We start from the raw sequence: 53523 nt of genomic DNA, 5'->3' as shown, positions 1-53523 counted from the left end.
GGTCGGCGGCCTGGGCGGCGGCGACGGCGGCGAAGGCCGCAGCCGATCCGAGAAGGGAGCTCTTCAAGAGCTTCATCGATATCTCCAAAAGCTTCGAGATCCAGAAAATCGACAGCCGGCCGCTGGCTCGACACGCTGCTGTCTTTATCGATCTTCGATAGATCTTCCCGGCTCTACCAAAAATCGATAATCTTCCACGATGCACGTTGAAGTTTAAATGCCTTCGTGGTGATTTCAGGCTAGGCGATGATTCCTTGAAGCGACAGATGAAATCTGCGCCAAACGGGGCGTGCGCGACGATCGTTGCCAGATTGCAACACGCGGTGCTCAGAGGACCCGAAATAGTGCAGCTTCGGGCCTGATCGGCCGGGACATCGGCGCTGACGCGACGGTTTGTGACCCGCCGCGATCCGAACGTCGTCGGGGGCCGCCCTCTATTGCGGCAGGCAGGGCCTCGTTATTGAGCGCGCTCGCGCTTGGCGCGGGCGCGCGACCCGCAAGCATGCATCGCACACGGATTCGCGACCCGTCGCGCAGAGCAGCCAGCAGGCTGCCCGGCCCTCCCTGGGCCGAGCGGATCTTCAGCAGGGCTCATGGCTCCGCACCGGACTGCGACAGGCCGCACCGTCCCGGACCGATCGAAGGCCGTCGGCGAAGCCGCTGCGCGCATCACCGCGCTGGACTGCCGAACCGGCCTCACAACCGCAGGCTACAGGCACAGCTCGGCCGCTTCCGCGCACAGGCGGAGGCACGGATGGCGGTCCTCAGCGATATCGACGGCTTCTACAGCCCGCTGCGCCGCCGCTCGGCTACCGCTCGCCCGTCGGCTACGAGCAGGAGACCGGGTCGTACCCGATCCTGTCCGTGAGCCGCCTGATCCCTTCGGGATGGCGGATGTCGCCGTCGCTCGAGCGCCCCGTCGGCTTGCCGATCCGGTTTCCGCTTCGATCGAGCGGAGCCCGGATCAATCGAGCTTGGCGAGGGCCTGCGCGATATCGGCGATCAGGTCCTCGACAGTCTCCAGGCCGATCGAGAGACGCACCGTCTCGGGACCGACGCGGGCGGCGGCGCGCTCCTCGGGGCGGAGCTGACGGTGCGTGGTCGAGGCCGGGTGGATCGCCAGCGACTTGATCTCGCCGATATTCACGAGGTGCGAGATCAGATCCAGGCCCATGATGAACCGGATCGCGGCCGGCTCGCCGCCCTTCAACGCGAAGGTGAAGATCGAGCCGGGCCCCTGCGGCACGTAGCGGTCGGCGAGCGCCGCGCCCTCCTGGCCGGGCAGGCCCGGATAGCTGACCCAGGCGACCTGCGGATGGTCCTTCAGATAGGCCGCGACCGCCCGCGCATTGGCGCAGTGGCGGGCCATGCGCAGCGGCAGCGTCTCGATGCCGGTGAGCGTCAGGAAGGCGTTCATCGGCGAGAGGCCGGGGCCGAGATCGCGCAGGCCGAACAGGCGGCAGGCCACCGCGAAGGGCATGTCGGGGAAGCGCTCGCGCACCACCAGCCCCTCGTAGTCGGGCCAGGGCGCGTTGATCAGGTCGTAGCGGTCGTCGCGCTGCGCCCAGTCGAAACGGCCGGCATCGCAGATCACGCCGCCGATGGTCTGGCCGGAGCCCCCGAGGAACTTCGAGGTCGAGTGGAACACGATGTCGGCCCCGTGCTCGATCGGCCGGATCAGGGCCGGGGAGGCGAGGGTGTTGTCGACGACGAGGGGCAGGCCGTGGCGCCTGGCCACCGCGGCGATGCCCGCGAGGTCCATCACGGCGGCGCAAGGGTTGACGATCGACTCGCAGACGATCGCCCGGGTCTGCGGCGTGATCGCCGCCTCGAAATCCTCGGGCGTCAGGCCCGCGGCGAACTGGGGATGCAGGTCGTAGCGCCCGTCGAGGCGGCGCATCAGGCCGAGCGAGCCGCCGAACAGGCGCGGCGAGGCGACGTAGGCCTCGCCGGAGCGCAGCAGCGTCATCAGCACGAGGAGCAGTGCCGACTGGCCGGAGGAGACGGCGACCGCGGCCTTGGCGCCCTCGAGATCGGCGACCCGCCGTTCCAGGGCCGCGACCGTCGGGTTCGAGCCGCGCGAATAGGAGAAGCCGGTGCGCCGCATCGCGAAGATGTCGGCGGCCTGCTCCGTCGACTCGAAGACGAAGCCGTTCGTGAAATAGATCGGCTGCGCCCGGGCGCCGGTGGCGGGGTCGGGGCTCGCGCCCGCATGGATCGCCCGCGTGGCGAAGCGGAAGTTCCTACCGGAGTCTGCCTTGGCGTCCGTCATCAGATCTGCATTTCGGTTCGGGAGCGCGCGGACCGCGCCCGCCGCAGGATCGCGTCCGGGGGTCCCACTTTGCGCGGGCCCGCGCAAGGGGGCCGCGGCAAAGCCCGCTCCGCGCCGGGCTCGGGATCCTGGTCCGGGCGGCTGCCGAGGGGGTGCCGAGAGGGCTTCTCCGCGCTCAGGCGGCGCGGCGGGCGAAGGCGCGCAGGGTGCGCACCAGGGTGGTCGGCTCGTAGGGCTTCGGGATGAAGCGGGCACCGTCCGGCATGTCGTTCGGACCCGGCGTGCCCATGCCGGAGACGATGAGGACCGGGATCGCAGGCCAGCGATCGGCCACGAGGCGGGCGAGGGCGAAGCCGTCCATGGAGCCCTGGGGCATGTCGACGTCGGTCATCAGGATGCCGACATCGTCGCGGTTCTCCAGCACCTTCAAGGCCTTGTCCGCATGCGGCGCCTCCAGGACCGTGAAGCCCGCATCGGACAGGGTGTCGGAGGCCTCCATCAGCAGGAGACCGTCATCTTCCACGAGGAGAACGACGGGTTGCTCGGGAGGGGTTTCGGGCATCAGGATCCGCGGGCGTTCTCTCGAACCGGCGAGGGCGGGCCTATTCCCCGTGCCCGCCCCCGTCAAGGCGCGACGGCTACCGGGCCGCGGGGCGGTCCAAGTGGGCACCAAGGGCGCCGGGGCGGGCGCCAGGGAGCGGAGCCGCGCGCCCGCGGCCCCGGGCTCCCTCAGCCCGCCACGAGGCCGGCCAGCGGCGCCTCGAGGGTCAGGAGGACGCCGGTCGCGGGATAGGCGAGATGCGCCGAGCCGCCGACCCCGTAGGCGATGCTGCGCTGGATCAGCCGCGAGCCGAAGCCGGAGCGCGCGGGCGGCGACACCGGCGGGCCGCCGCTCTCCTCCCAGCGGAAGCGGAACAGGCGCGCCTCCTCCGGCCCAGCGACCTCCCAGGCGATCGCCACGCGGCCGGCGGGGGTCGAGAGGGCGCCGTACTTCGCCGCGTTGGTGCCGAGCTCGTGCAGCATCAGGGAGAGCGTCAGGCCGGGGCGGGCGGCGAGCGTCAGGTCGGGCCCGGACACCGTGAAGCGGCCGGACTCGCCGCCGCCGTGAAGCGCCACCGCCGTGCCGACGAGGTCGGCGAGCGCGACGCTCGACCAGGAGCCCTGCAGCAGCACCTCGTGGGCACGGGCCAGGGCGAAGAGCCGCGCGCCGAGCGCCTCGCCGGCGGCGGCGAGGGAATCGGCGTTGCGCAGGGTCTGCGCGCTGATCGCCTGGACCATGGCCAGGGTGTTCTTCACCCGGTGGGCGAGTTCCTGCATCAGCAGGGTCTGGCGGTCCTCGTTCTGCTTCAGCTCGGTGATGTCGCGGGACACGGCCAGGATCCGCTCGGGCCGCCCGTCGGCCCCGTCGATCGGCGTCACCGCGATGTCCCACCAGGTCCCGGCGCCGCCGCGCTCCAGCCGCGCCTGGAAGCGGCGCGGGCGCCCGGCCCGGGCGGCGTCGAGGGCCGCCTCCACCGCCGCCCGGCTCTCGGGCACCGACCAGAAGCCGGCCCAGGGCTGGCCGATCAGCGCGGCGTGGTTCGCCACCCCGAACATGGCGGGGCCGTTCGCGCTGACGGGGATCATGCGCCCGTCGAGGGCGAGCACCTTCACGCAATCGATGCTGGTCCAGAGGATGCGGCGGTTGAACTCCTCGCTGGCGCGCAGCTGAAGGTTCAGCTCCTCGGCATCGGCGAGACGGGCAGTCCGGTCGGCGAGATCGCTCCGGCGCTTCGCGTCGAGCGCCTCGGATTCGGCGCGGATCCGGTCCGTCTCGGCGCGGCTCGCATCGCGCTCGGAGGCCACGATCCGGCCGAGCCGCGCGTTGCGCAGGAGCTCGGCATCGGCCTGGCGGTGCGCCTGGATCAGCAGCGCCCGCAGATGCCGGTTCTCGGTCTCCAGCGAGGCGAGGCGCCGCGCGGCGCCGCTCTCATCGGCCGGAGGCCCCCCCTCAAGCGTGATCGTGTCCATCGCCGCCCCCGCGGCGCCGCTCATGGCCCGCAACCGTGCGGACGCATCGGCGCCCGACCCGACGAGCGCGCGAGGGCGGCGGCAGGGATTCCTGGCACGGGCGCAGCCCGGCGGCTTCAGCCACTTCTGATCATGCGCCCCGACCGCGGTCCCGCGATTCGTAGGGTACGCTCAAGCTAGCACGGCGCGCGGGCCGCACAAGCATCCTGCATCGGGCGTCACTGATTTCCCTGACACGGAAACCTTGACTGTCGCGTCGCCGCGGGGCGGTTCACTTGTTTCTTCCGAGAAGGACCAGCCAGCCGACGCCCAGGATGAAGACGATCAGCCCGATCGTCACGAAGACCGGCGTGCCGAGATCGATCAGGCGCGGGGCGAGCTGGGTCGCGAAGGCCGCGACGACGAGGGCGACCGCGACCCGCGCGGCGGCCCGCTCGATGCCGCGGGTGATCTTGTCGAGGCCCTTGATCTCGATCTCGACGGTGACCTTGCCCTGCTTGAGCCGCACCAGCATCAGGTGGATGAGGGTCGGCAGCTCCGAGGCCGCGCCGTAGAGGCCGACGCCGAGCGCCTCGGCTTTCGCCTTCAGTCCCGAGAGCGAGAACTGCGTCTGCATGCTCGCGCGCACGGTGGGGCCGGCGGCGGCGAACAGGTCGAAGTTCGGGTCGAGGTGGCGCATCACGCCGTCGGCGGTGACGAGGCCCTTGAACAGGATCGCGAGGTCGGTCGGCATCGCGAGGTCGTTCTCGCGGGCCATGGTCATGAAGTCGGTGAGCACCAGCCCGAGGTTCAGCGGGATCGAGGAATGGCTCTCGACGAAGGCCTGGGCGGACATCTGGAGCTTGGTCATGTCCGGGTTGCTCGCCCCGGTCCAGTCGAGGAGCACGGCCATCAGCCCGTCCGCGTCCTGCTTCAGCATGGCGCCGATCAGCACGAGGAGCTGGTTACGCCGCCGCCGCGAGAGACGCCCGATGATGCCGAAATCGATGAAGCCGATCCGGTTGCCCGGCAGCGCCAGCATGTTGCCGGGATGCGGATCGGCGTGGAACACGCCCTCGATGAGGGCCATCTGCAGGAAGGCGTCGGTGCCCTTCTGGGCGAGCAGCTTCTTGTCGACGCCGGCCTCGCGCAGGCGCGCCTCGTCGTTGGGCGGGATGCCTTCGATGAACTCCTGCACCAGCACCCGCTCGGAGCACCACTCCCAGTAGATCTTCGGGAAGACGATGTCGTCCCGGCCCTCGAAGATCTGGGCGAGCACCTCGCAGTTGCGCGCCTCGTTCAGGAGGTCGAGCTCGCCGTTCAGCCCTTCCGCGAGATGGCGCATCTGCTCGCGCGGCTGGTAGCGGGCCATGTCCGGCCACTCGGTCTCGACGATGCGGGCGCCGTGCGCCATCAGGCGCAGGTCCGCCTCGATGATCTTGCGCAGGTTGGGCCGCAGCACCTTGACGATGACCGCCTCGCCCGTGTGCAGCCGCGCCTTGTAGACCTGGGCGATCGAGGCGGAGGCGATCGGGTTGGTGTCGAACGCCGCGAAGACCTCGTGCGGGCTGGCGCCGAGATCCTCCTCGAGTTGCGGCCGGATGGTCTCCCAGGGCACGGGGGAGACCTGGCTGTGCAGCTTCTCCAGTTCCTCCGTCCAGGCCGGCGAGAGCAGGTCGGGACGGCTCGCCAGAACCTGGCCGAACTTGATGAAGGTCGGCCCCAGCGCCTCGATGGCCCGGCGCAGGCGCTCCGGCTCGGACAGGCGCGTCACGTCGACCCGGGGCTTCCGGCGCGGCAGCAGCGGCAAGTAGCGCAGGCCGAGCCGGTCCACGACCCGGTTGACGCCGAAGCCGATCAGGATCGTGGCGATCTCCGAGAGGCGCTGGCGGTCGCGGGCGGCAACGAAGGCGGTCTTCAGCATGAAACGGGGCGCTTCCGTCCGGACGAGGGGCCGCTGCCCGCACAGCACGAGCATCGGGACTTTTTTGAGGTCGGATCGACGCCGGGCAACGCCACATCCGCGCGAATCCGCAGGCGGGAGCCGGCCGGGCCCGGGCCGACCCGCCCCGTCCCGAAGCCGGGCCGCCCCCCGATTCGACGCGCGGAGCGTACGGGATGCGCCCTATCCCTCCAGTCCCGCCTTGCGTCGCACGGTCGAGCGGGCAGCGTCCACCGCCACGGCCGCCGCGGTCAGGGTCCGCAGCTCCGCCGGCCGCTCGATGGCCTCGCGGGCGATCTCCGCGGCGAGGCCGTCGATCTCGTCGGCGAGCGCCGCGAGGCGCCCCTGCCCGCCGCCCGCCCGGGCCGCGGCCTGGATCTCGACGAGCCGCTCGGTGGCGGTCTCGACCCGCTCGCGGCGGATCCGGAACACCCGCTGGCGCAGCCAGGCCAGCGCCGAGCCGATGCCGCCGCCGAGGAAGGCGAAGAGGTAGATCCAGGTCTCGTAGCGCTCGATGAAACCTTCCTGCTCGCGCTCGAAATAGTCCATCGCTCCGGGATGGATGGGAAAGCGCGCGGCGGTGGCCTCCACCGTGCTGTCGTAGGCGGGCGCCTGGATGTCGGCGGCCGCGGGCAGGGCGTCGGCCAGTGCGCCGCGCATCTCGAACAGGTTCTGCGTCACCTCCGCCGCCGTGCTGCGCGAGAGGTCGGCGCGGGCCATCAGCCGGTAGGCGGTGCCGACGGTCGCGACCTCCTCCTCCGGGATCCGGGGCCGCCCCCCGAACAGGCCTGCGGGCACGCTCTCCGCCTGCAGGCGCGGCATCCGCGCGATCAGGGCCGGACCGTCCGGCACCCCGAACAGGCGCACCTTCCCCTCGGGATCGGCCTGCCCGGTCAGACCGACGAGGCGGGCGGCGGCCGGCGTCGTCGGGGTGGTGAGCAGGATCACCGCCTCGATCCGCCGCGCCGCGAGCGCCGCCGTCAGTTCGGCCTCGGTCACGGGAGCCAGCGTCGCCGCATCCTCCGGGGCGTCCGCGCCCGGCGCGGCGGCGAGCCCGTAATGGGCGAGCACGGCCTCGATCAGGGCCCGGTCGGAGACGCGCTCGGCCAGCACCCCGATCCGGCGCCCGGCGAGGTCGGAGAGACCGGAGAGGCCGGCCGATTCGGGGGCCGCCACGAGGAGGACCTGCTCGCGCAGCACCGCGAGGGTCAGCCCCTTGTCGGGGGTGAGGATGTCCGGACGGACCACGGCGAGGTCGACCGTGCCCGCCTGCAGCGCCTCGGCGCTCTCGCGCACGCCGGGGAAGGGCCGGAGGTCGAGCCGGACCGAGCGGCGGCGCTCGGATAGCCGCGCCGCGATGGCGCGCAGCACCGCCGGCTCGGTGCCGCCGGCGGGCGCCACCGCGACGGTCAGCGTCGTCGCCCGCGACAGCCAGAGCACCGTCCCCGCCGCCGCCGCGAGCAGGATCGCCGCAGCGAGGAAGGCCCCCTCCCGCCGGAACCTGAGCCTTCGCATACCCCGCCTCCCTCCCGGCCACATGGGGAACGCGCGTGCGAACGGCCGCGCTGACACCCGCGCCGATCTATGGAGCGCCCGCGACAATGCGAGACTTTCCAGCGGCGCAGGGGTTATTTATCGTCTGTTCATCCTTCGTCCCGGCCGGTCGGCAGGGTCGTGCGAGCCCTGCCCTGGCCGCCGCGGCCGGCATGCCTGGGTCCCGCGCGGCGCGGGGCCGGGATCCTTGCGCGGGCCACGCCATGCGGTAGGTACGGCGCGCCCGCCAGGACGGTCGTGACCGTTTCGCGCGGGGTTGGCATTCAGATGACACCGGACCACGCCATGGCGAACTCCGCCCCCCTCGAGCGCGACGCGCGCCTCGCCATGACCGACCACAAGGTCGCGCCGGGCGAGATCGCGATCGGCGTCGTCATCGGGCGGGCGGCCGAGTATTTCGACTTCTTCGTGTACGGCATCGCCTCGGTGCTGGTGTTCCCGAAGGTGTTCTTCCCGTTCGCCGACCCGCTGAAGGCGACGCTCTATTCCTTCGTCGTGTTCTCCCTCGCCTTCATCGCCCGGCCGATCGGCTCGGTGATCTTCATGGCGGTCGACCGGCGCCACGGCCGCGGGGTCAAGCTGACCATCGCCTTGTTCCTGCTCGGCGGCTCGACCATGCTGATCAGCTTCCTGCCGGGCTACGACACGATCGGCGTCTCGGCGATCTGGCTGCTCGCGGCGCTACGGATCGGGCAGGGACTGGCGCTGGGCGGCGCCTGGGACGGGCTCGCCTCGCTGCTCGCCCTCAACGCGCCGGTGGAGCGGCGCGGCTGGTACGCGATGATGCCGCAGCTCGGCGCCCCCGTCGGCTTCATGCTGGCGAGCCTGCTCTTCGCCTTCTTCGTGATGAACCTCGACCACGCCGACTTCATCGACTGGGGCTGGCGCTACCCGTTCTTCTGCGCCTTCACCATCAACGTGGTGGCCCTGTTCGCCCGGCTCCGGCTCGTGGCCACCGACGAGTTCGAGAGCCTGATCGAGAAGGGGCGGCTCGAGCCGACGACCTTCTTCAGCCTGCTCAAGGCCCACGGCGACGACGTGATCGTCGGCGCGCTGGTGCCGCTGGCGAGCTTCGCCCTGTTCCACCTCGTCACGATCTTCCCGATCTCCTGGATCACCCTGTTCACGCAGCGCTCGGCGGGCGAGTTCCTGCTCGTGCAGTTCGGCGGCGCCATCCTGTTCGCGGGGGCGATCGTGTTCTCCGGGCTGATGGCCGATCAGATCGGGCGGCGCATGCACCTGCTCGTCTCGGCGGGCCTGATCGCGGCCTTCGCGGTGGCCAGCACCATCGCGCCCCTCGTCATCGAGGAGAACGTGATCGGCCAGACGGTCTACGTGCTGGCGGGCTTCTCGCTGCTCGGCCTCGCCTACGGCCAGTCCTCGGGCGCCATCTCGTCGCGGTTCGGGTCGCGCTACCGCTACACCGGCGCGGCGCTCACCTCGGATCTCGCCTGGCTGCTCGGCGCCGGCTTCGCGCCCCTCGTGGCGCTCGGCCTCTCGGCCAAGTTCGGGCTGGCCTGCGTCGGCCTCTACCTGCTGTCGGGCGCGGTCGCCACGATCCTGGCGCTCGCCCTCAACCGCTCCGAGATCCGGCAGATGTAGCCGGGCCTCGCCTGAACGACGCTCACGCGGCGCGGCTGCCGGCCGCGCCTTCCATATCGTCCCGCCGCACCGCGCGGCCGGGAGGGATCATCGGGGACTCGATGTCGATCGCCGCGGCTACATCCGCTCTCAGGGCGCGCGCGCAGCGCCTCGCCGCCCGCGCAGGCCTGCTCCGGGCCGCCCTCGTCCTGCCGCTCACCGGCCTGCTCGCCGGCTGCAACCTGGTAGTCATGAGCCCCTCCGGCGACGTGGCGATGCAGCAGCGCAACCTCGTGATCGCCTCCACGGGCCTGATGCTCCTGATCATCGTGCCGGTGATCATCCTGACGCTGATCTTCGCCTGGCACTACCGGTCGTCGAACAAGGCCGCGGTCTACGATCCCGACTGGCATCACTCGACCCAGCTCGAGGTGGTGATCTGGTCGGTTCCGCTGGTGATCATCATCGCGCTGGGCGCGCTGACCTGGATCAGCACGCACACCCTCGACCCCTACCGCCCGCTCTCGCGGATCGCGCCCGGCCAGCCGGTGTCGGCCGAGACCAAGCCGCTCGAGGTCCAGGCCGTAGCGCTCGACTGGAAGTGGCTGTTCTTCTATCCCGAATACGGGATCGCCACGGTGAACGAGCTCGCCGCCCCGGTCGACCGGCCGATCAACTTCAAGATCACCGCGTCCTCGGTGATGAACACCTTCTACGTCCCGGCACTCGCCGGCATGGTCTACGCGATGCCCGGCATGGAGATGAAGCTCCACGCGGTGATCAACAAGGCGGGCGTCTACGAGGGGCTGTCGGCGCAGTACAGCGGCAGCGGCTTCTCGCGCATGACGTTCAAGTTCCACGGCCTGGACCAGGGCGGCTTCGAGGCCTGGGTCGCCAAGGTGAAGGCCGAGGGCAAGGATCTCAGCCGCGAGGCCTATCTGGACCTGGAGAAGCCGAGCGAGCGCGAGCCCGTGCGCTACTACGCCTCCGCGGCGGACGGGCTCTTCAGCCGGATCGTCAACATGTGCGCCTTGCCCGGCAAGATGTGCATGAGCGAGATGATGAAGATCGACGCGGCCGGCGGCGCGGGCGTGCACAGCCACGAGAACCGCGAGCGCCTGCGCTACGACAACCGGCATATCCAGCAGGGCGACGAGGCCCCCGGCGCCACCACACCGGCCACGGGCCGGGCGCCGCGCTCCGAACCGCGGCCGGGCGACACGCCGCCGGCCTCCGGCCATGGCGGCCACGACCATCACGAGCAGTCCAAGCCGGGGCCCAACGACTCGCTGGCACCCGCGCAGCGCAGCAACAACTGAGGCCGGCGGTCAGCCGACGCATCGCCGGAGAGCCGATCCATGTTCTCGAACCTCGACTTCACGAATCTCGACCTGCAGAAACTCGTCTTCGGACGTCTCAGCCTGGCCGACATCCCCTACCATGAGCCGATCCTGCTCGTGACCTTCTCGGTCGTGGCGCTCGGCGGCCTCGTGGTGCTCGGGGCCATCACCTATTTCCGGTTCTGGGGCCCGCTCTGGCGGGACTGGATGACCTCCGTCGATCACAAGAAGATCGGCATCATGTACATCATCCTGGCGCTGGTGATGCTGCTCCGCGGCTTCGCCGACGCGATCATGATGATCACCCAGAAGGCGGTCGCCTTCGGGCCGAGCGAGGGCTACCTGCCGCCGCATCACTACGACCAGATCTTCACCGCCCACGGCGTGATCATGATCTTCTTCGTGGCGATGCCGTTCGTCACGGGGCTGATGAACTACGTCGTCCCGCTGCAGATCGGCGCCCGCGACGTCTCGTTTCCGTTCCTGAACAATTTCAGCTTCTGGATGACGGTGGCCGGCGCGGTCATCACCATGATCTCGCTGTTCGTGGGCGAGTTCTCGCGCGCCACCTGGCTCGGCTACCCGCCGCTCTCGGGCGCGGATATGAGCCCCGGCGTCGGGGTCGACTACTGGATCTGGGGCCTGCAGATCGCCGGCGTCGGCACCCTGCTCTCGGGCATCAACCTGGTCGCCACCATCGTGAAGATGCGCGCGCCCGGCATGACCATGATGAAGCTGCCAGTCTTCGTCTGGACCTCGCTCTGCACCAACGTGCTGATCGTCGCCGCCTTCCCGATCCTGACCGCCGTCCTCGTGCTGCTGTCGCTCGACCGCTACGTCGGCACGCACTTCTTCACGAACGACCTCGGCGGCAATCCGATGATGTACTTCAACCTCATCTGGATCTGGGGCCATCCGGAGGTCTACATCCTCATCCTGCCGGCCTTCGGGATCTTCTCCGAGGTGACCTCGACCTATTGCGGCAAGCGCCTGTTCGGCTACGCCTCGATGGTCTACGCCACCGTCGTCATCACGATCCTCTCCTATCTCGTCTGGCTGCACCACTTCTTCACGATGGGCTCGGGCGCCAACGTGAACTCGTTCTTCGGCATCACGACGATGATCATCTCGATCCCGACGGGTGCGAAGATCTTCAACTGGCTGTTCACCATGTATCGCGGCCGGATCCGCTTCGAGCTGCCCATGCTCTGGACGGTCGGCTTCATGGTGACCTTCGTCATCGGCGGCATGACCGGCGTGCTGCTCGCCGTCCCGCCGGCCGACTTCGTGCTGCACAACTCGCTCTTCCTGGTCGCGCACTTCCACAACGTGATCATCGGCGGCGTTCTGTTCGGCATGTTCGCCGGCGTGAACTACTGGTTCCCCAAGGCGTTCGGCTTCAAGCTCGACCCGTTCTGGGGCAAGATGAGCTTCTGGTGCTGGCTCGTCGGCTTCTACCTCGTCTTCATGCCGCTCTACGTGCTGGGGCTCATGGGCGTCACCCGCCGCACCCAGCACTTCGATGATCCCACCCTGCAGCCCTGGTTCATCGTCGCGGCCTGCGGCGCGGTGCTGATCCTGTGCGGAATCCTGTCTCTGCTCGTTCAGATCGTCGTCTCGATCCGCAACCGCGAGGCTCTGCGCGACACCACCGGCGACCCGTGGGGCGGCCGGACCCTCGAATGGTCCACCTCCTCCCCGCCGCCGGACTACAACTTCGCCTTCACGCCGGTCGTGCACGACCTCGACGCCTGGTACGACATGAAGAACCGCGGCTACGCCCGCCCGCTCGGCGGCTTCAAGCCGATCCACATGCCGAAGAACACCGGCACGGGTGTGATCCTCGGCGGGCTGAGCGTCGCCTTCGGCTTTGCCATGATCTGGTACATCTGGTGGCTGGCGGCGCTCTCCTTCGCGGCGATCTTCATCGTCTCGATCGTGCACACCTTCAACTACAACCGCGACTTCTACATCCCGGCCGACGCGGTCGTCCGGGCCGAGAACGAGCGCACCGCCGTGCTGGCGGGACGGGTCTGACCTCGATGATGCACACGGACACCGCGCCCCCCGGCACCGCGCCGGTCTTCCATCTGGAGGAGGAGCATCATCCGGAGACCAGCACCCTGCTCGGGTTCTGGATCTACCTGATGAGCGACTGCCTCATCTTCGCGGTCCTGTTCGCCACCTACGGCGTTCTCGGGCGCAACTATGCGGCCGGGCCGTCGCCGAAGGATCTGTTCGACCTGCCGCTCGTCGCGCTGAACACGGCGATGCTGCTGTTCTCGTCCATCACCTATGGCTTCGCCATGATCGCGATGGACAAGGGCCGGCAGGCGGCGACGCAGGCCTGGCTGGCGATCACCGGGCTCTTCGGCGCGGCCTTCCTCGGGATCGAGCTCTACGAGTTCAGCCATCTGATCCACGAGGGCGCCGGGCCGCAGCGCTCCGCCTTCCTGTCCTCGTTCTTCACGCTGGTCGGCACCCACGGTCTGCACGTCACCCTCGGCCTCGTCTGGCTGATGGTGCTGATGGTGCAGGTGGGCCAGCGCGGGCTGATCCCGGAGAACCAGCGCCGGCTGATGTGCCTGTCGATGTTCTGGCACTTCCTCGACGTGGTCTGGATCGGCGTCTTCACCTTCGTCTACCTGATGGGAGTCCTGCAATGAGCGCCGAGACGGCCCACCACGGCGACGGGCACGGACACCACGACGGCGCGAGCCACGGCTCGCTCGGCGGCTACGTCACCGGCTTCGTGCTCTCGGTGATCCTCACCGCGATCCCGTTCTGGCTGGTGATGGCGCGCCCGATCGAGAGCGCGCTCTGGACGGGCATCGTGATCATGGCCTTCGCGGCGGTGCAGATCGTGGTCCACATGATCTACTTCCTGCACATGAACACGAAGTCGGAGGGTGGCTGGACCATCCTGGCGCTGATCTTCACGGTGACCCTCGTGGTGATCACGCTGACCGGCTCGCTCTGGGTGATGCACCACCTGAACACCAACATGATGCCCATGTCGGCGCACGACATGCGCCACGCCCCCTGAGGCCCAGGCGTCCTCCCCCGTCGAGGGGGAGGACGAATTGCGGCAACAACCGGCGGATCCGGCCTGCGGGCCTACGCCGTCCGGCGCTCCCGCTCGGGGGGATGGGTTCCGCGGTCTCGCCGCGACCCTCGCCCCGTCTCCCAATCGATCCCGTCGCTCTCGCCCGGGGGAACCGGCCATGCTGACGGTCCTGCGATGACCCGGCGCAGCCGCATCCGGCTCCTCGTCATCGACGCGCTGGCGGTGCTCCTCGTCGCCGTGCTCCTCGGGCTCGGGACTTGGCAGGTCCATCGCCGGGCCTGGAAGCTCGACCTCATCGCCCGCGTCGAGGCCAATACCCATGGCGAGCCCGCCATGCCGCCCGGCCCCGATGCCTGGCCGGAGATCGGCGAGCGTGACGCCTACCGGCGCCTTGCGCTCACCGGGACCTATCTGGCCGGCCGCGACACCCTGGTCCAGGCCTTGACGGAGCGGGGCGGGGGCTTCTGGGTGCTGACCCCGCTGCGGACGCGCGCAGGGTTCACGGTCTTGGTCAATCGCGGCTTCGTGCCGGAGCGCCGGGTTCCGCCGCCCCCCGCAGGCGAGACCGCACTCACCGGCCTCCTGCGCCTGACGGAGCCGGGCGGGGGCTTCCTGCGCGCCAACGATGCGGCGGCGGACCGCTGGTACTCGCGCGACGTGGCGGCGATCGTGGAGGCGCGCGACCTCGCGGCCGAGCCCGGTGGCGTGGCGCCCTACTTCGTCGATGCCGCGCGCTCGGGAGACGACGCCCCCGTGAGCGGCCTGACGGTGATCCGCTTCCGCAACGACCACCTGACCTACGCGCTCACGTGGTACGCCCTCGCCCTGATGGTCGCGGGCGGCGCGCTCTACCTGACGATCGACACGTGGCGGCGGCGCGGATCCTGAGAGATCAGCGCCGGGTGTCGTCGATCTGGGCGAGGAGCAGGGCGCGCAGGCGCGCGCCGGGCTCGTCGCGGGCGCGACGGTCCGCGAGGATCGCGGCCCACAGGAGGGCGGCCTCGCTGCGGCCGCCAGAGTTGCGCGCCTCGGCGCGTGCCGGAGCGAAGGTCTCACGACGGTTCATGGCAATCCCTCCCGATTCGTCTCGGGTCGAGCCCGCTTCCGCGACGGGTTAGGCGTGTCGATTGCCACAGTCCAGCCCAAATCTGGGGCAGCACAGGACAAGCCGCGCGCTTCGTCAGGGCAACGCAATGAATGCCATCATGAATACAGGATCGGCGCCCTGCGCGGTGGGCGCCGAGGCCGGATCAGGCGGCGTCGCGCCTGCCGCCCGACCGCTCGGCCTGACCGCCGGGACGGCCGAGGCCGATCTCCTTGGCGAGCGCCGACCGCTGGGCCGCGTAGCCCGGGGCCACCATCGGGTAATCCGCCGGCAACCCGTAGCGCTGGCGATAGGCCTGCGGCGTCAGGCCGTGCTTGGTCAGGTGCCGCTTCAGGGTCTTGTAGGGCTTGCCGTCAATGAAGCTGACGATCCCCTCGTCGGAGATCGACTTGCGGATCTGTGCGGCGGTCGGCTTCTCCACCGCGATCTCGGGCTCGGACGCCTCGGAGCCGGCTCCGGCGAGCGCGGCGAGGGCGGCGTGGATCTTGGCGATCAGCGCCGGCAGCTCGGCGGCCGGCACCGGATTGTTCGATACGTAGGCCGCGACGATGTCACCCGCATACGCGATGATCTCGGGGTTCTGTCCCTGCGCTTCTTCTGCCATCTGTGATCCAGTTGGTTATCGGCGCCCCCGACATTGTCCTCCTTCGACGTCGATCAAGGGGGCAGCCCCAGAGTCGTGCGCAGACCTCTTCGTTCGGGAATGCAGGCCACTCCCTTGCCTTCGGGGCCGATCTCGGGTGCTTGCCGCGGCAACCGTTTCGGCGCAGCAGCGCATCGTGACGACTGAACTCCGGCGCGGCGATCCTGAAAACGACATGGATCAGTCCCGGCCCAGTCGGCTGCTATCCCCCGGAGACCAAGCGCTGCGCCGTCAGGCGCGCAGGCGGACCTGCATGCGGGGCAGGGGGGCCGGCCGGTCGAGCCCGTAGGTCTTGAGTGAGACCACGGTGACCGGCTCGTCGCGGCGGGCGATCACCACGCTGTTGTCGGGCACCGGCGTCCAGGTCGCGTGCTCCTTGTCGAGAGGCTCGGAGACGATGACCACGCCGGCCTCGCCCTCGCGGACATACATGCTGTTGGCATCGTCGTTGGCCGCGTAGCGGAAGGCGTAGAGGTCGCGCCCGTCCGCCAGCGCCGCGGTGAAGCGGAAGGGGTGGCCGCCGTCGTTGCCGCCGACGAGATCGGTGATCGTGGCGAGCACCTGCACGGTCGCGGCGACGGGGTCGCGCGGCTCGCCGGCCTCCCCCGCCGGCCCCATCAGACCGGCGCCGAGGATCGCCAGGAACAGCGCCTCGGAATCCGTGGTGCCGCCGCGGCTCGGATAGAGCTCATCCGGGATCAGGGCCTCGATCCGGCGGCGCAGCCGCGTCCAGTCGCCGACATAGCCGTTGTGCATGAACAGCCAGGGACCGCAGGTGAAGGGATGGCAGTTCGGCCGGGTGATCGGCGTGCCGGTCGCCGCCCGGACATGGCCGAAGAACAGGTGCGAGTGCAGGTGGCGGCACAGGTAGCGCAGGTTGTCGTCCGACCACGCCGGCTGGACCTCGCGGTAGCGGCCGGGCTCGGGATGCTCGCCGTACCAACCGAGGCCGAAGCCGTCGCCGTTGGTGGCGGCGGTGGATTCCAGCGCCTGGATGCTCTGCGAGACGAGCGAGTGGGCCGGCTCCGTGACGTAGCGCTCCAGCGGTATCGTGCGGCCCCGGTAGGCGATCCAGCGGCACATGAGGCTCTCCTCCCGTTGCTCTCGGAAACTCGCGCCGCCCCGCCAATCCCGGAGGATCGTGGAGATTCCGCGTCACCTTGAGCGGACCCTTGCTGCGGGGCGGTCGTCCGAGACCTCGTGTCGCGTCCGTGATCCAAGGATCACGGAAAAGGCTCTAGATCCCCTGCGCCTGCAGCCAGGCTTCCAGGAGGGCCACCTGCCAGAGCTTCGAATGTCCCTTGGGCGTCAGCGTCCCGTCGGGATCGGCGAGCAGGCGGTCGATATAGGGGCGGCTGAACAGGCCACGCTCCCGTGCCGCGGGGCTGTCGAGCACCCCGCGCACGAAATCCATGTAGGGCCCGCGGATGTGCTTCAAGGCCGGGACGGGAAAATAGCCCTTCGGCCGGTCGATCACCGCGGCGGGCAGGACGGCGCGGGCGGCCTCCTTGAGGATGAACTTGCCGCCGTCCTTGACCTTCAGCGCGGCGGGCACGCGGGCGGCAAGCTCCACCAGTTCGTGGTCGAGGAAGGGCACGCGCGCCTCGAGCCCGCAGGCCATGGTCATGTTGTCGACCCGCTTGACGGGGTCGTCCACCAGCATGACCTGCGTATCGAGCTGCAGCACCTGATCGACGGGGTCCTGCGCCGCGAGGCCGCCGAGGAAGGCCGCCACGAAGGCGCGGCTGTGATCCGGGCCGAGCCAGGCCGGGGCCAGGGTCTCGGACATCTCGGCATGGTCGCGGTCGAAATAGACCCGGGCGTAGTCCGCGACCGGGTCGGTCGACCCCACCATCTTGGGGTACCAGTGGTAGCCGCCGAAAATCTCGTCGGCGCCCTGGCCGCTCTGCACCACCTTCACATGCTTGGACACCTCCTGCGACAGGAGCAGGAAGGCGACCGCGTCGTGGCTCATCTGCGGCTCGGACATCGCCCGGATCGCGAGCGGCAACGCCTCGAGTGTGCGCGAGGCGTCGACCGCGATCTTGACGTGGTCGGTGCCGAAGGTCTCGGCGACGAGGTCGGAATACCGGAACTCGTCCCCCTCGACGCCGTTCACCGCGTCGAAGCCGACGGCGAAGGTCTTCAGACCGGTCTGGCCCTTGCGGGCGAGCAGCGCCACGAGGAGCGAGCTGTCGAGGCCGCCCGAGAGGAGAACACCGGTCGGCACGTCGGCGATCTGGCGCCGCTCGACCGCGAGCCCCAGCATGTCGAGCACGCGGGCGCGCCAATCGCCCTCGGTGAGGTTCGCGTCCTCCGCCCGCGGGCCGACCTCCAGGGTCCAGTAGGTCTGCTGCCGCCGCGTCCCGTCCGGCTCCACTGTGAGCAGGGTGGCGGGCGGCAGCTTCTTCACGCCCTTGAGGATGGTGTTCGGAGCGGGCACCACCGCGTGCAAGCTCATGTAGTTGTGCAGGCCCGCCGGATCGATCGCGGTGTCGACCCCGCCCGCAGCGAGCAGCGCCGGCAGCGAGGAGGCGAAGCGCAGGGCGCCCGCCGTCTCGGCGAGGTAGAGCGGCTTGATGCCGAGCCGGTCGCGCCCGAGCACGACGCGGCCGCTGTCACGCTCGTGGATCGCGAAGGCGAACATGCCGAGGAAGCGGTCGACGCAGGACGGCCCCCAGGCATGATAGGCCTTGAGGATGACCTCGGTGTCGCTGGTCGAGAAGAAGCGGTAGCCCTTGGCCGCAAGCTCCTCGCGTAGAGCGGGGTAGTTGTAGATGCAGCCGTTGAAGACGACCGCGAGGCCGAGCTCGGGATCGACCATCGGCTGCTGGCCGGCCTCCGAGAGATCGATGATCTTGAGCCGGCGGTGGCCGAAGGCGATGCGGCCCTGCTGATAGAGGCCGGAGGCGTCCGGCCCGCGGGGCGCGAGGCACCCCGTCATCGCGCGCACCGCGTCCGGATCGGCCGTCCCGTCGAACCTGATCTCTCCGGCAATTCCGCACATGGCAGCCGACCGCCTCTCCGCTCGCGACGAGCCCGAGCGGCAGAACTGGCGGCACGGCCCCGACGTTCCCAATGGCGCGGAGACAGCACCCGAGCCATGCTCCAGGCGCGCAGCTCAAGCTATGGCGCGGGCAAGACGGCGCCGGAGATGCCGGGAAGCGGGATCGGGACCGAGTCAGATCCGGGTGCCGTCGTCCTTCGGCGGCTTGCCGCAGCGGAAGCGCGCGACCCGCCAGCGGTCATGGCTGTTCTGCCACGCGGCCATCTGGGGCTGGGCCACGGTCATGCACTGCATCGGGGTCTGCACCTCTTCGTTGAAGTGGTGCACGCGCATGACGCAATGAGTTGGGTTGGCGACGAGGCAGGTGAGGAAGTAAAGCCCGTAGAGCATGCAGCATTCCCTGTCGTTCGGCGCGCGCTTCCTCCAGTCCGTGATTGATCTTGCCCCCGATCTGGCAAGGGCCGTGCCGGCTCAACGCCGCGGGCGCGGATCGCGTGCGGCCCGTGATCAAAATGTCGCAGGTTCGGTCCGCCGATCGGGGCCGTGCCCGGCGCCTCCACCGCAGCTGCGCGATTTCGCCAAAAAGCCGTGGTGTCGTCGCGGACGACCTCGATCACACCCGACCCGGATCCCGATGTCCCGCCCGACCGCCGCTCTGCTCCTCGCCGCCCTCGTCCTGCCGGCGCACGCCGCCGAGTCGATCACGGGGCATGCCACGGTGATCGACGGCGACACGATCGAGCTGACGGGCAAGCGGATCGATCTGCACGGCATCGACGCGCCGGAATCGGCACAGACCTGCGAGACGGCGCGCGGCACGAGCTATCGCTGCGGGCAGGCCGCGGCCACGGCCCTGCGCGGGCGCATCGGCACGGCCGACGTCACCTGCGAGCCCCGGGGCACCGATGCAAGGGGCCACGTCTCGGCGGTCTGCCGCGTCGGGGGCGAGGATCTCGCGGCCTGGATGGCCGCGCACGGCCACGCCCTGGCGAACCGCCACCAGAGCCAGGCCTACCTGCCGCAGGAGCGCCGGGCCTGGGCGACCCGGCGGGGCCTGTGGGCGGGCACCTTCGAGGAGCCTGCGGACTGGCGCCAGGCGCGCCACCGGGCCGAGGCCGCGGCGCAGGCCGCCGCGGATTGAGCGACGCTGCGGGGCGGGAATCGTATCAATCGGGGATGGCGTAGCCGATCGCGCTGCAGACCAGGGCGAGCGCCGTGACGCGCGCGGCGAGCCGGCTCGCGGGGCCGAAGGGCATGGGCCCGGCCTCCTCCGGGCCGGCATCGTGCTCGTAGCGGGCGAGCAGGGTCTCGAAGGTCGGAATCGCCCGGATCGCGAGGCGGAGCCAGAGCCCGAGCGCGGCGAGCCCGATGAGCAGGCCCCCATAGGTGAAACCGTCGTCCAGCACGGAACCCTCGTCCTGCCAGACCCCCTTGGCACAACCATAAGGCGCAGCATGCCGGCGCGGCAAGGCGGATCTCGCGCGGTCCGGCGCCCTCAGCCCTGCGGCAGGCCGACCAGCCAGTCGTGCAGGGACGCGGCCGCCGCCTCCCAGCGCGGCTCCAGCATGAGGGCGTGGGCGAGGCGCGGGACGATGACCGGCTGCACGCCGTAATAGGCGCCCGTGCGCCAGACCTCGTCGGCCGGGATGAACCGATCCGCGGCGCCGCCGAGGACGAAGCTGCGCGGGGCCTGCCAGGGCAGGGGCCCGCGCGGCGGCAGCCCCTGCAGCTCCGGCCCGATCAGGGGCGATTCCTCGCCGGCCCGCGCCATGAACCGACGGAAGACCGACTCCGGCACGTCCTGCGAGAACAGGCCCGCCCGCAGGATCGCGGGGTCGGCATGGCGTACCCCGTCCGTGCTCAGGGTGAGCACCTCGCGGAACAGGGCCGGGCTCGACAGGCTCATGCGCAGAGCCGACACGGCGAGGCCCCAGGGCGGGACCGCGGCGAGCAGCGCCATGGCGTGGGGCCGGGCGCCCAGGCGCACCCAGTCCTGGATGACGGCGCCGCCGAGGGAATGGCCGATCACCACCAGGGGGCCACCGACCCGGTCGGCCGCCGCGGCGAGATCCGCGACGTAGTCGGAGAGCCGCCAGGAGCGGATCCCCGCATGGCCGCCGCTGCCGCCATGCCCGCGCAGGCTGACCGCGTAGGCCTCGAACCCCGCCTCAGCGAAGTAGGGCAGAACGTGCTCGTCCCAGATCCAGGCGCCGGCCGCGATCCCGTGCACGAAGAGGAGCCGCGGGCCGCCGCGGGCCCTACGCGGGCGCCGGTCGATGATCTCCAGCCGGATGTCGTGCCCCGATGCGGCGGCCATGCCCCGATCCCGTCCCCGCCCCGTTTGCGAGCGCGCCTTCTACGCAGGAAGCCGGTCCGCGGGGAAGGACTTTCGGGACAGGCGCTCTCCGCGGCAGCCATCCTGTCTGCCGCGGCCTCCATCCGGAGAGGACCGATGACGCGCGAGGACCGCGCCGAGGCGCAGCTTGGCCTCAGGCGCGAGACGGGCTGGTTCTGGACGTTCATCCAGGTAGAGACCGGCGACGGCATCGGGTCGGCGATCGACGTCAGCATGACCATGGAGCGCGAGGCCAACAGCAAGGGCGACCGGGTGACGATGAACCTCTCGGGCAGGTTCCTGCCCGGCGACGAGGAAGGCGTGCCCGATCACGGCTCCAAGGAGCCGTCGGACCGCGTCACCCGCGCTTCCCTCCGCGCCGAACGGGGCGATCAGGACCGGCTCGGCAGCCCGATCCGTCCGCCCGCCGCGCCGAGCCCCGCCTTCGCGCCCGCCCGGTTGACCACGCCGAGGCGCAGCACCGCCTGTTCCAGATAGTCGATCGCGTCGAGGAGATGGGCCCGGGCCGCCTCCACCGCCGCGTCCTCCTCGGGCGGCGTCTCGGCGAGCTTGACCGCGGCGATCAGAACCCGGTCGCGCTCGTCCTCGATGCGGGGGTCGCGCTCCACCCGGCCGCGGATCTCGGCGTCGAAGGCCTCGACCACCGCGAAGGGCAGGGCGCCCCGCCCCGCCGGCCCGGCGAAGGCGGTCGCCCGGCGGCGCCCAGCCTCCGCCACGCGCGCCAGCACCTGCATCCCGCCATCCTCAGCGCCCATCCCCGCCCCCGCCGCCCCCCGCCGACGAGCCTGCCGACCGAACCGCCGGTGGGTGAAGGCTGGCGCCTGCATCCGCAAGATGCCACAGAGAGCCGGAGTTCCCGCAGGCAGGATCCGTCCCATCCCGTCCCTGACCCCACCGCGGCCGGCGCAACCGCGCACCGTCTCCTATCTCCTGCCGGCCGTGGTTCTGCTCGCCGGGCTCACCGCCAGCGTGGCGGTGTCCCTGCAGATCCGGCAGGTCAGCGGAGCCCGGGACCGCGACCGCTTCGAGCGCCTGGCCACGCAGCAGGCGGACCGCATCCGCGAGCGGCTCGACACCTATGTCGCGCTGCTGCGCGGCACGGCCGGGCTCTACGCCGCGAGCGAGACGGTGACGCGGGCGGATTTCTCCGCCTATGTCGCCCGCCTGCGCCTCACCGAGCTCTATCCGGGCACCCGCGGCATCGGCTTCGCGCAACCCTTCCGGCCGGAGGAGGGCCCGGCGCTGGTGGCCGCGATGCGGACGCAGGGCCTGCCCGAGTTCCGGCTGCGGCCGGACCCGCCGGGTCTCGAGCCCAGCGCCATCGTCGCCCTCGAACCCCTCGACCGCCGCAACAGCGCGGCGCTCGGCTTCGACATGCTCTCGGAGCCCGTCCGCCGCACCGCCATGGCGCGGGCGCGCGACACCGGCGAGGCGGCGCTCTCCGGCCGGGTCGAGCTGGTGCAGGAGATCGACCGGGACAAGCAGCCGGGCTTCCTCGTCTACCTGCCGGCCTATGCGGGCGGCGCCGTGCCGGAGACGGAGGCAGGCCGCCGGGCCGGCCTCATCGGCTGGACCTACAGCCCGTTCCGGGCCGGCGACTTCTTCCCCTACGTCTCGATCCCCGCCGCCGCGGGCAACGCGCCGGAGCTCGCCTTCCAGATCCACGACCAAGGTCAGGGCGGGCCGGAGCCGGCGGCGGACACCCTGCTCTACGCCTCTCCGGCCTGGCCGCGGGCGGCCGAGGCGGGCGGCCCGACGACGCGGCGCACCGTGCCCATCGCCGGACGGACCTGGACGCTCGCCGCGACGCCAACGGCCGCCTTCGCGCGCGACCCGTCGGGACAGGCCTGGCCCTGGATCCTCGGCCTCGGAGGCCTCGTGACCCTGGCGCTCAGTGGGGCGGCGCTGGCGCAGGGGCGCGCGCAGGCCCGCTCGGAGGCAGCGCGCCTCGACCTCGAGGAGGAGCGCAACCGGCTCGAACTCCTCAACCGGGCCGGGCCGGCCCTGGTGAGCGAGCACGATGTCGAGCGCCTCGTCCAGACGGTGATCGAGGCGGCGACGCGCCTCGTCGGGGGCGCTTACGGCGCCTTCTTCGAGCGTGTGCCGGCGGGCGCCGAGGGCAACGCCGAGGAGGTCTGGCGCCTGTTCAGCCTCACGGGAGGCCCGCGCGAGGCCTTCACCCGCTTCGGCCTGCCGCGGGCGACGAACCTGTTCAAGCCGACCTTCCTCGCCGAGGGCGTGGTCCGCTCCGACGACGTGGCGCAGGACGCCCGCTACGGCTCGCACGGGGGCATGCCCAGGGGCCATCTGCCGGTGCGCAGCTACCTCGCGGCGCCGGTGGTGTCGGGGTCGGGCGAGACTCTCGGCGCCCTGCTGTTCGGCCATCCAGAGCCCGCCCGCTTCGGGCCCCGCGAGGAGCGCCTGATCACGGGCTTCGCCGCCCAGGCTGCGGTCGCCCTCGACAATGCGCGCCTCCTCACCTCGGTCCTGCACGAGCGCCAGCGCTTCCAGGCCGCGGTCCAGGCGGTGCGCGGCATCATGTGGACCAACGACGCCACCGGCCGCATGGCCGGCGAGCAGCCCGGCTGGAGCGCGATCACCGGCCAGTCCCCCGCGGCGTATCAGGGCTTCGGCTGGGCCGACGCCGTGCACCCGGACGACCGGCAGGCGAGCATCGATGCCTGGAACGCGGCGGTGGCCGAGCGCAGGACCTTCGTCCACGAGCACCGGGTGCGCTCGAAGGACGGGGCGTGGCGCACCTACGCGATCCGCGCCGTGCCGGTCCTCGACGAGGCGGGCACCATCCGCGAATGGGTCGGCGTCCACACCGACATCACCGAGCAGCGGGAGGCGGAGGCCGAGCTGCGGGAATCCAACGAGGAGATCCAGCGCTACGCCTACATCGTCAGCCACGACCTGCGCGCCCCGCTCGTCAACGTGATGGGTTTCACGAGCGAGCTGGAGACGGTGCAGGCGGAGATCCGCGAGGCCCTCGCCGGCCATCCGAAGGCCGCCCGGATCGAGGGCGACGTCACCGAGGCGCTCGGCTTCATCCGCGCCGCCATCACCAAGATGGAGGCGCTGATCGCGGCGATCCTAAAGCTGTCGCGGGAAGGACGGCGCACCTTCCGGCCGGAACCGCTCGACATGGCCGCGCTGATGCGGGGCCTCGCCGACGCGCAGCGCCATCAGGCCGACGCGGCCGGCGCCCGCGTCGCGATCGCCGCCGACCTGCCCGACATCGTCGCCGACCGGCTCGCCGTGCAGCAGATCTTCGGCAACCTGATCGACAACGCGCTCAAGTATCTGGATCCGGCCCGCCCCGGCCGGATCACGGTGACGGGCGAGCCCGTCTCCGGGACCCGCATCCGCTACGCCGTCACGGATAACGGCCGCGGGATCGCCCCCCAGGACCATGCCCGCGTCTTCGAGCTGTTCCGCCGCGCCGGCGCCCAGGACCGGCCCGGGGACGGAATCGGCCTCGCCCACGTCAAGGCGCTGGTGCGCTCCCTCGGTGGGCGCATCACGGTCTCGTCGGAACTCGGGGCCGGCACCACCTTCAGCGTGACCCTGCCGCGTGACGCCGCCGGGGCCGCCCCGCCGCTCGCGGCCGAGTGAGGATAACGCCCATGCATCCCGTCTGCATCGTGATGATCGAGGACGACGAGGGCCATGCCCGCCTGATCGAGCGCAACATCCGCCGGGCCGGCGTCAACAACGACATCGTTCCCTTCCGGACGGGAACGGAAGCCCTGGCTTATCTGTTCGGGCCGGACGGGTCGGGGGAGGCGAGCGCGCGGCGCCATCTCCTGGTCCTGCTCGACCTCAATCTGCCGGACATGACCGGCATCGACATCCTGGAAAAGATCAAGGCCAACACGCACACCAAGCGCTCGCCGGTCGTGGTGCTCACCACCACGGACGACGCGCGCGAGATCCAGCGCTGCTACGATCTCGGCGCCAACGTCTACATCACGAAGCCCGTCAACTACGAGGGCTTCGCCAACGCCATCCGCCAGCTCGGCCTGTTCTTCTCGGTGATGCAGGTGCCGGAAAACCCATGAGCGCCGCCCGATGAGTTCCGACGCGCCGGCGCGGGGCCGCATCCTCTACATCGACGACGACCCGGGCCTCGCACGCCTCGTGCAGCGGGCGCTCTCCGCCCGCGGCTACGCAGTCGAGGCGGTGGCGAGCGGCGAGGCCGGCCTCGCACGGCTGGCGCAAGGCGGCATCGACGCCGTCGCCCTCGACCACCACATGCCCGGACGCACCGGGCTCGAGCTCCTGCCGGAGATCCGGGCCCTGCCCGACGCGCCCCCCGTCATCTACGTCACCGGCTCGGAGGACAGCCGCGTGGCGGTGGCCGCGCTCAAGGCGGGGGCGGTCGACTACGTCTGGAAGGACGTGCAGGGGCACTTCCGCGAGCTTCTCGGCGAGGCGGTCGACACGGCGTTGCGCCAGGAGGCGCTCCGCCGCGACAAGGAGCGGGCCGAGACGGAGGTCCGCGAGGCGCGCGACCGGGCCGAGCTCCTGCTGCGCGAGGTCAATCACCGCGTCGCGAACTCCCTGGCGCTCGTCGCCGCCCTGGCGCGCATGCAGACCAACGCGGTCTCCGACCCGGCCGCCAAGAGCGCGCTCGAGGAGATGCAGGCCCGGATCTCGGCCATCGCCGGCATCCACCGACGCCTCTACACCTCGGAGGACGTGGAGGCGGTGGAGATCGACGCCTATCTCGCGAGCCTCGTCGAGGAGCTGGAGGCCGCCATGAAGGCGGCGGGGCGCGACCACGCCATCCGGCTCGCCGCCGACCCGATCCGCCTCGCCACGGACAAGGCGGTCTCGCTGGGCGTCGTCGTCACCGAACTCGTCACCAACGCCTACAAATACGCCTATCCCGCCGGCTCCTCGGGCGAGATCCGCGTCGATGTCCGCCCGGACGGCGGCGATGCGCTGGTGCTCACGGTGGCCGATGACGGAGTCGGCTGGACGGGGCAGGGGACCCCGCGCGGCACCGGCCTCGGCTCGCGCATCATCCGCGCCATGGCGACCAACCTGCGCTCGCAGATCGCCTACGCCGCGGAAGGGCCCGGCACGCAGGCGGTGCTGCGCTTCCCGGTCTGACGGCGCGTGAGGGCCAAGTGCGCCCTCAGCCGGCCTCCCCCTCGCGGTGCTCGATCCAGGCGGCGAGCGCGGGGGACAAGCCGGTGGCGGGTTTCGGGCCGGGCCGGGCGAAGCGGCCCGAGGCGGGAGGGCGGGCGCCCATCCGCACCAGCCCCTGCGCCTGACCGAGAGCCGCGGCGAGCGGGTCGACCAGAGGCACCGGCACAAGGTCGCGCACGCGCAGGGCGAGGCCCGTGAGCGGCGCGCCCGCCAGGATCACCGCGTCGGCCCCGTTCTCGGCGGCGCGCGCCGCCAGGGCCACGATCTCGCTCTCCAGCTCGTGCTGAACCTCGGTCACCGAGCGGAACTCCCCCTCGGCCGCGACAAGCCCGGCGCAGCGGGCATGCAGGCCGGCCTGATGCACCGCGTCCTCGTACCAGGGCAGGAGCTTGCGCGAGAAGGTGACGATGGAGAAGCGCTGGCCCAGCATGCAGGCGGTGAGCATGGCCGCCTCCGCCATGCCGACCACAGGCAGGTCGAACAGCTCGCGGGCGGCCACCAGGCCCGGATCGCCGAAGGCGGCGATCACCGCGGCGTCGTGGCCGGCTTGGTGCTCGGCGAGCGTCTCCAGCACCGCGGCGCCCGCGAGCTGCGCCTCGGCCCGGCTCGCGATGTAGGGCAGGCCCCGCACGGCGGTGAGCGCGGTGACGCGCACGTCCGGCGCGAGCGCCGCCACCGCGGCCGCGGCCATGCGCTCCGTCATCGCGGCGGAGGTATTGGGATTGAGAAGCAGGATCTTCACGAAAACGCTGACCTTCTTGGAGCTCGTGGCGGCTCTCAGCCGCCCGCCGCCCGCGCCCACAGGGCCGCGATGGCGTCTTCCGCGTCGCGCCGGATCGCCTCGGCATCGACCTGAGTCGGGCATCCGTCCTCGACCACGACCGCGCCGTCGACGATGACGGTCTCCACGTCGCGCCCCTGGCCCGTATGGACCAGAGTGCCCAGCGGGTTGCGCGCCGGGGTCAGATGCGGGCGGCGCAGGTCGAGGAGGACGAGGTCGGCCCGCTTGCCGGGCACAAGGCTGCCGATCTCGTCCGCGAGCCCCATCGCCCGAGCGCCGCCGAGGGTTGCCATCTCGAACACGGTCTCCGGCTGCCACGCGTCCGTGACAGCGCCCTGCTGGATGCGCCCGACCGCGAGCGCCCAGCGCATCACCTCGACCATGTCGGCATGCATGTTGTCGGTGCCGAGGCTCAGCCGGGCGCCTGCAGCGCGCAAGGCTTGAGTCGGCGCGATGGTGGCGCCGGTGGCGTTGCCCTTGGCGATATGGGCCACCGTGATGCCGGCCCGGCCGATCCGGGCGATATCCGCGTCGCTCACATGGATACAATGGGCCGCGAGCAGGCGGTCGTTCAGGAGGCCGACCTCGTCGAGCAGCTCCGGCGGGCTCAGCCCATCGCGCGCGCGGATGCGGGCGAGCTCGACCTTGCTCTGCGAGAGATGCGTCGTCACCCGCAGGCCCGTGCGCTCCGAGGCATCCCGGATGCGGCGCAGGAAGGGCGTCGAGCAGGTGTCGGGGGCGTGCGCGGCGAGCTGCACGCCGATGCGCAGGTCCGACTTGCCCTCGTAGCGCTCGGCCAGCGCCAGCGCCTCGTCGAGGGTGCGCTCGCCGATCGCGTCGCAATGCTCCCAGCGGCCGGTGGAGACCCCGCTGAAATCGACGTCGTGGATGCGTCCGCAGGACCAGACCCTGAGGCCCAGCTCCGCCATGGCGGGGGTGACGACGTCGGCATGGACGAAGGTGTCGTTGATCAGCGTCGAGCCGAACAACATCGCCTCGAGCGCGCCGAGGCGGGCGATCGCGTAGGCCTCGTCGGGGCGCACCATGTGCCCCTGCGGGATGCCCGGCGTGTAGGCGGGGGCGAAGCCGAGGTCTTCGGCCACGCCCCGCACCATGCTGAGATTCGCGTGGGTGTGGATGTTGACGAGCCCGGGGATCGCGAGCCGCCCCGGCCGGTGCAGGGTCTTCCGCGCGGCCGGCGGCTCGCCCGCGGCGGGCTCGATGCTGACGAGGCGCCCCGCGCGGATGCCGATCCGTGCGTCCAGGATCGGGGCGGCGCCGGGCTCGCCGGTCAGCGCGGTGACGCCGGTGACGAGGAGATCGAGGGGTTCGGCCAGGCCGCGCCCGGAACGGGTGTGTTCGTCCATGTCGCTCACCGGTCGAGGACGTGGGTCAGGAAGCGCCGGGTGCGCGGGTCACCGGGATCGGTGAAGATCGCCTCGGGCGGCCCCTCCTCGACGATGGCACCGTCCTCCATCACGATCAGCCGGTCGGCGACCTGACGGGCGAAGCGCATCTCGTGGGTGACGACGATCATGGTGAGGCCCTCGCGGGCGAGCGCCCGCATCACGTCGAGCACCTCGTGCACCAGTTCCGGATCGAGGGCCGAGGTCGGCTCGTCGAACAGGATCAGTTCCGGCTCCATGGCGAGCGCCCGGGCGATCGCCACCCGCTGCTGCTGGCCGCCCGAGAGCTGGGAGGGCCGCTTGTGCATGTGCTCGGCAAGGCTCACCCGGGCGAGCTGGGCCTTCGCCCGCGCCTCGGCCTCGGCCCGCGACAGGCCGAGCGTCCGGCGCGGGCCGATGGTGACGTTGTCGAGCGCCGAGAGGTGCGGGAACAGGTTGAAGCGCTGGAACACGAAGCCGAAGCGCCGCCGCTGCCGGGCGAGCGCGGATTCGCTCATGGGGCGCCAGCGCCCGTCAGGGCTCAGGTGCCCACCGACGCTCTCGCCCGCGAGCCGGATCTCGCCGCCGCTCGGCGCCTCCAGGTGGTTGAGGCAGCGGAGCACCGTGGTCTTGCCCGAGCCCGAGGGGCCGATCAGCACCAGGGTCTCGCCGCGGGCGAGGTCGAAGGAGATGCCCTTGAGGATCTCGCGGGCACCGTAGCTCTTGCGCAAGTCCCGCACGGCGAGGAGCGGCGCGGCGGGGGCCGGGACGGGGGGCGGCACCGGGGCTGCCGGGGACGGGGCCTGCATCGTGGCGGTCACCATGCGGGCATCCTCCGCTCGAGCTGCCGCGACACGTAGGCGAGGCAAGAGATGATCACGTAATAGTAGATCGCCAGCAGCGCGAAGATCTCCAGCGGCGCGAAATGCGAGGCGATGATCGCCTGACCCGAGCGGGTCAGCTCGTAGACCGAGATCACCGAGAGCAGCGAGGTGTTCTTGACGAGGGTGATCAGGTCGTTGGTCAGTGCCGGCGTCATCGGCCGGATCGCCTGCGGCAGCAGCACGTAGACGAGGATCTGCCCGCGGGTCATGCCGATGGATTTCGCCGCCTCGCTCTGGCCGCGCTCCACCGCGCCGACCGCGCCGCGCACCACCTCGGCGACGTAGGCCGCGCTGTTGAGCGAGAGGGCGAGCACGCCGGAGACGAACTCGCCCGGCCGCCAGCCGAGCATCGGCAGGCCGAAGAACACGATGAAGATCTGGATCAGCAGCGGCGTGCCGCGGATGAAGTCGACATAGGCCCGCACCAGCAGGCGGGCGGGAGCCGGGCCACCCAGGGAGACGAGCCCGAGCGCCACGCCGCCCGCGAGCCCGAGGGCTCCGGCGAGCGCGGCGATCTTGAGGCTCGTCAGCGCACCCTGGACGAGAAGGGGGACGGCCATCGCGACGATGGCCCAGTCGATGGTCATGATTCGAAGGCTCTTGGGGCGCGCCGGCTCAGGAGAAGGTCGGCACCTTGTCCGCGAGGTCCATGCGGATGCCGAACCATTTCTCCTGCAGGGCGTAGATCTCGCCCGAGGCCTTGAGCGCGGTGATGCGCTCGTCGAGGAAGCCGGCGAGCGCCGTATCCTCCTTGCGCAGGCCGATGCCGGCCCAGTTGCGCGGGCCGATATTGCGCACGATGGCGTAGCGGCCCGGCGCGTCCTTCGTCACCTGGGTCAGGGTCGCCAGGGCGTTGATGACTCCGTCGACCGAGCCCTGCGCCAGGGCGAGATAGGCGGAGGGGTGATCGTCGTAGGTCTTGATCTCGGCGAAGCCCTTGCCGGTGGCGGCCTTGAGCTTCTCCTCGAGCCCCGCCTTCATGGTGTCGCCGGCCGAGCCCAGCTTCACCCCAAGGATCTTGCCGGCCATGCCGTCGAGGGACTTGATCGTGCCGGCATCGGAGGCACGGATCAGCAACTCCTGCGTCGCCTCGGTATAGGGGATGGTGTAGCCGACCTTCTGGACCCGCTCCTTGGTATAGGTGAGCGAGGTCATGATCACGTCGAAATTGCCCGCGTAGAGGGCCGGGATGACGCCGGCCCAGGCGGTGTCCACCATCTCGACCCTGACGCCCAGCGGCTGGAACAGCAGCGCGGCGAGGTCCACGTCGTAGCCGACGATCTTGGCCCCGTCGCGGAAGGTGAAGGGCCGGTAGGCCGCCTCGCAGCCGACCCGGACGACGCCCGCCTTGCGCAGATCCTCCGGCCCGCGGCCCGCCGCGAAGGCGGCCCCCCCGAGGGCGGGCAGGGCGAGGGCGCCTGCCGCGCCTCGCAGGAGGGTGCGGCGGCTGAAGAGCGTATCGAAGGTGCGGGCCATGGCGGCTTCTCCCGGATGAGTCGCTGGGCAATATCCAAATTGCATGCCATCTTGAAAATGCAAGCTTTTTCAGTGGCAGCGACGAAGCCTCATGGGGCGGCGCGGGCGGATTCGGCAGAAAGCGCCAGCCCGTCCGCCACCGTCTCGCCGGTGCGGCAGAGATGCTGGCGCCACACACCCCGAGCCTGCTCCGGATCGCGCCTCCGGAAGGCCTCCATCAGCGCCTCGTGCTCGCCGACCGACTCGGCCCAGCGGGCGGGATCGAAGATGGCGACGTAGCGGCCGCGGCGCGCCCGCAGCATCAGAGTGGCGTGGCTGCCGATCAGGACGGGGTTGCCGGAGAGCTTCACGACCTGATCGTGAATGCGGCTGTTGATGTCGAAATAGGCATCCTTCTCGCGCGTCTCGTAGTGACGCAGCATCTGCGCGTGCAGGTCCTCGAGCCCGGCCAGCGCCTCGGGGGCGGCAGTCTGCACGGCGCGGTCTGCGGCGAGGCCCTCGAGCTCGGCGATCACCTCGAAGAGGTGGCGCGCCTCTGCGGAGGTGAGCATCATCACCCGGGCGCCGCGGTTCTGGCTGATCTCGATGAGGCCGTCCGCCTCGAGGAGCTTCAGCGCCTCGCGCATCGGGGTGCGCGAGACGTTCAGGCGCTCGCAGAGCACGCGCTCCACGACGCGGCTGCCTGCGGCGAGCTCCCCGCGCACGATGAGGTCGCGCAGGGTGTCGGCGACCTGCCGCGCGAAGGGGATGCGCCGCGACAGCGGCAGGCCGCGCGAGCCCAGCACGATCCCGGCCTGCGTCATGTCCGCAGACCCCGTCTCCCGCTCTTCCACGGCAGAACCTCCCATGACGCGGACACCGTATCGTTTTCTCGACTTAGCGAAAGCCACAGGTTGCATTCAAGTGAATGGCGACGAAAGAGGCGGCTCCATTCCGCAGCCTCGACCCCTGTCCCCGCCTCGGCATCGCCCTGGCAGGAGACGATGGGCGGCCCGCTCGGGGGTGGAACGCCATCTCCGTGTGGGCGCGGCAGATTGAAGCGCGGGCCCATCCCGCCCGCTCCCTTCCCCCTCTCCCGCACGGGTCGCCCTCGCCGCCGCGTCGCGTATAAGGCCCCGACGCCCCCCGCCCGAGGACCTCGCCCGTGCCCGTCACCCAGATCACCCACAACGACCTCGACGGCTACGGGGCCGCCACCGTGGTCGGCGCCTTCCGCGCCCAGGACCGCATCGTTCACGTGGCGCGCTACGGCGATGTCGGACCGGTGGTCGAGGCCGAGCTGAAGCGTCTCGACAAAACGCCCGAGCCGGAGCTCCTGCTCGTCACCGATATCGGCCTGGAGGCCGTGGCGGTGAAGTTCATCCGCAGCTTCGCGGCGCTCAACCGCCGCCGGGGGGAGGGGCGCCACCACCGCCTCGTGGTGCTCGACCACCACGCCTCCTCGATCGACCAGCTTCGCGAGGGCGGCCTGCCGCCCGTCCCCGATCCGGAGCACCCCTCCCTGAGCCGGTTCGACCTCGGCGATCCCGAGATCGCCGTGCTGATCGACGGGAATGCCTGCGCCACCCGCATGGCGCTCGAGCACCGCGCCCTCTACGCCGGGGAGGCGCCCGAGCCCGGCCCCGACCTCGCGGCGCTGGTCGAGGCGGTCGACGCCCTCGACCTTTGGCAGAAGGGGCGCCCCGCCTTCCCGGGCGGCCTCGCCCTCGACGAGATCTTCTGGGACAACGTCTCGACCCTGGTGCCGCTCGGACATCCCTGGCACGACCGCTTTGTCGGCGGCCTGCTCCTCGCCGTGGCGGGGCTGTTGCGGGCCGGCGCGAGCCCGGCCGAGGTCGAGGCGCAGGTCGGCGCCCTGCGTCTGAGGCTCACCGACGCGCTGATGGCGGGCGACCCGGAGGACGATCCGCGCCTCACCACCCGCATGCGCGTCGCCCGGGCGCTCGCCCGCTCGGACGCGCTGTTCCACCGTCTCTCGGACGGCACGCTCCTCTCCTTCGGGCTCGATTCGGGCACCTTCCAGCGGGTCTCGGACCTCGTCATGGCCGGGGGCCGGGCGCGCCGCGTCGTCAACGTGCAGCGGGTCGGCACGCTCTCCTTCCGCTCGAACGACGAGACGGCGCTCGCCGGGGCGCGCCTGTTCCGCGGCGGCGGCCACAAGGACGCGGCCGGCGGCAAGCTCCAGAGCGGCTCCGCCTTCTCCCTCGCCGACGCGGTGGCCCAGGTCGAGCCGGTCCTGAATCCGCCGGCTCCGGACCCGGCCTCCAGCCCCTTCGCGGCCCTGCGCGGCTGGAAGGGCGGCGCCTGATCCGACCGCCGGCACGGGAGCCCCCACCGAAGGCGTAGTGCAGCCTACCTTAATTGGGGGATGCACGGAGCTGCGGGCTGGTGAACGTGGACCCTGCCGCGAGACGCCCCCGGCCCCCGGCGCCGCGGCGGAGGGTCACGTCCGCGATGCTCGTCGGCATGCCGCTGCTGCAAGTCCTCGATCGGTTGGGCTGCGGCGGCATCATCCTGTCGACGGGGGGGCAGGTGCTCGCGGTGAATGCCGGCGCGCAACGCATCCTGCAGGAGACCTTCGGCCTCGCCGACCCCGAGGTGGCGAGCCTCGACGGCGAGGGGCGCGAATTCGTGAAGCGGCTGTTGCGCCGCGGCCGCACGCGCATCCATCTGGACGAGGACAGCTGGATCCTGATGGAACGGGAGGGCAGGCGCCCGCTGATCATGAACGCCACGCCGGTTCCGGTGCTGAGCGAGGATGGCCCGCACACCGTCCTGATGCTGCTCGACCTCGACGCGGCCCCGCAGACCAACCGCATCGCCCTGGAGCGGATCTTTCGCCTGACGCCGACCGAATCGCGCCTCGCCACGATGCTGGCGAACGGGGCGACGCTCGCTGAGGCGGCCGAGGTGCAGGCTGTGAGCGTCGCCACGGCGCGCACGCAGCTCAAGGCGATCTTCGCCAAGACGCACACCCACCGCCAGGCCGAGCTGGTGATGCTGATCTCGCGTCTCTCGGCGCTGCCCTGGTGATCCTGATCCCGGCGGATCGACCGATGCGGTGGGGGAGGCCCTAGCGCCCGGCCAGGCAGCCGGGGTCGAGCAACTTCTCCGCATGCGCGCTCGGCGCGCGATAGGCCAGCAGGGCGAAGTCCCGCGCACGGCCCGCGGGCGCGGCGCCTCCGACGGGCACCACGCCGCCCGCCGGCAACGGGACCATCGCGAGGCTCACGTCGCGCAGGCTCATCGAGCGGCCCGGCAGGTGGGGGAGGGTGGCGAAGGGGTTGAAGGCCGGCAGGGTCTGCGCGTCGACCCGCAGCGCGTAGAAGCGGGTACCCCTCAGGCGCACCGGCAGAAGACTCCAGGTGCTCCCGACATGGTCGGCCACGCGCTGCAGGGCATTCGTGACGCCCGGCTGCACGCAGGCGAGGTGGATGTGCAGCTGGTCCTGGCTGCGCCCGCCGACCGAGTTGACGGCGAGCCCCACATCGTCGGGGGCGAGCCCCTCCCGCGCCGCGTCCGAGACGAGGTGGCGCGCGGCGAGCGCCGCCCGCCAATAGGCGGCCCCGGCCGGCCCGGTCAGCACCGGCGCCTCGACCCCCGACACGGTCGCGGTCGGCATGACGACGAAATGGGTGCGCTCCCCCGGCGCGCGCAGGATCGCCGTGCCCGGGCGCCCCGGCGCGCCGAGATCGACGGCGACGCAGGGGAAGGCCCGGTCCGCGTAGCGCTTGGCGAGCACGCAGGTCTTGAGCGCCGCCCAGAGCACGTCGCGGGTCGGGTCCGGGCCGGCCTTGGCCGGGTCGATCGTCGCGAGGGCGGCGGCGAGCAGCAGGACGCGGCGCATCGGGTCTCGAGTCGCGGGGGCCCGCTCAGCCGGGCGCGAGGGCGGCCTGCCTCGGACGGGACGGGGCAGCCGGAGCAGGCAGATAGGAGCGGCTCCAGGCCTCCAGCATCAGGAGGCGCCAGAGCAGCGTGCCGAAGCCCCGCCCCTCCGGCCGCCGCGCCTGCGCGAGGATGCGCTCGATTCCCCCCTCCGTCCAGACCGCGAGGCCGAGCGCGCGCGGATCGAGCAGGCGCGCGCGGGCGAAGGCCTGGCCCGATCCGGCGCGGAACCAGTCGTCGAGGGGCACGCCGAAGCCCCGCTTCGCGCCGGCCTGCACGGGCTCCGGCAGCAGGCGGCGCGCCATCGCGCGCAAGGGGAGCTTGCCGGACCGCCCGTCGAGGAGGCAGCCGCGGGGCAGGCGGGCGGCCCACTCGACGAGGCGCACGTCGAGGAGGGGCGAGCGCACCTCGATCGCGTGGGCCATCGAGGCGCGATCGACCTTCACCAGCACGTCGTCCGGCAGGTAGAGGCGGTAGTCGAGCGCCTGCTGGCGGGCGGTGAGCGGCGCGCCGCGGCTCTCCGCCCAGCGCGTCCAGAGGGGCGCGCCGCCCCGCCGGAGGGCGGCGCGCAGGCGGGGATGGACGAGCTGGACCAGGGCCGGATCCTCCGGCACCTCGTCGAAGGCCGCCGCGCAGCCGTGATCGGCCAGGGCCAGCTTGTGCAGGCGGTGGCGGGCGAGCGACAGGTCCGGGACGAGGCGGCCGACCTGCCGCAGCACCGGCCCGACCCGGCTGCCCAGGGCGATGAGCCGCTGCCGGCGCAGGCTCTCCACGGTGCGGCGGTAGCCGCCGAAGGCCTCGTCGCCGCCATCGCCCGAGAGGAACACCGTGGCATGGGCGGCGGCGGCCTCGCAGAGGGTGTAGGTCGGCAGGGCGGAGGGGTCGCCGAAGGGCTCGTCGAAGACCTCGCCGAGCCGGTCGAGGGTCTCCAGCCCGCCGATCGGCTGCTGCACGACCCGGTGGTCGAGGCCGGCATGGCGCGCGCTGAGCGCGGCGAGGCCGGATTCGTCGGCGCTCGCCTCGTCGAACCCGACGGTGAGGGCGAGCGGGCGCACGCCCTCGGACCGGGCGGCAAGGCTCGCGACGAGACCGCTGTCGATCCCGCCCGAGAGGAAGACGCCCACCGGCACGTCGCTGCGCAGGCGGATCCGCACCGCGTCGGCGAGGAGGTCCTCGAGATCGTCCGTCTCGGCCCCCGTGAGGGGACGCGCGGCGGGGTCCGGATTGAGGGCGAGGTCCCAGTAGGGGCGCGGCCGCGCCGCGCCCGGATCGTCCAGCGACCCGGCCATCAGGTGACCCGGCGGCAGCTTGGCGAAGCCTTCGAAGATGCAGGTCTCGCTCGGCAGGTAGCCGAGGGTGAGATACTGCGCCAGCGCCTCCGGATCGACCTTGCGATCCTCGCCGGGCCAGGCGAGCAGCGCCTTCAGCTCCGAGGCGAAGCGCAGCGAGGACCCGTCCTGGCGGTAGTAGAGCGGCTTCACGCCGAGACGGTCGCGGGCGAGGATGAAGCGGCGGCGGCGGGTGTCGACGAAGGCGAGGCCGAACATGCCGTTGAGCCGCGACAGCGCGGCCTCGCCGTGACGCATGAGCAGCCGCAGCAGCACCTCGGTGTCCGACGAGCCGACGAAGCTCGCCCCGTCCCATTCGAGCTCGCGGCGCAGCTCCACGTAATTGTAGATCTCGCCGTTGAAGGCGAGCCAGCAGGCCCCGTCGGGGCTCTGCATCGGCTGGTGCCCGGCCGGGCTGAGGTCGAGGATGCTGAGGCGGCGGAAGCCGAGGGTCCAGCCGTCGCCGCCCTCGATGCCGACATCGTCGGGCCCGCGATGATGCAGGCGCTGCGTCATGCGGGCGGTGAGGCCGCCGGTATCCTGAGCCCCGGGCTCGATCCAGCCGCAGATCCCGCACATGAGCGCGCTTCCTAACCGACGAGGACGGCCTCCGGCGCGTCGGCCGGAAGGCGGTGATAGGCCCGGTACCAGTCGACGAAGCGGCGCACGCCCTCGGCGAGCGGCACCGCCGGCACGAAGCCGACGGCGCGGGCGAGGTCGGCGGTGTCGGCGCGGGTCTCCGGCACGTCGCCCGGCGGCCGCTCGCCGTCGCGGCGCTCGGCGCGCCGCCCGAGCGCCGCCTCGATCAGGGCGATCAGGTCGTTCAGGGCGTGCGGCGCGTCGCCGCCGATATTGTAGATCCGGTAGGGCGCCGCGGCGGTGGCGGGGTCCGGCGCGCGCGATCCCCAGTCCGGGTCGGGGCGCGGGGGCAGGTCGAGGATCCGCACCAGGCTCTCGACCACGTCGTCGATATAGGTGAAGTCGCGCAGCACCCGCCCGCCATCGGCCACGGTGATCGGCCGGCCGTTCGCGATCGCGTCGGTGAAGGTGTAGACCGCCATGTCGGGCCGGCCCCAGGGGCCGTAGACCGTGAAGAAGCGCAGGCCCGTGGCCGGCACGCCGAAGAGGTGGGCGTAGCTGTGCGCCATCAGCTCGTTGGCCCGCTTCGTCGCCGCGTAGAGGCTGACCGGGTGGTCGGCGCCGGCATGCTCCGAGAACGGCAGCTGGCGGTTCGCCCCGTAGACCGAGCTGGACGAGGCGTAGACGAGGTGCGCGACGCCCTGGTGGCGGCAGCCCTCGAGCACGTTGAGGAAGCCCGTCACGTTGGCGCTGAGATAGGGATGCGGCTCGGTCAGGGCGCGGCGCACGCCGGGCTGGGCCGCGAGGTGGACGACGCGGTGCGGGCGGTGGCGGGCGAAGACGCGCTCCGTCGCGGCCGCGTCCGAGAGGTCGGTCTCGACGAGCGTCGCGTTCGGGAAGGCGCGCAGGCGCTCGAACCGCGCCCGCTTCAGGGCGACGTCGTAATAGGGCGTCAGGCAGTCGAGCCCGACGACCGGCACCCCGTCCGCGAGCAGCCGCCGCGCCACATGGTAGCCGATGAAGCCGGCCGCTCCGGTGACGAGGACGGCCCCGGTATGGCGGGGAGAGGCTGGCATGGGTCGTCTCCTGGGGCGGCCCCGGGGGCGGGACGTTCGGTCTCCGGCAGCCCCTCGCGGGGCGGGGCTCCCGGAGCGGTGCTCAGCCGTTGGCGATGCGCTCGAGGCGCGCCTGCTTGAGGAAGATGATGGTCTTGCGGTTGGGCAGCATCGATGATGCCGCGGCCCTTCAGCTCGGTCAGGCAGCGGGACACCGTCTCGAGCGACAGGCCGAGATAGTCGGCGATGTCGAGGCGCGGGATCGCGAGCTTCAGCACCTCCGGCTCGGAGCCGCAGCGCGGCAGGTGCTCGCGCACGCGCAGCAGGAACCAGGCCACCCGGCTGAGCGCGCAGCGCCGGCTGATGCCGCGCAGGAGATGGACGAGCTCGCCGAGCACGTGCTCGTCGGTGCCGCTGTTGGGGGCCGCCGGACGATCGGGCGGCGGGATCCGGAACAGGCAGGGCGTCACGGTCTCGACCGTGTAGCACAGGAGCCGGCCGGCGCTCGGACAGATCACGGTGCCCGGCCAGAAGAAGGTCAGGATCTGGCGCGCCCCGCTCTCGCAGAGGTGGACCGCGCGCGCCACGCCCTCGACGATCTCGATCTCCTTTCCCGCCGTCTCGCCCTGCCAGTACAGCACGTGGGAGCGGTCGACCCGGGTGAGGGCGCTCAGTCCGGTGGCGGGCGCCGGCACGGGCGGCAGGCGCAGGGCGCGCTCGTGCAGGGCGAGTTCAGGGCCTCCGGGCAGGCCGGCCGACTGGGCAGCGGCGCGGGAATCGCGCCGAATCAAATTAACCTTGAAATCGACTTGAGGGCCTTCAAATTTGCTCGGATAAATGATATCGGAATTACGTAAGTACCCATCTTGATCTAGGTAGGGTTGCAAAGTAGACATTGGACAATACTCCAATAACGTAGCGGAATGTTTCACCAAAAATAAGCCGTGTATATAGTTAAAAAGTTCTATACTCATCTATACTATAGATCTAGAACTAAATATCAAATATGTTAGTTTTGCCCTCAAAGGCCGCATTGCAATATACCATACTAGATCGTTTGGATTGCGCCTAGGTCTGGATAGGCTCCATCGTAACGGATATGCGCCGGCAATCCCGTGCCCGTGCCGCGGCCGCCAAGCCGGCTCGCCGCGGAGGGACGCAGGAAGGCGGTGGCCGGGAGCGCGCCGTCGGGCTTGCGCGGCCCCCGCGCCTCCCGGTCGTCGAGGCTCGCGAAATCGCTCGCATCGAAGCTCAGGACCGGCGCGAAGCTGTTCCAGGGCGTCCGGTTCCGGGCGTTGTGGCTCTCGTAGGCCAGCCGGATCCGGACCTCGTTGCGCGGTTCGGTGGCGAAGGCGATGTTGTTGCAGAGCCGCGTCCGCGCGTGGTGCTGGAAGATGTAGGCGAAGCCGGGTTCGCCCAGGGCGCGGTCGGTGTTGCAGCCGTTGTTGAAGGCGGTGTTGTTGAACACCGTGTGCGGCTCGGTGCCGCCGTTGTAGCCGTTGTCGTCGAAGCCGGCGACCTTGTTGCACCAGGCGAGGCAGCGGGTGACGGTGTGGCCGCCGTAGCGGGCGCGGCTGCCCTGGCGGCGCCCGCCGAGCTTGAACCCGACGCCGTCGCCGCCGGCATTGAGCGTACCGTCCGCGTGGCAGCCGTTCTCGAAGGACCAGTTGCCGTCCACGAGATAGCCCGTGACCGAGCGGTCGTCCTCGCGCGGCGAGGTCACGAAGAAGTCGAAGCCGTCGTCCCCATTGCGCCAGGAGCGGTTGCCGCTGACGACCGTGCCCGTGCTCTCGAGCAGCGCGATCTGGAAGCCATCGGCGTTGCCGCCGGTGGCGGCGGGCCCTCCGCCGCGGTTGCCGTGCGAATCGCAGTTGCGCACCGTGTTGGCCTGGCCCACGCCGTAGAGGCCGAGCCCGACGCCGTGCTCGTCGTTGAGCCAGCCGTTGTCGCGGGTGACGCAGCGCTCCACGAGCAGGCCGTCATGGGTCCCGTTGACGTGGATCCCGCCCATCGGGCCGTTGCAGACGGTGAGGCCGCGCAGCTCGACATGGGGCGCATCCCAGAGCGCCAGCGGGAAGCCGCCGGCCTGCCGCCGGCTCGCCCAGGCGAGGTTCCGCCCCGTCGGCGGCCGCATCCCGCTCCCGTCGATCACGGGCGTCTCGCCCGGCAGGCTCTCGATCCGGACCGGCCGGCCCGGCCGCCCGCCATGCCCGACGAGGAGCCATCCGGAGGGGCCGCCGAGGCCGTAGGTGCCCCCACGCATGAGGATGGTGTCGCCGGGCTCGGCGGCGGCGTAGGCGCGGGGCAGGCTGGCGAAGGGACGCCCGAAGCTGCCGTCGCCCGCCTCGTCCGAACCGCCCGGTGCGACGTGGCAGACCTTTCCGCCCGTGGGCGCAGCCGGGCTCGCGGGCGGCGGCGATTTGAGGAGGCGCGGGGCCGCGGCCGTGGCGACGAGGCCCAGTCCGGCACCGAGGAGGAGGCGGCGGGTGGGCATCCTACACGCTCCGCCGCTGCCGGAGCCGGGCCCCGGGTCTCAGCCGGGCGGCGGCCCGGCGCCCGATCCCGGCGAACGCGCCGAGCCCGTAGCTGAGATGGAGCGTCGCCAGGGTGAGCGGCAGGGCGAGGAGGTGGGGCCCGCGCTCGCTGCGCGCCGCGAGCGCGGTCGCCGCCAGCAGGCCGCCGAGATAGAGCGCGAGGCAGGCCGCCAGCAGGCCCCGCGCGGGCGCCCAGACGAGGGCGGCGGCGCCCGCGGCGAGGAGGAGGCTCACCAGGGCCAGCGGCGCGAGGTGGTGGGCCGAGACCGCCCCCGGATTCTCGAAGAGGGCGCGGGCGACCCCCTGCCCGTTGCCGCGATACTGCCGGGCCAGGGCCCGGAGCGTGCTGCGGGGCCGGTACTCGGCCTTGGCGTCCCCGGCCACGTAGAGGCCGAAGCCGAGGGCGCGGACGCGCTGGTTGAAGTCGTTGTCCTCGGCGCGGGGCAGGTCCTCGCGCATCGGCCCGACCCGATCGACCACGTGGCGCCAGTAGCAGCCGTTCCAGATCGTGGCCGCCCAGCCCCCGCCGCCCTCGCGCCGGAAGCGGGCGACCCCGATCCCGAACGGACTGCGGTGGGCGGCGACGATGGCCCGCCCGACGAGGGTCCGGGCCTCGGCCGGCCGGGCGACCGCCCCGACGCCGCCGGCGCCGGTGCGCAGCAGGGCCGCGACGCAGGTGCGGACGAGGTCGGGGCCGTAGGCCGCATGGGCGTCGAGGCGCATCACCACGTCGCCGGTGGCCCGCGCGAGCGCCCGGTTGAGGCCGGCGGCCGTGCTGCCCGCCGGATTGTCGAGGAACCGGATGCGGGCGTCGCGCGCCGCGTGCCGCGCCAGCGCCTCGCGGGTGCCGTCGGTCGAGCCGCCATCGACCATCCAGATCTCGTGGATCGCCGGGTAGTCCTGCGCCAGGATGTCGGCCACCAGGCCGTCGAGCGCCGCGATCTCGTCGCGCAGGGGCACGAGGAGGCTGACCCGCGGCTCGCGGGGGGCCGGCGGCTCGGGATAGGCGGCGAGCGCGGAGCGTTCCGGCGCGCCGCGCCGCGCGCCCGGCGGGGAGGCCCCGTCCCGTCCCCCCCCGGCCACGGCGTGGCGGATCGCCTCGAGCACCCGGTCGCGGTTGGCCTCCAGGGTGTTGGCGGCCATCAGGATCCGCCCGCGGCTGGCGAGGTCGGCCCGCAGCGCCCCGTCCTGCACGAGCCGCTCGATGGCGTCGGCGAGCGCCCCCGGCTCGCGCGGCGGCACCAGCAGGGCGGTGTCGCCGTCGCGCAGGAAGGCGGGGACGCCGCCCACCGCCGTCGCCACCACGGGCAGGCCGATCGAGAGGGCCTCGTTGAGAACCTGCGGGAAGCCCTCGGTGAGCGAGGGCAGGACCATGGCGCCCGCCTGCTCGTAGAGGGCGAACAGGGCCGGGCCGTAGGGGACGTAGCCGTGGAAGGTCACCGCGTCCGACAGGCCGAGGCGCTGGACGAGCGCCCGCAGCTCGCCGTCGAGGGCGCCGGTCCCGACCACGTCCACGTGGCAGGCGAGGCCGCGGCGGCGCAGCTCGACCAGGGCCGCGAAGAGGTAGGCGTGGCCCTTCTCGGGGGCGAGGCGGCAGGTGCAGATCAGCCGGGTCGGGTCGGTGCCGACCCGCATCCGCGAGAAGGCCTCGAACGCCTCCTGGGACACGAGGCAGACGCAGTGGTTCCAGACCCGCGCCGCGCCGCCGCGATAGGCCTCCTCCATCTCCGCGCCGACGGTGAGCACGGTGCGGCCGCGCGCGAGGCGGCGGAAGTCCCATTCGAGGACCGAGGCCGCGGCGAGGGCGGCGAGGCGCTTGAGGCCGCCATGGGCGCCCATCTGCTCCAGGAAGTTCTGCCGCACCACCGGCAGGACCGGCACACCCTGCGCGATGCAGAGGCGGGCGATCATCTGGCCGATCGGGTGCGGGCCGCTGATCAGGATCGCGTCCCAGTCCCGTGCCTCGGCCGAGACCGCGCGGGCGATGCGCCCGTAGATGCGCGGATCCGCCCGCCAGAGCCGATAGAGGTCGGGGTAGTAGGGAAGCGGGCAGAGGGAGAACAGCTCCGGGTCGAGGGCGTAGGGCGCGCGTCCCGGCCGCGGCGCCTCGCGGCCGATCAGGACGATGCGGTCCACCGTGCCCGACAGGCTCTCCAGGAACAGGGCGTAGGACTCGTCGGTGAAGAGCCGGCCGTCCTCGCGCCAGAACACCTGATCGACGAACACCGCGAGTCTCATCCGGCCTCTCCCTGGTGCCTTGCGGATCGTCGCCGCGGTGCCGAACGTCTTACAAGCCGTTGGATCTACGTATATTTCTCTAGAACCGCGTCCGCGCCGGCCGCGCTGCGCGCCGCGCCCGGATCGCACAGGCGCCAGAGCGCGTCGGCGAGGCGGGCGGGGTCGTGGGCGCGGGCGGCCTGGGCGCGGGCGGCCTCCCCCATGCGGCGGCGCAGATCCGCGTCCCCGGCGAGCCGGGCGACGGCCTCCGCGAGGGCCTCCGTCCCGAAGCCCGCCACGAAGCCGGTCTCGCCGTGGCGGAGGATGTCGGCGATGGCGTTGACCGGCGTGGCGACGCAGGGCACCCCCGCCGCCATCGCCTCCAGCACGACGTTCGGCATGCCCTCGTGGTCCGAGGAGAGCAGGAAGATGTCGGCCGCGCAGATCAGGGCGCGCGCGTCCGGCACGGAGCCGACGAAGGCGATCCCCGGGTCGAGCCCGAGCCGCGCGGCCCGGTCGCGCAGGTCCGGCAGGCAGCCGAGATCGGCCCCCGCGATCGCGGCGCGCACCGGTCTGTCGCGGCCGACCCGGGCCACCACGTCGAGGAACCGCGCGAAGTTCTTCTGCGGGACGAGCCGGCCGACGCCGACGACGAGGATCTCCTCCGCGCCGAGGCCGAGCCGCTCGCGCCACGCCCGCCGCCAGTCCGCCGCCTGCGCGGCCGGGATCGGCTCGACGCCGTTCGGCACGTAGGCGGAGGCCCCCCCGCGGGCCGCCAGGGCCCGGTGCGTCTCGCGCGAGTTGCAGACGGCGAGCGACAGGCCCGCGACGCTGGCGCGGGCCCAGAGGGCGCGCCCCCGCTCGGGCAGGTCGGAGAACAGGCTGTTGCGGAAGGAGCCGACGCGGTGCGTCCCGAGCCCGACGAGCGCCAGGGCGAAGGGGTTGGTGTAGGACGACCACGAGAAGAACGCGACCGGCCTCTGGCGCCGGACGGCCGCGCGGAAGCGCAGGAGCTTCAGGGGGGCCGAGCCGGTCAGGAGGACGACCGGCACGCCGAGGGCGCGGATCGGCGCCTCCCAGAATCCGAGCTCGCCCGACACGTAGAGGGTCGGCGCCCAGAGGCGGCGGTCGCAGCGGGCGAGGAACAGGTAGAGCTGCCGCTCGCTGCCGCCCTGCGACAGCTGGCCGATCATCACGGCGATGGGCCTCGGCCCGGCGCCGCTCCCGAGCCCGTCGCGGTCGGTGCCGGAGGCGGGGGGCCGGCCGTGCCGGCATGTCGGGCGCTCAGGCACGGCGGAGCTCCGGGCGGGCGACCTGCGAGGTCACGTAGCTGTACTTGCCGGAACTGAGCGCGGGGATCGTGTCGACGAAGTCGTACTCGATCGTGCAGCGGGGCCCGAGGAAGTGCCGCAGGGATTGCGAGATCTCCTCGATCGCGCCCTCCGGCGGCGGCCGGAGCGTCATCAGCTTGATGAGCACGTCGTCGTAGCCGCGCTGCACGATCTGGAACTTCGAGATCCAGCCGCCGCTGAAGCGCACCGAGAGGAAGTACATGAACAGGATGCCCGGCACCGTCGAGCCGTCGGCGCGCACGAGCGCGTCGACCGCGCGTCCGGTCACCGTCTCCATCACCTCGACGGAGGGGGTCGGCGCCTCGACCGCGACGCCGACCACGGCGCGGTCGCCGATGCGGTAGCGGATGAGCGGCATGGCGTGGTTCGTCAGGCAGGTGACGAGCACGTCGCCCTCCTCGCCGGGCCGGCAGGGCTCGCCCTGCGCGTTCACCACCTCGACCCAGTGCGTGTAGCTGAACACCTCCAGGCCCTTGGCGCCCGGGCGCTCGCCCGCGAAGCTGCCGACCTCGCGCGAGCCGTAGCGGTTGAGCACGGGGCAGCCGAAGGCGCGCTCGACCTCCTCGCGGATGAACGGGTAGAGGGTGGCCGCGCTCGAGACCACGGCCTTCACGGGCGGGACCCGGATGCCGTTGGCGTTGATGTGGCGGGCGAGCTCGTAGATGCTCTCGGCGTAAGCCTCGATCACGACCGGGCGCACCCGCTGGATCTCGGCGACGTAGCGCGCCACGTCCGCCTGGCTCATCCGGAAGGCGTTCTGCAGGGTCTGGTTGCGGACGAAGTTGCTGAGCTTGTTGCGCCAGCCGTCGCCCTGCTGGGCCATGTCCCGGTCCGAGCCCCAGAGCCGGATCAGGGGCGTGCCGGTCTCACGCCCGGCCCAGGCGTAGTGCATGTCGATGGCGGCGAAGCCGAGATCCTCGTAGGCGCGGTCCTGCAGCACCCGGACGGGCTCGCCCGTGCTGCCGCCCGAGCTGTTCGCGTACCAGGCCCGGGTCGCGAGGTCGTCGCTGGTGAGGGCCTCCTGCTGCGTGCGCAGGATCTCCCGGGTCAGTTCCGGCACCGCGCGGAAGCGCGTGAGGTCGACCCGCCCCTCCGTCACGACGCCGCGCTCGCGCAGGAGCGTGCGGTAATAGGGCACGTGCTCGGCGGCGTGGCGCAGGAGGTCGGCCAGGCGCTCGGCCTGGACGACCCGGCGCTCCGCCACCGGCCGCCTGTGGAAGGCGCACAGGTGCTCCCGGTGCTCCGGGACGCGCGAGCGCATGACGCGCCGGTCGTAGAAGTCGAGCAGCGGAGCACGCCAGTTGAACATGAGATTGTCTCCGCGATCAGTGATGGGAACGGGGGGGCCATCCTGGGATGGCCGAGAGCGCCCTCGGGCCGGCTCCGAATCCGTGTCGCGACGCGCTCTCATGCGCCGCATCGGCCTGCGCTTCGGAACGGAGCGCCCTAGGCATCGGCCGCCTCCAGCCGCCGGAAGGGACGCGCGGCGCCGCGCGCACGGCCCGCCCGGCTCCGGGCCTGGGCCCTGGCGAGACAGGCCGGCAGCAGCAGCAGGGCGAGGAGCAGGAAGAAGATCGGATTGTTCTTGATGCCGCCGGCCTTGAACCACGAGCCCATGAAGCCCGCCGCGGTGCCGGCCACGATCATGTGGTAGCCGTCCGGCGCCCCCGGGATGCCGGCCCAGGCCCGGCGCGAGGTCGCGAAGCTCCACAGGGCGGCGAGGATCGCGGCGACGTAGAGCGCGATGCCGACCACGCCGATATCGACGCCGACCTCCAGGATCGGCTGGTGGCTCGGGAGATCCATCCGGTGGTTGAAGATGCCGGTGATCGAGGCGATGTAGTCGTGGAGCGCCGTCGGCCCGTTGCCCACGCCCGCCCCGGTGAAGGGCTGGTCGCGGATGAAGTTCAGGCTGGCCTCCCAGAGATCGCCGCGCCCGCCCGTCTCGCCGCCATCCTCCTCGGAGAACCGCTGCAGCACGATGCTGAACAGGGCCGGGGCCACCATCAGGCCGCCTGCGCCCAGGGCGAGGCCGACGAGGCCCCAGGGCCGGGTCGAGCGGGAGAGGAGGAACGCGAACAGGATCAGGACGAGGGAGATGGCGCTGCCGCGCGACCCGCTGAGGGCCACGAAGGCCAGGGTGCACAGGATGTAGACCACGCTGAGCACCATCAGGACCGCCCGCCGCAGGCCGGTGCTGCGCAGGACGGGCCAGAGGATGCCGGGCAGCATCAGCAGCAGCACGACCCCGAGACTGTTCTCGTTCATCTCCAGCACGCGCAGGCGGCGGACGAAGTCGTAGTTCGTGAACAGGACGGCGTGGAACGAGGCCAGCACGATCATCCAGCCGAACAGGCCCATGGTCATCATCAGCCGGTCCAGCGCCCGCAGCGAGTCGACCTGGCAGATGAGCAGGAAGAGCAGGATGAAGCTGATCAGCCACGCGATCAGCTCGCGCCGGCTGGCGACCGGATCCGCGGCCCAGAACATGGTCAGGACGGCCCATCCGATCAGGAGCGCCAGCAGGACGCAGGCGGCGGGCCAGTGGCTGTGACGGTCGGGCCTCGCCATCCATCCCGCCAGCGCGCTCAGAACCATGCCGTTCGTCGCCACCGTGTAGAGCGGCTCGACGCGCAGGCCGACCGGCAGCAGGACCAGGACCAGCGCCGCGTTGAGAGTCAGCAGCGGGTGATCCAGCAGATAGATCAGCACAGGTATCGCGAGCGCACCCGCGATCAGCATCGTCCCAATCATCGAATCACACCAAGCAACGTCTGATGAAATTCCACGCAACCTCAGAGAGGCAAATCATTATAGCAGGTTAATTTTCAAATTTTGCACAAAAAACAGAAACTCTGACCACCGAATTTTGAGAGAACACAAACAAAACAGGTTCTGTTCTAATCCGCACTCACGACAAAAGCACTATGTGCAACGCACAATTCGTTGATGACTTAAGACCTCGAATTAGGCCAATGCAGGCGCCTCAGATTGACGGATGTCAAATTTCCCATTTTCCTACGTTGAACGCACCATCAGAGCAGAATTCCGAGCTATGCATCCGCTCGATCTTGAGCCGGATCGTGATAGGCGCCCGGGCCCGCCTCCGTCGGCGCGGCCCTCGCCGCATCAGGCGCTGCGGTCTCGCCCGACCGCGCCGCGCAGCACGCGACGGTCCGCCCCCGTCAGCAGGAGGGCGTAGGCGCCGACCCCGTAGGCGAGGGTGACCAGCGTGACCGCCGCCGCCAGCGAGACCCAGGACGTCAGGGCGTACAGGTCGCAGAGGAGCCGCCCGGCCAGGGTGACCGCGGCGAGACCGATCAGGGGCGCGGCGAGCGGCCGGATGAAGGCGAAGGGCGACAGGCCGACGACGCGCGCGCAGTAGGCCGGGATGACCAGGGAGTTCTTCAGGCACCAGACCAGGGCCGTCGCGGCGGCGATGCTGGCGACGCCCCAGCCGCTCCAGCGCGCCAGCGCGAGCGCCACCCCCAGATAGACCAGGCCGGCGCCCACCGAGATGAAGGCCTGCACCCGCACCGCGTTGTAGGCCGTCAGGACGTAGAAGAGGACCCGGGTCGAGAGGGAGATGGCGAGGTGCCCGGACATCAGCGCGAGCACCAGGTCGAGATCGGCGAAGGCCGGGCCGAGCCACAGCGACAGGAAGGGATGCCCGAAGCCGCAGATGATCCCGGCGGGCAGGGCGAGGCCGACCCCGACCAGCCGGACCGCGCTGCTGGCGAGGCGCTCGATGCCGAGCCGGTCGCCGGCCGCGTAGCGCGCCATGATCTCCGGACTCAGGATCGGCACGACGATCTCGGCGATCGCCGTCACCAGGGTGGGCAGGAGGATGAGCGAGCCGTAGCGCCCCGTCATCTCGGCGCCGAAGGTGAGGTTGACGATCACCAGTTCGAGCTGCGTCATGAGCAGCGCGCCGAACATATTGATCGTCGACCACTTGGTCAGGCCGACGAGGTCCCGGACCCGATCGGGCTGCGCATGATGCGGCCTGAACGCGAGCTGGGGCGCGAGGCGCCAGCAGATCAGCATCTCGCAGGTGAGGCCGACCGCGGCCGAGATCAGGAGGGCCGCCCCCACGATCCAGAGATTGGCCGGCCAGACCGCGAAGCAGATCACCACGACGCCGACCCGCGCCGCGAGGGTCGCCGTGCGCGCGAGATTGCGCAGGTCGAAGCGATGCAGGATCTGCGTCGGCGTGCCGAACAGGCCCGAGAAGATCGCCGCGATCGTGGTGAGGAACATGCTCGCGAACAGGAACCGCGCCTCGCCGACCGGGGTCGAGAGATGGAAGACCGCGGGCAGCAACCAGACGCACAGGGCGGACAGGACGAGGAGCAGGAGGCAGGTGCCGGAGATCAGGACGGCGGCGCTGTTGAACGTCCTCTGCGCCGCGGCGGCGTCGCCCCGCCCCATGTCGATCGCCAGGAAGCGGAAGGCGGAGGTGTTGAGGCCGTCGGACAGCATGACGGCCTGCATCACCACGGCATTCGCCAGCGGCAGGATGCCGTAGGCGGCGGGCCCGAGATGGTGGACGAGATAGGGCACGTACCAGACCATGAGTCCGGCGCTGAAGACGAAATAGGCGAGGTTGGAGGCCGCGTTCACGATGAAGCGGACGCGCTTGGCGGCGTCCGAGGGCAGGTTCGGCCCCTGCGTCAGAGCGCTCGTGCTAGACACGCCCCGGCCCTCCCGTCCCGGTCGGAACCCGCGCTTGCGAGAGGCGGACGACGTTCAGGCGCACGGGCTGGGACCGCCATGTGACCGGGATCGATGACCGCGGCGTGCGTCGCCTCGCTCGAACAATACGACGCATCGGTGCTCGCGGATGGTTGCTCGGCGCTCGAGGCCGCTCTCGGCAAGCTCGGCTTCCAGGCTGCGATCCGCGTGTACGGCAGGCAGCCGCGAATCGTGTTGACCGCCGTCAAATTCCGGCGCGGTTGCCCCGCAGGCCCACCAGGGCCCGGCCGGCCCGACGCACGGCACCCGCCGCGAGGGCCCGGACATCCCAGTTCCCGTGGATCGGCAGGTCGGAATAGTCGTAGGACGGGAAGCCGTTGTGCAGGCGGCACCGGAGCCGCATCTCGGCCTTGCTCGCCGCCTTGAAGGGATGCCGGAAGATCCATGCGCCGAGCCGCGCGTTGATCCTGTCGATCCGGATCGCGGCCTCGGAGAGATCGTACACGCCGGGCGCGCCCCCCTCCTGCCAGCGCGTCAGGACCAGGCTCGCGAGCGTGAGCTTGCCGTCACGGAGCTCGAAGGTCGGCACGAGCGACTCGCGATTGCGGATCGCGTGCTCGATCGGCACCGTGGAGATGAACTGCCCGTCCCGGAACAGGCTGGCATTGACGGCGTCGAAGAAGAAATTGCCGATCCCATGGAAGATCCATCGCCCCTTGTAGAGCTCGTAGGATTGGATCACGTGGGCATGGCAGCCCACGACCGCATCGGCACCGGCCTCGACGGCCAAGCGCCCCAGCCTGATCTGATCGGGGACCGGATAATGCGTCTGCTCGCAGCCCCAGTGCAGCAGGACGACCACCGTTTCCGCCTTCCGCTTGGCGTTCTGGATGCCGCGGCGCAGGGTCTGCACGGACAGGGGGGCGATCCCGGGATCCGCCGGGGTCGCCAGGCAGAGGGGGTTCGTCGTCAGGCAGCAGAGCGCGATGAAGGCGATCCGGCCGTCCGGCCGCTCCAGGACGAACGGCTCGAGCGAGGCCTCCAGATCGTCCCCGTACCCGACCGTCCCGATCCCCGCCGCCCGCAGGGCGTCGACGGTGTCCCGCAGGCCCGACGGCCCGGCATCCCCGGCATGGTTGTTGGCGATCGTCGCCACGGACAGGGCCCGCAACGCCTCCACCGCCGTCGGCTTCACGCAGAGTGAGGCCCACTTGTAGGGGAAGTGGCTCTTCCTGTCGGTGAGCGCGCATTCGACGTTGCCGACCAGAGCCGTCTCGGGGCCGACCGCCTCCTGCACGGCCGAGAAGATGTTCTGGCGGTCGGGCAGGCCGACGCCGTCGTTCAGGTAGATGTCGCCCAGAACTGCGAACCGCATGGATCCCACACCCTTCCTGTCAATTCCCGCCGCGCTGGCGCGGCGTCAGCCGAAGCGCAGCGAGGCCGGTCCGGCCTCGGGCAGGCCGGCTTCGCGTCCCTTGGCCGGGTGCGGCTGGAGGCCCCGCTCGATCGTCGGACAGGCCCAGCTGATCGCGTTCCGGACCAGCGCCTCCGGCGAGACGTAGCCGTTGTAGTAGGCGCGGTTTGCCGACATCATCTCGTAGCGATACTCGGCGTCCCGCATCAGGACGGCGCATTTCTCCACGCACGATGCCGCGGAATCGAAGGCGAGGTAGTTCGTGCCTTCGCTCATCGGGCCGGGCACCTGGAAGCGCATCGCCTCCGCCACGATCGCGCGTCCCTTCGCGACGAACTCCGCGAACTTCCATCCCGTGGAATCGTGCAATCCGCTCGTGGCGACGCAGATCTGGTGCGTGTCGACCAGCCTCAGAAAGGAGCGCCGGTCGGTCCGCAGCGTGGCTGGCGTCACGCAATCCGGGAAATGGCGTTTCGCGTGCGGGCTTGCCAGCAAGCCGCCCGTGAAGCTGTCCCCGAAGGTGCGCCGCAACTCGCGGACGCAGTCCGCACGCATCGCGTTGATGGCGTCGAGATGCCGATGGTACTGCGCATCGAACTCGCACGGGTCCCAGGTCCGTGCGAGAAACAGGATCCGCGGCGGGGCGGGGAGCGATATCCGCGCCTGGCGGTCCTTGTTCGGGCTGAAGGTGTAGGGCCGCGGCAGGCCGAAGACGCGGAGCACGCCGCGCACCCGTGAGACGGCGCTCTTCGACAGGACGATCGACCTGTACAGCGCGCTCGCGCTCAGAAAGGGCGGTCGCGCCTCGTAGTTCAGCCCGAGGGGCCTGATCTTCGGGAACCGGGCATGCGCCGAACGGCAGAAGCTGCGCTTGAAGTAGACGATACAGGCGTCGTGCAGATTTTCGAAGACGATATCGCTGTCGTTCAGATCGAAGACGACATCCCCGACGCCATCCAGCCGCATGACGACGATCTGATAGAGGGCGGAGTATTCCGTCCTGCTCGTGTGGTCCATGTTGAAGACGCTCAACCCGTCATATCTGTATCGGATCTCCAGACAGCCGAGGCGCCTGAGGATCTCGAACCCGGCCAGCACCTGCTGGTTGTGGTCGTTGTCCCCGAAGGGAAAGACGGAAATCTTCATTCTCGGTTCCTCCCCCGACGGCGACGCAGCCTGATCCGGAGCGATCAAGCCCCCCGACCTGGACTGCCGGAACACGGCCTGCCCGCAGCGGGACGGGCCCGGAGCAGGACCTTCCCGAGAGGCCCCTCTCCGAGCCGCACCGCTCGACGAACGCCGCGTGATCGGGACCCGGCGCTCACGGGCTGCCGACGGCGCAGCGTCTGAGGCTCTCGCAGACCACGTCCCGCGCATGCCGCGTCCGGACGTAGTCGAGCCCGCGCAGCCCACAGCGCCGGTTGAGCGCGGCGTCGCGCACGAGGGCCTCGGCATCGCGCGCCAGGGCGTCCGTGCCGCCGCTCACCAGGCCGAGCCCCTCGCGGGCGATGACCCCGCCGGGATCGACCGAGAGGGACACGACCGGCACGCCGGCGCTCCAGGCCTCCAGCATCGTGTTGGGAAAGCCCTCCGCGTCCGAGGTGTTCACCAGCACGCGGCTCGCCCCGATCACCTCCAGGACGGCCTCGGCGCGCATGTCGCCGAGCATCCGCAGGTTCGGCAGGGCGGCGGCCCGGCGCTCCAGCCCGGCGCGCAGATCCGGCGGCATGAGCGGATCGTAGCCGCCGACCACCGCGATGCCGAGGGACGGGCGGGCCTCGGCCAGATCGAGCAGGCGGTCGAGGCGCTTCTCGGGACGGATCTTGGCGACCCAGACGATGTCGTGGCGGGCCGCATCGAGGTCGCGCGGCCCGGCGCGGACGCTGCGCAGGATGTTCGGGACCAGCATCGCCCGGCGGCGCAGGGCCGGGGCGAGGGCGTCGCGCTGGGCGGCATGCTGGACCGCGATCCGGTGGGCGGCGCGCAGGCCGAGGGCGTGGGCCGGGCCGTGGAACCAGCGGCGGTGGTCGTAGGCCGTCCAGCCGCGGGTGTGAAGGTCGTGGGCGAGGGCATAGACGAACCGGCCGCCCGGGCGGCTGCGGGCGGCGAGGCCCAGCAGGGCCAGGAAGTCGCTCGGCAGGCGCGCGTAGAGCACGTCGGGCGCCTGCACCCGGAGCACCCGCCAGAAGGCGGCGAGGCTGCGTGGGCGCCGCCAGGCGGGCGCCGCGTCGAGGCACAGCACGCCGGCCCGCGTCTCGGGCGGGCGGGCGCAGTGCCCGTCCCCGTAGATCAGGCTGACCGCGTGCCCCTGCGCGGCCAGGGCGGCGGCGAGATGGGCGACCTGGGCCTCGGCGCCGCCGGAGGTCCGCGAGTCGCCCTCGAGGACGCGCAGCGAGCGCTCGCCCGGCGAGAAGAAGCACCAGCGGCTGCGGGCCGCTTCCGGGATCGCTTCCGGGATCCGGACGGGCTCGGATCGGAGCGCCTCGCGCCGGTCGCCGAGGGCGCTCATGGCCGCCGGATGAGGGCGTAGCGGCCGCCGCGCTCGAAGGCGGCCTCGCCCTCCTCCAGCTTGACGCAGAGGCTCTGCACGAGGAGGGCGGCCTCGGTCCGGTTCTTCACCCCGAGCACCCGCATGAGGGCGCCGGCATGGATCTTCGTCGTCGCCTCGGAGATGTTGAGACGCCGCGCGATCTCCTTGTTCGGCAGCCCCTCCGCGATCAGGGCGAGGACCTCGCGCTGGCGCGGGGTGAGCTTGTCGATCTCTTGGAAGGCCTTCTGGGTGCCCCCATAGGCCGGAGCCTCCAGGGCCGGGCGCGCGGGAGCGGCACCGAGGCCGGGCGCGCCGGCCGCCGGATACTCCTCCCGCACCGGCGGGATGTAGACGCGGCCCGACAGGATGTCGGAGATCGCGCCGATGATCTCCTCCTCGCCCTGCGACTTGAAGATGAAGCCGCTGAAGCCCGCGGCCAGGATCTTGAAGACGTCGTGCTGGCGCCCCGCGGCCGAGAGCAGCGCGAAGCGCACGCAGGGATAGAGCGCGCGCAGGATCTTGAGCGTGTCGAGCGAGGTCACCCCGGCGAGCTGGGGATCGACGAGGACCACGTCGATCGGCCTCTGGTCGAGGATCGCGAACATGGCCTCGTAGGACTGCGCCTCGACCACTTCGAGGGATGGGATGGCGGCCTCGACGGCGGCCCGAAGCCCGCTGCGATAAAAGCCCTGGCTATCGGCAACGAGCAGACGCCTCATCGATGGCTCCATCGGGATTGACCCGAACTCCCGAAAACAAAATCTTTGTCTAGAAAATTTTGCGCCAAGGACATGACTGAATAGGAATATTATCAACCTAAGTAAATTTCCCACTCAATGCTTATATGCTGCCTCGCCACCGGTCAAATTCAATCAAATTCATTATGTGGATAGCTAGGTTTTATCCGCACCAATGAACAGATTCTCGTTTGTCCCGCATCCTCAGCGATAGCGCGCGACGTCATTTGATTTCATTATCTGCTGCACTGCGAAACGACATGACGGCACGCTTTTGCTGCGACGCAGTATCTTATGTTACCCCCGTATCCACTTCAGCCACGAGCGTTTGATCGGAATGCTCCGGCACGCCGACGCCACGGTAGCGGAAGCCGTGCCGCGCGGCGGTCGCGGCGTCGTAGATGTTGCGCAGGTCGACCAGGACCGGCGCGGCCATGATGCGCCGCAACCGGTCGAGATCCAGCGCCCGGAAGGCATCCCACTCGGTCACGATGACGAGGGCGTCGGCTCCCTCCGCGCAGGCATAGGGATCCTCCGCATAGGCGAGCCCCGGCATCAGCGCGCGGGCCTGGTCCATGCCCTCGGGATCGTAGGCGCGCACCCGGGCGCCGGCATCCTGCAGGCCGGCCACGATGGCGAGCGCCGGCGCGTCGCG

The 53523-nt window shown here is 71.2% G+C and carries 47 protein-coding genes; 13 read left to right on the top strand and 34 right to left on the bottom strand.

Annotated elements, in window-relative coordinates; genetic code table 11:
- Window positions 1-964: 964 nt before the first annotated feature.
- From MET9862_RS13255 to MET9862_RS13235, 5 genes are all read right to left on the bottom strand, one after another.
- Complete coding sequence (locus MET9862_RS13255) at window positions 965-2272, bottom strand: O-acetylhomoserine aminocarboxypropyltransferase/cysteine synthase family protein (RefSeq protein ID WP_142583430.1); 1308 nt, start codon at window positions 2270-2272, stop codon at window positions 965-967.
- A gap of 175 nt (window positions 2273-2447) precedes the next feature.
- Complete coding sequence (locus tag MET9862_RS13250) at window positions 2448-2834, bottom strand: response regulator (RefSeq protein ID WP_142583429.1); 387 nt, start codon at window positions 2832-2834, stop codon at window positions 2448-2450.
- Window positions 2835-3001: 167 nt separating this feature from the next.
- Window positions 3002-4306 (bottom strand): sensor histidine kinase, encoded by a 1305-nt coding sequence (locus tag MET9862_RS13245; protein ID WP_244612703.1) that lies wholly within the window; start codon window positions 4304-4306, stop codon window positions 3002-3004.
- 247 nt (window positions 4307-4553) lie between these two features.
- Window positions 4554-6185, bottom strand: a complete 1632-nt coding sequence (locus MET9862_RS13240; protein ID WP_142583428.1) for an ABC1 kinase family protein — start codon at window positions 6183-6185, stop codon at window positions 4554-4556.
- Between the two features lie 201 nt (window positions 6186-6386).
- Window positions 6387-7718, bottom strand: coding sequence for a TAXI family TRAP transporter solute-binding subunit (locus tag MET9862_RS13235; RefSeq protein ID WP_142583427.1), 1332 nt, complete (start codon window positions 7716-7718; stop codon window positions 6387-6389).
- 306 nt (window positions 7719-8024) lie between these two features.
- Here MET9862_RS13235 and MET9862_RS13230 point away from each other — a divergent pair, with 306 nt between their 5' ends.
- The 6 genes from MET9862_RS13230 to MET9862_RS13205 all read left to right on the top strand — a co-directional run bounded on the left by MET9862_RS13230 (window position 8025) and on the right by MET9862_RS13205 (window position 14633).
- Complete coding sequence (locus MET9862_RS13230; protein ID WP_142583426.1) at window positions 8025-9359, top strand: MFS transporter; 1335 nt, start codon at window positions 8025-8027, stop codon at window positions 9357-9359.
- A 101-nt stretch (window positions 9360-9460) separates the two neighbouring features.
- Window positions 9461-10657 (top strand): ubiquinol oxidase subunit II, encoded by a 1197-nt coding sequence (cyoA, locus tag MET9862_RS13225; RefSeq protein ID WP_142583425.1) that lies wholly within the window; start codon window positions 9461-9463, stop codon window positions 10655-10657.
- 39 nt (window positions 10658-10696) lie between these two features.
- On the top strand, window positions 10697-12715 hold the full coding sequence (gene cyoB, locus MET9862_RS13220) for a cytochrome o ubiquinol oxidase subunit I (protein ID WP_142583424.1): 2019 nt from the start codon (window positions 10697-10699) through the stop codon (window positions 12713-12715).
- A gap of 8 nt (window positions 12716-12723) precedes the next feature.
- Window positions 12724-13344 (top strand): cytochrome o ubiquinol oxidase subunit III, encoded by a 621-nt coding sequence (gene cyoC / locus MET9862_RS13215; RefSeq protein ID WP_210248104.1) that lies wholly within the window; start codon window positions 12724-12726, stop codon window positions 13342-13344.
- Window positions 13341-13724 (top strand): cytochrome o ubiquinol oxidase subunit IV, encoded by a 384-nt coding sequence (gene cyoD / locus MET9862_RS13210; protein WP_142583422.1) that lies wholly within the window; start codon window positions 13341-13343, stop codon window positions 13722-13724. The genes cyoC and cyoD overlap by 4 nt, the downstream gene beginning before the upstream one ends.
- Before the next feature lie 195 nt (window positions 13725-13919).
- Window positions 13920-14633 carry an SURF1 family protein gene (locus MET9862_RS13205; RefSeq protein ID WP_142583421.1) on the top strand — a complete coding sequence of 238 codons (714 nt, stop codon included), beginning with the start codon at window positions 13920-13922 and terminating at the stop codon, window positions 14631-14633.
- A gap of 4 nt (window positions 14634-14637) precedes the next feature.
- Here MET9862_RS13205 and MET9862_RS29350 read toward each other — a convergent pair whose 3' ends face one another.
- From MET9862_RS29350 to MET9862_RS13185, 5 genes are all read right to left on the bottom strand, one after another.
- Complete coding sequence (locus tag MET9862_RS29350) at window positions 14638-14811, bottom strand: hypothetical protein (protein ID WP_185156860.1); 174 nt, start codon at window positions 14809-14811, stop codon at window positions 14638-14640.
- Window positions 14812-14995: 184 nt separating this feature from the next.
- Complete coding sequence (locus MET9862_RS13200; protein ID WP_142583420.1) at window positions 14996-15454, bottom strand: Ros/MucR family transcriptional regulator; 459 nt, start codon at window positions 15452-15454, stop codon at window positions 14996-14998.
- Window positions 15455-15724: 270 nt separating this feature from the next.
- A complete protein-coding gene (locus MET9862_RS13195) occupies window positions 15725-16576 on the bottom strand; it encodes a class II glutamine amidotransferase (protein ID WP_142583419.1) in 852 nt (283 codons plus the stop codon).
- 154 nt (window positions 16577-16730) lie between these two features.
- A complete protein-coding gene (locus tag MET9862_RS13190) occupies window positions 16731-18500 on the bottom strand; it encodes an N-acetylglutaminylglutamine amidotransferase (protein ID WP_142583418.1) in 1770 nt (589 codons plus the stop codon).
- A gap of 174 nt (window positions 18501-18674) precedes the next feature.
- Window positions 18675-18890 carry a hypothetical protein gene (locus tag MET9862_RS13185; protein WP_142583417.1) on the bottom strand — a complete coding sequence of 72 codons (216 nt, stop codon included), beginning with the start codon at window positions 18888-18890 and terminating at the stop codon, window positions 18675-18677.
- A gap of 244 nt (window positions 18891-19134) precedes the next feature.
- On the opposite strand from MET9862_RS13185, the gene MET9862_RS13180 reads away from it, so the two are divergent.
- Window positions 19135-19641, top strand: a complete 507-nt coding sequence (locus MET9862_RS13180; protein ID WP_142583416.1) for a thermonuclease family protein — start codon at window positions 19135-19137, stop codon at window positions 19639-19641.
- 25 nt (window positions 19642-19666) lie between these two features.
- Here the strand turns inward: MET9862_RS13180 and MET9862_RS13175 are convergent, their stop codons facing one another.
- Window positions 19667-19906: a hypothetical protein gene (locus MET9862_RS13175; protein WP_142583415.1), complete on the bottom strand. Its 240-nt coding sequence runs from the start codon at window positions 19904-19906 to the stop codon at window positions 19667-19669.
- 89 nt (window positions 19907-19995) lie between these two features.
- Entirely contained in the window at window positions 19996-20817 is an 822-nt protein-coding gene (locus MET9862_RS13170; RefSeq protein ID WP_142583414.1) for an alpha/beta hydrolase, read from the bottom strand.
- Window positions 20818-20952: 135 nt separating this feature from the next.
- On the opposite strand from MET9862_RS13170, the gene MET9862_RS30760 reads away from it, so the two are divergent.
- Complete coding sequence (locus MET9862_RS30760) at window positions 20953-21333, top strand: cyanase (protein WP_142583413.1); 381 nt, start codon at window positions 20953-20955, stop codon at window positions 21331-21333.
- On the opposite strand, the gene MET9862_RS13160 is transcribed toward MET9862_RS30760, so the two are convergent.
- A complete protein-coding gene (locus MET9862_RS13160; protein ID WP_142583412.1) occupies window positions 21228-21590 on the bottom strand; it encodes a hypothetical protein in 363 nt (120 codons plus the stop codon). The genes MET9862_RS30760 and MET9862_RS13160 overlap by 106 nt on opposite strands.
- A 205-nt stretch (window positions 21591-21795) precedes the next feature.
- On the opposite strand from MET9862_RS13160, the gene MET9862_RS13155 reads away from it, so the two are divergent.
- Genes MET9862_RS13155 through MET9862_RS13145 form a run of 3 tightly spaced genes read left to right on the top strand, consistent with a single transcriptional unit; the run spans window position 21796 to window position 25977 of the window.
- Window positions 21796-24474, top strand: coding sequence for a CHASE domain-containing protein (locus MET9862_RS13155; RefSeq protein ID WP_244612702.1), 2679 nt, complete (start codon window positions 21796-21798; stop codon window positions 24472-24474).
- An 11-nt stretch (window positions 24475-24485) separates the two neighbouring features.
- On the top strand, window positions 24486-24920 hold the full coding sequence (locus MET9862_RS13150; protein ID WP_142583410.1) for a response regulator: 435 nt from the start codon (window positions 24486-24488) through the stop codon (window positions 24918-24920).
- 10 nt (window positions 24921-24930) lie between these two features.
- Window positions 24931-25977, top strand: a complete 1047-nt coding sequence (locus MET9862_RS13145; protein WP_142583409.1) for a sensor histidine kinase — start codon at window positions 24931-24933, stop codon at window positions 25975-25977.
- Between the two features lie 25 nt (window positions 25978-26002).
- Here the strand turns inward: MET9862_RS13145 and MET9862_RS13140 are convergent, their stop codons facing one another.
- The 6 genes from MET9862_RS13140 to MET9862_RS13115 form a co-directional block, all read right to left on the bottom strand.
- Entirely contained in the window at window positions 26003-26758 is a 756-nt protein-coding gene (locus tag MET9862_RS13140; protein ID WP_142583408.1) for an aspartate/glutamate racemase family protein, read from the bottom strand.
- A 35-nt stretch (window positions 26759-26793) separates the two neighbouring features.
- Window positions 26794-28164, bottom strand: a complete 1371-nt coding sequence (locus MET9862_RS13135; RefSeq protein WP_142583407.1) for an amidohydrolase family protein — start codon at window positions 28162-28164, stop codon at window positions 26794-26796.
- A 5-nt stretch (window positions 28165-28169) separates the two neighbouring features.
- The gene (locus MET9862_RS13130; RefSeq protein WP_280178967.1) at window positions 28170-29006 is read right to left on the bottom strand and encodes an amino acid ABC transporter ATP-binding protein; all 837 of its coding nucleotides are present in this window, start codon (window positions 29004-29006) and stop codon (window positions 28170-28172) included.
- A complete protein-coding gene (locus tag MET9862_RS13125) occupies window positions 29000-29653 on the bottom strand; it encodes an amino acid ABC transporter permease (protein WP_142583406.1) in 654 nt (217 codons plus the stop codon). Before MET9862_RS13125 ends, MET9862_RS13130 begins: the two co-directional genes overlap by 7 nt.
- Before the next feature lie 28 nt (window positions 29654-29681).
- Window positions 29682-30542 carry a transporter substrate-binding domain-containing protein gene (locus tag MET9862_RS13120; RefSeq protein WP_185156859.1) on the bottom strand — a complete coding sequence of 287 codons (861 nt, stop codon included), beginning with the start codon at window positions 30540-30542 and terminating at the stop codon, window positions 29682-29684.
- Window positions 30543-30631: 89 nt separating this feature from the next.
- Window positions 30632-31345, bottom strand: a complete 714-nt coding sequence (locus MET9862_RS13115; RefSeq protein ID WP_142583404.1) for a GntR family transcriptional regulator — start codon at window positions 31343-31345, stop codon at window positions 30632-30634.
- A 341-nt stretch (window positions 31346-31686) separates the two neighbouring features.
- On the opposite strand from MET9862_RS13115, the gene MET9862_RS13110 reads away from it, so the two are divergent.
- Together MET9862_RS13110 and MET9862_RS13105 are read left to right on the top strand one after the other, a co-directional pair.
- Entirely contained in the window at window positions 31687-32850 is a 1164-nt protein-coding gene (locus MET9862_RS13110) for a dimethylmenaquinone methyltransferase (RefSeq protein ID WP_142583403.1), read from the top strand.
- A 158-nt stretch (window positions 32851-33008) separates the two neighbouring features.
- A complete protein-coding gene (locus MET9862_RS13105; RefSeq protein ID WP_244612701.1) occupies window positions 33009-33575 on the top strand; it encodes a helix-turn-helix transcriptional regulator in 567 nt (188 codons plus the stop codon).
- A 40-nt stretch (window positions 33576-33615) separates the two neighbouring features.
- Here the strand turns inward: MET9862_RS13105 and MET9862_RS13100 are convergent, their stop codons facing one another.
- The 15 genes from MET9862_RS13100 to MET9862_RS13030 form a co-directional block, all read right to left on the bottom strand.
- The gene (locus MET9862_RS13100) at window positions 33616-34389 is read right to left on the bottom strand and encodes a CDP-diacylglycerol diphosphatase (RefSeq protein ID WP_142583401.1); all 774 of its coding nucleotides are present in this window, start codon (window positions 34387-34389) and stop codon (window positions 33616-33618) included.
- A 25-nt stretch (window positions 34390-34414) separates the two neighbouring features.
- On the bottom strand, window positions 34415-36334 hold the full coding sequence (gene asnB / locus MET9862_RS13095) for an asparagine synthase (glutamine-hydrolyzing) (RefSeq protein ID WP_142583400.1): 1920 nt from the start codon (window positions 36332-36334) through the stop codon (window positions 34415-34417).
- Window positions 36335-36345: 11 nt separating this feature from the next.
- Entirely contained in the window at window positions 36346-37341 is a 996-nt protein-coding gene (locus MET9862_RS13090) for an NAD-dependent epimerase/dehydratase family protein (RefSeq protein ID WP_244612704.1), read from the bottom strand.
- The gene (locus MET9862_RS30080; RefSeq protein WP_244612700.1) at window positions 37287-38180 is read right to left on the bottom strand and encodes a Crp/Fnr family transcriptional regulator; all 894 of its coding nucleotides are present in this window, start codon (window positions 38178-38180) and stop codon (window positions 37287-37289) included. Before MET9862_RS30080 ends, MET9862_RS13090 begins: the two co-directional genes overlap by 55 nt.
- A gap of 257 nt (window positions 38181-38437) precedes the next feature.
- Entirely contained in the window at window positions 38438-39883 is a 1446-nt protein-coding gene (locus MET9862_RS13080) for a right-handed parallel beta-helix repeat-containing protein (RefSeq protein WP_142583397.1), read from the bottom strand.
- A 1-nt stretch (window position 39884) separates the two neighbouring features.
- A complete protein-coding gene (locus MET9862_RS13075) occupies window positions 39885-42161 on the bottom strand; it encodes a glycosyltransferase (protein WP_142583396.1) in 2277 nt (758 codons plus the stop codon).
- 65 nt (window positions 42162-42226) lie between these two features.
- Complete coding sequence (locus MET9862_RS13070; RefSeq protein ID WP_142583395.1) at window positions 42227-43432, bottom strand: glycosyltransferase; 1206 nt, start codon at window positions 43430-43432, stop codon at window positions 42227-42229.
- Window positions 43425-44801 (bottom strand): phenylacetate--CoA ligase family protein, encoded by a 1377-nt coding sequence (locus MET9862_RS13065; RefSeq protein ID WP_142583394.1) that lies wholly within the window; start codon window positions 44799-44801, stop codon window positions 43425-43427. Before MET9862_RS13065 ends, MET9862_RS13070 begins: the two co-directional genes overlap by 8 nt.
- A 137-nt stretch (window positions 44802-44938) precedes the next feature.
- A complete protein-coding gene (locus MET9862_RS13060; RefSeq protein ID WP_185156858.1) occupies window positions 44939-46234 on the bottom strand; it encodes an O-antigen ligase family protein in 1296 nt (431 codons plus the stop codon).
- A gap of 387 nt (window positions 46235-46621) precedes the next feature.
- A complete protein-coding gene (locus tag MET9862_RS13055; protein WP_142583392.1) occupies window positions 46622-48187 on the bottom strand; it encodes a lipopolysaccharide biosynthesis protein in 1566 nt (521 codons plus the stop codon).
- Between the two features lie 244 nt (window positions 48188-48431).
- Entirely contained in the window at window positions 48432-49562 is a 1131-nt protein-coding gene (locus MET9862_RS13050) for a CapA family protein (protein ID WP_142583391.1), read from the bottom strand.
- Window positions 49563-49607: 45 nt separating this feature from the next.
- Window positions 49608-50747, bottom strand: a complete 1140-nt coding sequence (locus MET9862_RS13045) for a hypothetical protein (protein WP_142583390.1) — start codon at window positions 50745-50747, stop codon at window positions 49608-49610.
- 175 nt (window positions 50748-50922) lie between these two features.
- Window positions 50923-52110 (bottom strand): glycosyltransferase family 4 protein, encoded by a 1188-nt coding sequence (locus MET9862_RS13040; protein WP_142583389.1) that lies wholly within the window; start codon window positions 52108-52110, stop codon window positions 50923-50925.
- The gene (locus MET9862_RS13035) at window positions 52107-52850 is read right to left on the bottom strand and encodes a LuxR C-terminal-related transcriptional regulator (RefSeq protein ID WP_185156857.1); all 744 of its coding nucleotides are present in this window, start codon (window positions 52848-52850) and stop codon (window positions 52107-52109) included. The genes MET9862_RS13040 and MET9862_RS13035 overlap by 4 nt, the downstream gene beginning before the upstream one ends.
- Window positions 52851-53160: 310 nt before the next feature.
- Window positions 53161-53523 (bottom strand): UDP binding domain-containing protein (locus MET9862_RS13030; RefSeq protein WP_280178966.1); only part of this gene is annotated, 363 nt, incomplete at its 5' end.

Origin of the sequence: Methylobacterium symbioticum (assembly GCF_902141845.1) — a bacterium.
Taxonomy (GTDB): Bacteria; Pseudomonadota; Alphaproteobacteria; order Rhizobiales; family Beijerinckiaceae; genus Methylobacterium; species Methylobacterium symbioticum.
The sequence above is the reverse complement of the archived record's forward strand: the minus strand, read 5'-3'. Positions and strand labels throughout refer to the sequence as shown.

Excerpts from the sequence above, each read along its gene's own strand:
- MET9862_RS30760 (WP_142583413.1), top strand. The coding sequence starts at position 20,953 with ATGACGCGCGAGGACCGCGCCGAGGCGCAGCTTGGCCTCAGGCGCGAG.
- MET9862_RS13040 (WP_142583389.1), bottom strand. The coding sequence starts at position 52,110 with ATGAGCGCCCTCGGCGACCGGCGCGAGGCGCTCCGATCCGAGCCCGTC.
- MET9862_RS13230 (WP_142583426.1), top strand. The coding sequence starts at position 8,025 with ATGACACCGGACCACGCCATGGCGAACTCCGCCCCCCTCGAGCGCGAC.
- MET9862_RS13045 (WP_142583390.1), bottom strand. The coding sequence starts at position 50,747 with ATGAAGATTTCCGTCTTTCCCTTCGGGGACAACGACCACAACCAGCAG.
- cyoA (WP_142583425.1), top strand. The coding sequence starts at position 9,461 with ATGTCGATCGCCGCGGCTACATCCGCTCTCAGGGCGCGCGCGCAGCGC.
- MET9862_RS13250 (WP_142583429.1), bottom strand. The coding sequence starts at position 2,834 with ATGCCCGAAACCCCTCCCGAGCAACCCGTCGTTCTCCTCGTGGAAGAT.
- MET9862_RS13125 (WP_142583406.1), bottom strand. The coding sequence starts at position 29,653 with ATGACCATCGACTGGGCCATCGTCGCGATGGCCGTCCCCCTTCTCGTC.
- MET9862_RS13065 (WP_142583394.1), bottom strand. The coding sequence starts at position 44,801 with ATGTTCAACTGGCGTGCTCCGCTGCTCGACTTCTACGACCGGCGCGTC.
- MET9862_RS13235 (WP_142583427.1), bottom strand. The coding sequence starts at position 7,718 with ATGCGAAGGCTCAGGTTCCGGCGGGAGGGGGCCTTCCTCGCTGCGGCG.
- MET9862_RS13035 (WP_185156857.1), bottom strand. The coding sequence starts at position 52,850 with ATGAGGCGTCTGCTCGTTGCCGATAGCCAGGGCTTTTATCGCAGCGGG.
- MET9862_RS13050 (WP_142583391.1), bottom strand. The coding sequence starts at position 49,562 with ATGCGGTTCGCAGTTCTGGGCGACATCTACCTGAACGACGGCGTCGGC.
- asnB (WP_142583400.1), bottom strand. The coding sequence starts at position 36,334 with ATGTGCGGGATCTGCGGCTGGATCGAGCCCGGGGCTCAGGATACCGGC.
- MET9862_RS13150 (WP_142583410.1), top strand. The coding sequence starts at position 24,486 with ATGCATCCCGTCTGCATCGTGATGATCGAGGACGACGAGGGCCATGCC.
- MET9862_RS13200 (WP_142583420.1), bottom strand. The coding sequence starts at position 15,454 with ATGGCAGAAGAAGCGCAGGGACAGAACCCCGAGATCATCGCGTATGCG.
- MET9862_RS13135 (WP_142583407.1), bottom strand. The coding sequence starts at position 28,164 with ATGGACGAACACACCCGTTCCGGGCGCGGCCTGGCCGAACCCCTCGAT.
- MET9862_RS29350 (WP_185156860.1), bottom strand. The coding sequence starts at position 14,811 with ATGAACCGTCGTGAGACCTTCGCTCCGGCACGCGCCGAGGCGCGCAAC.
- MET9862_RS13170 (WP_142583414.1), bottom strand. The coding sequence starts at position 20,817 with ATGGCCGCCGCATCGGGGCACGACATCCGGCTGGAGATCATCGACCGG.
- MET9862_RS13130 (WP_280178967.1), bottom strand. The coding sequence starts at position 29,006 with ATGGTGACCGCCACGATGCAGGCCCCGTCCCCGGCAGCCCCGGTGCCG.
- MET9862_RS13245 (WP_244612703.1), bottom strand. The coding sequence starts at position 4,306 with ATGAGCGGCGCCGCGGGGGCGGCGATGGACACGATCACGCTTGAGGGG.
- MET9862_RS13255 (WP_142583430.1), bottom strand. The coding sequence starts at position 2,272 with ATGACGGACGCCAAGGCAGACTCCGGTAGGAACTTCCGCTTCGCCACG.
- MET9862_RS13105 (WP_244612701.1), top strand. The coding sequence starts at position 33,009 with ATGCCGCTGCTGCAAGTCCTCGATCGGTTGGGCTGCGGCGGCATCATC.
- MET9862_RS13145 (WP_142583409.1), top strand. The coding sequence starts at position 24,931 with ATGAGTTCCGACGCGCCGGCGCGGGGCCGCATCCTCTACATCGACGAC.
- MET9862_RS13080 (WP_142583397.1), bottom strand. The coding sequence starts at position 39,883 with ATGCCCACCCGCCGCCTCCTCCTCGGTGCCGGACTGGGCCTCGTCGCC.
- cyoD (WP_142583422.1), top strand. The coding sequence starts at position 13,341 with ATGAGCGCCGAGACGGCCCACCACGGCGACGGGCACGGACACCACGAC.
- MET9862_RS13205 (WP_142583421.1), top strand. The coding sequence starts at position 13,920 with ATGACCCGGCGCAGCCGCATCCGGCTCCTCGTCATCGACGCGCTGGCG.
- MET9862_RS13060 (WP_185156858.1), bottom strand. The coding sequence starts at position 46,234 with ATGCTGATCGCGGGTGCGCTCGCGATACCTGTGCTGATCTATCTGCTG.
- cyoB (WP_142583424.1), top strand. The coding sequence starts at position 10,697 with ATGTTCTCGAACCTCGACTTCACGAATCTCGACCTGCAGAAACTCGTC.
- MET9862_RS13160 (WP_142583412.1), bottom strand. The coding sequence starts at position 21,590 with ATGCAGGTGCTGGCGCGCGTGGCGGAGGCTGGGCGCCGCCGGGCGACC.
- MET9862_RS13240 (WP_142583428.1), bottom strand. The coding sequence starts at position 6,185 with ATGCTGAAGACCGCCTTCGTTGCCGCCCGCGACCGCCAGCGCCTCTCG.
- MET9862_RS13120 (WP_185156859.1), bottom strand. The coding sequence starts at position 30,542 with ATGGCCCGCACCTTCGATACGCTCTTCAGCCGCCGCACCCTCCTGCGA.
- MET9862_RS13115 (WP_142583404.1), bottom strand. The coding sequence starts at position 31,345 with ATGACGCAGGCCGGGATCGTGCTGGGCTCGCGCGGCCTGCCGCTGTCG.
- cyoC (WP_210248104.1), top strand. The coding sequence starts at position 12,724 with ATGCACACGGACACCGCGCCCCCCGGCACCGCGCCGGTCTTCCATCTG.
- MET9862_RS13195 (WP_142583419.1), bottom strand. The coding sequence starts at position 16,576 with ATGTGCCGCTGGATCGCCTACCGGGGCCGCACGATACCGCTGGAGCGC.
- MET9862_RS13100 (WP_142583401.1), bottom strand. The coding sequence starts at position 34,389 with ATGCGCCGCGTCCTGCTGCTCGCCGCCGCCCTCGCGACGATCGACCCG.
- MET9862_RS13190 (WP_142583418.1), bottom strand. The coding sequence starts at position 18,500 with ATGTGCGGAATTGCCGGAGAGATCAGGTTCGACGGGACGGCCGATCCG.
- MET9862_RS13185 (WP_142583417.1), bottom strand. The coding sequence starts at position 18,890 with ATGCTCTACGGGCTTTACTTCCTCACCTGCCTCGTCGCCAACCCAACT.
- MET9862_RS13075 (WP_142583396.1), bottom strand. The coding sequence starts at position 42,161 with ATGAGACTCGCGGTGTTCGTCGATCAGGTGTTCTGGCGCGAGGACGGC.
- MET9862_RS13180 (WP_142583416.1), top strand. The coding sequence starts at position 19,135 with ATGTCCCGCCCGACCGCCGCTCTGCTCCTCGCCGCCCTCGTCCTGCCG.